The following is a 57,671-nucleotide window of genomic DNA, read 5'->3' on the forward strand; positions in this document are numbered from 1 at the left end:
CCCTTATCTGGAAGGGGTACTGCGTGACAACAATACAGGGGAAATCATTCCGAATGCCTCCATCACAGTGACCGATCTGAAGACAGGCGAAGAGCTTCAGATTAAGACGAACGAGAAGGGTGAATATGCGGTCCCAGCCGTAGCTGACACGGACTACACGATCACATATACGAAGGTGTATCGGGTAGGCGGGAAAGATGTACCTGTCAAATTCACACAAAAGGCGAATGTGGACAGCAGTGTGACAGACGAGACCATTCCAGCGGATATTACGGCTGTAGGTATCATTCTGCTCAAACAAATGGACGGAACAACAGAGCTATTTAACAGCTTGCATACCAGCCATATGTATATCTACCTGAAGGGCAGAGACGGTAACTATATTACGGAAAATGGTCGTCCTAAGGCTTTCCCAATGGCTTCGAACGGTACTTTCTCCGTGGAAGGCTTAAGCGAACAGAAATACACAATGGAAGTTCGTTATCAAGTGGAGACGGGTGAGGAGTTGCTCCTCAAAGTGACGCAGCTTGACGTGAAAGCTAACGGAGAGTTGAATATCTCTGAGGAATTAGTCGACCCTTACGGTACGGTCTATGATGAAACTACAGGAAATGCGAGCACGGGCAAGAAAATTGAAGGAGCCAAAGTTACACTGTATTATGCGGATACTCAGCGGAATAGAGATAACGGCCGCATTCCGGGTACAAAAGTAACCCTTCCAGCGGTTCCGAATTTCCCGCCGCACGACAACAAGAGTCCAGAGCAGGATAGCGATGCTAACGGATTCTATGCGTATATGGTGTTTCCAGAAGCGGATTACTATCTGGTCGTAACGAAGGACGGATACGAAACGCACACAAGCGGTACGATTTCTGTAGATTTTGACATTGTCAAATACGATGTACCGATGAAGCCGATCCGTTCGGGTGGTGGCTCCGGCGGCAATAACGGAGGCAATAACGGAGGCAGCAATGGCAACAGTGGAACTGACAACGGTACTCCAGGAACGAACAATGGTACTCCAGGAACGAACAATGGCAACAGTGGAACCGATAATGGTATTCTAGGAATCAACAACGGTACTCCGGGAACGAACAGTGACAACAGTGGAACCGATAATGGCACTCCAGGAACCGACAGCGGTACTCCAGGAACGAACAACGGCAACAGTGGAACCAATAACGGTACCCCAGGAAGCGACAGCGGTACTCCAGGAACGAACAACGGCAACAGTGGAACCAATAACGGTAACCCAGGAACCAACACTGGCAACAGTGGAACAGATAACGGTGACCATGCTACTGATAACGCCAGCAGCGAGTTGGACGATGCTCCGAAAACAGGAGACAACAGTATATCGCCAATGTTCTATATGATTTTGGCACTGATGTCCTTGATCACGATCGCGTTCTGTCTGCTCGGTAACAAGAAGAAAAAGCACATTTAATGACCGGAAAGGCGGTAAGAACATGAGCAAAACTAAAAAAATTCTTATCGCCATTTCCTCCCTTGTGTTGGTATTTTCCCTCATCGCGATTTCGAGAACGCTGCTGCGAGATTATGCTGAGCAACAGAAAATAGATGAGTTGGCAAGCATGTGGGAGGAAGGGTCGAATAAAAACGGAGGGGATGCAATCCCCTCTTTTTTGTTCAATAAGAAGAAGCCAGTCATGCTTCCTGAATTTCGTGCCCTTTACGAGCGGAACTCGGACATTGTGGGCTGGCTGAAGATTAACGGCACTCGAATTGAGTACCCGGTCATGCAAAACCAACAGGATGCGGAGTATTATCTCAATCATGACTTCGATAAGAAGCAAACCCAAGGCGGCCTTCCTTTTTTGGACAAGCATAGCCGGATCAATGGTTCAGATATTTTGCTAATTCACGGACATCATATGAAAAGTGGCTGGATGTTTAAAGATTTAATGAAATACAAGAGCGAAAGCTTTTATAAAGAGCACGCCGCATTTGAGTTCAGCACGCTTTACGGAAAGGAAGAGTATGAGATTGTTGCTGTTATTCTATCCAAAGTGTATCGTAAATCAGATGACGTGTTTAAATACTATCAGATCGAGAATGTAAAGACGTCCGCCGAGTTCGATGCATATGTTCAGAGTATCAAAAAACTCGCTCTTTATGACACAGGTGTAACAGCTCAGTATGGTGATAAACTTGTTGTACTGTCCACATGCGAATATTCGACTGAAAATGGCCGGCTAGCGGTGGTTGCTAGAAAGCGTTAAGGTCGATGCCAAACAAAACACGAAATGAATTAATTTCATCTCGCGTGCTCTCTTTAGAGGACGCGATTTTTTTGTCTCCTGACTTAACGAAGAGCCGGGAATGAGGTTGAACGTAGGTGGATTAAAGACAAGTCTTCTTTATAATGGAGATGAGTGCTGTATACGAATAAAACAAGTGAATATCAGATTCTGGAGAGGGAGTTGTAAAGTGACGATAGAGAATCAAGCGAATATTTTGACGACTAGAGTAGAATCTATTCTTTATTATGCCAAACCTTTCTTAACCAATGAACATAGAGCAGGCTGGATCGGCGGGAATGCACCCGAGTTTTTCGACGACCAATCAGAACTCATCCACGAAGGTAACCAAAAGTATTCTTTTTATCTGAGCTTTAACCACCCCTTCAAACCAGAGTGCATGATTTCGATCTTTATCCCTGAAGACCGTGAAACCTATTTGGAAAATAACATCTATCCTCATTGCCCAATCAAGGTGATTGAACATCCTGTTTCAGTGGAAAGTACGCAGGAATCCTTTACTCACAAGGATCTGATAAAACACTTTATCTCAAACGGAGAACGAAGCAAGGACGAAATATCAATCGAGCAGCCCTTCTTGATTAAGGTGGGTGGTAATCCGAGGCTGATTCAAAATGAAGACTATTATTTCGCAACACTCAAGAAAGAGTCACTATCATTCTTTTTCCAAGTCGAAGAAGATGGTTATCCCGATACATTGATTCGAGAAGATGGAGATTATCCATTTGGTTATGGTTCGCTATATATTTTCGCCACAATGGGTACAGAAATACAACACCCTGTAGCCGGTTTCTGTCAGTTTTCTTAAGCGAAATAGACGAAAATCGCAAGTCATGAAAGGAAGAGTGAACGTAAATGCAGAGAATACCTATAAACGCTACTGACATAACGTTGTCAGTGGCGTTTTTTTATAATCAGATCAGCACGGCAAGGAGACAGGCAATAACAAGATTTAGGGGAATAATGAAGAAGATGAGGAAGGATGATCTGTTGTGAATTTTGCTTCTGTACGCATCATTACTGACAATGTAGAGGGTCTTGTGGAGTTCTATGAGCACGTTCTTGGGGTTTCAGCGGAGCGCCCTGCACCCGTATTTGCACAATTTGTTTTACCATCTTGCACGCTTGCCATCGGGCACACCCAGACCATAGCATTATTTGAAGTGGACGCAGCACATGCAGCCGGATCCACGAATCATCCGGTCATTTTGGAGTTCCACGTTGCCGATATTGAAGCGGAATATGAACGCCTGAACACATATATTCATTATTGGGTGAAGCAACCAACTACCATGCCGTGGGGAAACCGCTCCATGCTGTTTCGTGATCCGGATGGCAACCTGGTGAACTTCTTTGAACCTGTAACCGAAGAAGCGATCCAAAGATTTAATCAGAGCCATTGACACGTAAATATACGCATAAAAATCAGCTCACGTCTTGCTACGGTTTTCAATAAATCAGTAGACAGGGCGTTTTTTGTTCGTTAAGTTGGTCGTAGCAAGTTTCTTCGTTAGATTTAATCCCACAAATCTGTGCACGAAATGTCGGATGTGAACGTTCCGCTCTTGATATTCTATACCTGAAAGGAGGTCATTTGAATGGATTCGCTGGCAAATCTGAATAGAGCCTTACAGTATATTGAAGACCATCTTGAGGAAGACATCGATGTGAGAGAAGCTGCGCGATTAGCCCAGTGTTCGGACTATCATTTCTCAAGGATGTTCTCCTTCCTTGCAGGTATCTCGTTGTCGGAGTATATCCGGAGGAGGCGCCTGACTCTCGCGGCATTCGAGCTTCAGGCCGGTGACTTAAGAATTGTGGATGTGGCAGTGAAATACGGTTATACATCTGCAGACGCCTTTTCCAGAGCCTTTCAGGCATTGCACGGGATAACTCCCTCATCAGTAAGATCTCATGCGCCGTCTTTAGTAGCCTATCCACGAATGACCTTCCAATTGACTATTCAGGGAGGAAATGCAATGAATTATCGTATTGTGGAGAAGGAAGCGTTCAGTATTGCAGGTTTTATGAAAAGAGTACCTATTCAATTTGAGGGTGTAAACCCGGAGATCGCCTCCATGTGGAAAAGCTTGACCAGCGAGGATATCGACCGATTGAAACAGATCTCTAATGTTGAACCACAGGGATTAATCTCTGCTTCGGTTAATTTTTCTGAAGGGCGAATGGAGGAACAGGGAGAACTCGATCACTATATAGGTGCAGCTACATCCAAGGAATGCCCCAAGGATTTTTCCAAATTAGAGGTCCCCGCACTGACATGGGCTGTCTTTGAAGCTGTCGGACCGTTTCCCGAAACGTTACAACAGGTCTGGAGCCGAATCTATTCGGAGTGGTTTCCTTCTGCAAATTACGAAGTGGCGCGGGGGCCCGAAATCTTATGGAATGAAGGCAAGGATGTGTCATCTCCCGAATTCAGGAGTGAGATTTGGATACCCGTTGTTCAAAGATAGAATAATTAAACGATTATCTTAATTGTTTAGTGGCTATGTAAAGTTTAATTAAGGCATTCATTGCCTATTTCCAACTTAATTACAATGTTATCCTTTTCCTATGTCAGATGCGCACCTGATGAATCTTAATTGGGAAAGGAAGAAGAAAAGATGAGTAAGGACAGTATCATTAGATCAACACTTTCAGAAAAGGTGTGTATTACGCCGAATGGATTTAGTGCCGATCAATTGGACATGGAACAGTTTAGAGCCTGCCACGAATTATTCTTTGACAAGATCATGGAAATTCATATATCCGATATCAAGGGAATAGAGGGATACGGTGAGTTTGATGATGGATGCAAAACAGAATACGGGAGCTGTAAGGAATTTCTGGTCGGAACATTTGCAGAGCATAAAGAGGGCTATTGGTACAATTGGAAAGAGATGTTCGAGACAACGGTACTTGATCGTGATTTTTTTGAAACATACTTGCAGGAAATGAAGGACAGAATTCCGTACTGTGAGGGAAAACGTTATTTGGTGTATAACAACACATTCTTCTCTAATATGATTACAGATGGTAAAACGACGGTCGGATTCCCTGACTGGAGCAGATCGGGCATCGGTGATTTCCTTCTCGATTTTGTTATTATGGATTTGAACAAGCCATATTTGCAGATTCCAGAACGGTTATTCGAGTACTGTAAAAAAAGAAACATCGTTATACCAGATTTTCAGGAGAGATTTTTATGTATGGCTTATTATAAAGGTATTGATGTGTTGCGCTGGCATGCATCCATTGATGATACGGAGTCCTGCACGTCCATTATGAAGTCTATCAGTGAACTAAAAGATCGAATTTACGCCTTATAGATGGTGATTGAATGAAATATGAAAATGCCAGCGATATTCTCCCTGAGGAACTATTGAAAGAAATCCAGAAGTATGCAGCAGGCAAACTACTGTATATTCCTTCTGGAGAGGAAAAAAAGGCTTGGGGTGAAGCATCTGGCTACCGGGCCCAACTGAAAAAGCGCAATCGAATGATCCGAAATAAGTACGCTCACGGGCTCACAATATCAGAACTCGCAGACGAGTATTACTTATCCTTGGACTCCATTAAGAAAATCATCTACTCAAAGCATACCGATGCGCACTTAACTTATTCTCCAACAATAGAATCAGCTGTAAGCTATGCCAATACCGGGATGCTTGAAGAATGGATTCAATGCTATTTGCTGCTCACCCGGCAAGTCTCTCCCGATGTGCAGGAGCTCATAGAGGAAGATGATTTATATTTTGGAGTGGTTAAATTTCCATTACGCCTCATTCAGCATGATGAATTTGATAGCGTGGAGAACGTTGCAAGGGAAAGTGATGATGATACATCTATGCCCCCACCACTTCTTATTCAGTATAAGGAAGGGAAGTTTTATTGTACTATGCAGAGGGGCTTGTTGGCTTTGCTGAAACAACGTAAAATAAATGCTTATCCCTCCATCATTGTTTTAAGAAAAAATACCGAGTATAAAAGATTCATGAAATATTTCGGCAATGTACTTATTTTTGTTGATAAAGTTTGATTCGACACATGGGCCATCAAACGTAGTAAACTCGCGTCCTGCTTACGGTTTCCAACAAACCAGTAGACAGGGCGTTTTTTGTTCGTTAAGTTGGTCGTAGACATATACGAGTCATAGCGGCTCGTAAATACACAACGGACAATGATCTGAAGGAGTACATACATGCTAGATATAAACCCTGACTTGTTAGCACAATGTATCGATATTATGGATTTGACGAACGTACTATGCGAACAACCCCGTTTGCAATTGGAGCACACCTCTCTTCTATTGGTGACGGATGGACAAACTACACTATCCATGAATGGGCGGGAAGAGCATATGGTCTATGGCCATGTGATCGTTGTGGAGAAAGGCTCAGTCATCCAGCTGACCGATACATATCATAAGGATTTTTCGGGTTACTTCATAAGCTTTCGGATGTATGATACCCAAACCAATACACCCTGCATGTACAGTGTAAATACACAGGCCGGATATGCAGTGCAGAAAATACCTGAAACCGTCCTGAGCGATACGCGAATCGCACTCCATAAAGCTGCAGCTGCCGATGAGTTAAGTGTAACGATGAAGCAATTTATTTTATACAACCTGCTTAAAGAATTAAAGGAAGAACGGAGACCGGAAGAATTCACACTCGAAGAGAGGCTGGCTCGCACGGTTGTACATATGCAGCAAAAGTATAATCAGTCGATCACCCGAGAAGAGCTTGCGGCGATTGCCGGATACAGCCCCGCATATTATTCCAGACAATTCATGCAGTTATATGGCAAAACTCCGATGGAATATTTGATTCGTTATCGTATTTTCCGTGCGCAAGAAATGCTGTTAACTACAGGTGATTTATCTAAAAATGTAGCCAAAAAAACAGGCTTTGATGATGCCCAGTATTTTAATCGACAGTTCAAGCGGTTCGTGGGCAAAGCGCCCAAACAATTCATGCAATCCATCGCAGATTATCGAATATGCTTTCTCTCGGCAGCACACGCTGAGATTGCCATCGGCTTAGGCATAATTCCCCACGGTGTAACGGTGATACGCTCCTTAACGCCGAAGTATCAGCAAGATATGTTTCAGCAGCATGGTGTTAGCCTGATCGAGATGCCTCAGTATGTTTTCCAACCGGATCGTATTGCGCAGATACAGCCTGATTTAATTATTGGTGAACATTTAACGGAGGAGATGAAACAACATCTGCGCGCTGTAGCTCCCGTAATCACGAATCTGCCCCCAGATCTGAATTCGCTTATTCATTACTTTGGGCAATTGTTGAACAGACAGAAGCAGGCGAGCGAGCTTATTCAAGAGTTAGACGAACAGGTATACGCGCTGAAGGACAAAATCGACAGTCATATCAAGGGTGAATCCACTGTGCTTTATTTGCGAGTAGAAGAGTCGGGTTACCGGTATGTTGGTGAGTCCTCCTGCGATACGGCCATTCTGTTACATAAGGAGCTAGGCTTGCACATACCTGAGACATTTCAGACAAACAAGAGAAGCTTCAACATATGCTCGTTACAACAATTAGCTGAAGCCAATCCTGCGTATTTGTTTGTGGAGAAGCGCATCATGGACTATTACAGTGCAAACCTCAGTCTGGTGAATCTACAGAGCAGTGAGCAGTGGGGTTGTCTGGATGCTGTAACGAACAATCGAGTCTTCTATGTGGATACGGGTCTATGGATTAACAATTGCAGTGTGTTTGGAAAAAGAAAGATTATGCAGCAGATTGAACAAGCCATGTTAGGCAGTTAGGTAAGTCTTTAGATGGCGTAGAGCCGACAGCACAATAATCCACTGTTTAGGACACTTTACACTATAGTAGGTTGTCTCATTATTCCTTATAATTTGATAGTGATAATCATTATCATTATCATTGAAAATCAAAGAAAAGGGGTTATAGTTGTAATGAGAACAATCGGAAGAACATTGCTTTATATTGTTTTAACATTAACGGTAGTTGCTTTAACAGCGTGCTCCAATACCAACACCACTCAAGAGAGTGGAACGGAAGCCAGTGTGACAGAAACAAAAGGGGAGCCGACAACACGTGTGGTCAAAGATACTTTCGGTGAGGTCACGATTCCCGCAGAGCCTAAAAATATGCTGGTTCTCAGTCCCAGTTATGCTGAAAACATGATCGAAATCGGTGTTATCCCGAATGTAGTTACGCTTGTTAAAGAGATAGAGCCTGAATATCGTCCGAAGCTGTTCAACGAACATCAGGTGAAAATGATTCAAGTAGAACAGTACGAGGATAACTTTGAACTACTCATCGAGGAGTCACCCGATCTCATTATCGCGCAGGGTGCAGCCATTGATGCCAAAAAGTATGAGGCGCTAAGCAAGATTGCGCCCACAGTTGCGGTTGATGCGGGTGTAACGATTGAAGAATATGTTCCTGCACTGGGTAAGCTTTTTGGAAAAGAGAAAGAAGCGGAGCTTGCGCTCCAGAAATACAGTGACAAGATCGAAGACACAAAACAAAAACTTCACAATTCTATCGGTGATGCCAAAATTCTCGTCATTCGTGTAGAACAGAAGCAATATCGCGTGCTTGGCCAGGAAAAGGACAGCCCTGGAAGCGATATGTTATACCATAAGCTAGGACTGAACATACCAACCAAACTGAAGGATAATCATGACTGGTTCACACCAATCTCCCTGGAAGTGCTGCCTGAGCTGGATGCGGATTATATTTTCGTGGAACAACGTCAGATGCAAAATTACAGCAGTGAGCAGTCTATGAAGGATCTGGAGAGCAGTCCGCTTTGGCAGGGGATGGATGCCGTGAAAAAAGGACATGTGTACCCGCTCAAAACGGCTGATTTTGTAGTAGGTGAAGGTCTGAACGGATACCCGTTGTTCATGGATTATCTCGTAGAAAAGTTGGTGAAATAGATGAAGCGTGATATCTATGACGTTATCATTATTGGCGGCGGCCCTGCGGGCATGTATGCGGCATTCTATAGCGGAATGCGCGAGATGCGGACGAAAATAATCGAAGCAAAGCATGAGCTTGGTGGATTTATGCGAACGTATCCGGAGAAGATGGTTTGGGATGTTGGCGGGATTGAGCCTGTACGATGCGAAAGCATTATTCACTCCTTGATCACACAGGCCACAACCTTTGATCCGACAATCGTATATGGGCAAGAAGTGGTAGGCATGGATAAAGGGGATGACGGTATATTTACTCTTACGGCGAACACGGGAGAGAAGCATTATACCAAAACCATTATTCTTGCAACCGGGAGGGGCATTACGCGCATTCAGAAATTAACCGTGGAAGGTGCGGATCGCTATGAACTGAGCAACCTTCATTACACGGTTACAAGCTTGAATCGGTTCAAGGATAAGCGTGTGCTTATATCTGGTGGAGGCGATTCAGCAGTAGATTGGGCTATTGAAATTGCCGATCTGGCCAAGGAAGTATATGTCGTTCACAGACGCGATGACTTTAGTGCGTTTGAATCCTCGGTAACCCGCATGAAATCGGTGGCAACCACTTATGTTCCCTATGTCGTTACCCGCCTGCACGGTCAGGATAATCAAATTGATTATGTCACACTGCAGCATGTGGATTCCCAGACCGAGGTGAGGCTTGATGTGGATGAAGTGCTCGTCAACCATGGGTTTGAGCGTAATTTTGGCGGGGCCATTCTGAATTGGGGATTAGCTTCGGAAGAGTGGGGCATTACGGTTACACCTCAGATGTGTACGAGCATTCCAGGCATCTTTGGAGCGGGGGATATCGTTACGAATGAGGGTAAAATCAGATTGATCGCAGGCGCGTTTAATGATGCAGTCCATGCGGTAAACAGTGCCAAGCTGTACATTGATCCTACTGAATCCAAGATGGCGGGTGTTTCCTCTCACAACGACCGTTTCGCGGAGAAAAACGAGGATTTACGCCAAAAAAACAAGAGCACCAACGGTAATGCAGTTCAATAAGAGAGGTTAAATCTCATCATGTCGTCTAAAATAAAGAAAGCCGAATGTTCCCTTGGCGGGGGCATTCGGCTTTTTTGCCTTCCGGTGGCGCTTAATTGCTTTTAAGCTGCAAGCTTTTGCGATAAGAGCGTGGTGTTATGCCAGTTTCTCGTTTGAACATGTTGCAGAACTGGGCATCATTCACAAAACCAGACTCGGCGGAGACGTCGGAGATGGACATCTGTGTGCTGGCTAACAGATGCTTGGAGTAGTCCAGGCGTTTGATCAGCATATAGCGGGAAGGGGAGGCCCCATATTTCTCCTTGAACAGATGCCGGAAGCGGTCGTAGCTGTAGCCCGACATGTCCGCCAGCGTTTCAATAGAGAGCCGCTGTGTAAAATGCTCGTTCATATAAGCAAGCACATGCTGGAGCCGATCTCCGGAGAACAGCGGATACATACTGTTACCGCCCCGATGCAGCAGGTGAAGCAGCATATGATGCAGACGGTCGTTCAGGTAATCCTGTGCACCCTCACCACGTCTTGTATATTCGGTGTTCAGCTGCAGCATGTAGTTGTGGATGCTGTGCTCCCGGTCATCCTGATGCATACCCTGAAGCTCTCCAATCTCGGACAGATCGGTCTGAAAGCCAACAAAAAGCACCTCCGCATCCCCGCGGTGATCCTCATCATGCTGCTGATGGGGAGAGATGAGCGCATACGTACCAGCCTGAAAATGGTAGCTGTGCTCTCCAATCATGGACGTTCCATTTCCCTTAAAATAGTAGATCAGCTCATAACATTCATGGTGATGAGGGATGATATGCGTGAACCTGGCATGTTCGGCTCTGACAACATATAGAACTTGATCCATTATTGCTTTCCCCCTAATTTCGACATTTAGCCGAATCGTACAAAAAAGTGACCGAAATCAGATAAATATCAACGCTGAATTTTGTTATGATCATACTCATAAACGAATGTTAAACGAAATTAAACGTTTATACGTTCGGTTATTGCGATAAAGAAAACGCATTACAATTCAAAATCAGGTTGTGAAGTTCCCTATTTATTAAAGCTAGGCTGTAAGCACTACAGATTATCAATGATTTTAACAACAAACAGGGGTGTGAGTAAAGAAGATGAAAAAGAATGCATTCGTAATTTGTATGGTCGCCATGTTACTGCTTCTGTCTGCATGTGGTAGTACGAAAGGAACAACAGGAGAAGCGGGTACAGCCGGTTCAGGCGGCGAACAGACTGATCAACTGAAGGTTGTGCTGTTGATTCCAGGTACCTTGGGCGATAAATCTTTCTTTGACGCTGCCAATCATGGACTGGAGATGGTCAAGTCGGAGCTTGGTGCCCAGACAAAGGTCATTGAGATGGGTACAGACAAAACAAAGTGGGAGCCAACGTTTAACGATATTGCTGCCGAGGACTGGAACATTGTTATATCTGGCGGCTCGGAGATTACAGAGATGTTCAATGCGACTGCTGAGCAGTACCCTGACAAAACGTTCATTAACTATGATACCGATATCGAAGAAGCTCCAGCCAATGTTTATAATATGTCCTATTCTACCAACGAAGTATCCTTCCTGGCAGGTGCTGTTGCCGCACTTGCTACCCAATCGGACATGCCTAATGCAAATAAGGACAACGTTATCGGTTTTCTGGGGGGCATGGACATTCCGGGCATCAACGCTTTCCTCGTAGGTTACATTGAAGGTGCAAAATACGTAGATCCTGAAATCAAGGTTGCGGTATCCTATGCGGGTGATTTCGTCAATCCGGCCAAAGGTAAAGAGCTTTCGCTTATTCAATATAACTCGGGAGTCGACGTGATCTTCAACGTAGCAGGGGGTACAGGACTGGGTATCTTTGATGCCGCGAAGGAAAAATCCAGATATGCCATCGGTGTAGACTCTGACCAGGCTGCCCTGTTGAAAGATACAGACCCTGAAAAAGCCAACCTGATCCTTACTTCCGCGATTAAAAAGATTGACACAGCCATTCTCGAAGCAGTAACCAAGGCTAAGGATGGCAAGCTGGAGACAGGAAAACGTCAGGTAATGGGCTTTGTCGAGAACGGAGTAGGCATTGCAGAGAATGACATCTATAAGAGTGTATTCCCTGCTGATCTGCAGGCTAAAGTTGAAGAGATCAAGAAGAAGCTTGAAAACAAAGAGATTAACGTATCCAATGCAATGGGTATGGAGACGTCCGAGATTGAAGCGATTCGTAATAGTGTGAAGCCATAAGCTTTCCATTTTCATAAATGAGAGATATTTGACATTAATGCTGTACAGCCGGGAGATGTAGTGATGCAATATGCTGCATTCTCCGCTGTACATTTTTTGTGCAAACTGCCAGTAGAGAGGAGTTGTCTGTCCATGTCCGGCGCGCTGTTGGAAATGCGTAATATTACAAAGGTATACCCCAATGGGGTGGTCGCTAACCAAAATGTACAGTTCTCCTTGCAGGAGGGAGAGATTCATGCCATCGCGGGAGAGAACGGTGCGGGCAAATCTACGCTGATGAAGATGATGTTTGGCATGGAGGAGCCGAGTGAAGGCGAGATTTTGTTAAAAGGAAAACAGATCAAGCTGGGCAATCCGCAAGAAGCGATTGCGCTCGGAATTGGTATGGTGCATCAGCACTTTATGCTCGTTCCCTCCTTCACCGTTGCCGAGAATATGGTGCTTGGCATGGAGCCAAGACGTGGAGTGGGTATTCATTATGCGGAAGCGGTTCGCATGACAGAGGAAACGGCCCGCAAGTATAACCTGAGCGTTAATCCCCGTGCCAAGGTAGAGGATTTAAGCGTTGGCATGAAGCAGAAGGTCGAGATTCTGAAGGCGCTATTGCGCGGTGCAGAGATACTCATTCTGGATGAACCTACGGCTGTGCTGACTCCACAGGAGACGGAGGAGCTGTTCCGGGAACTGAAGCTGCTCAAGCAGAAGGGTCATACGATTGTTTTTATATCGCACAAGCTGAAGGAAGTGAAGGAAATCTGCGATCGCATTACCATTTTGCGGGGCGGACGCACAGAAGGTGTATTCAACATTGCAGATGTGTCGGAGCAGGAAATTTCAAGGCTGATGGTTGGACGGGATGTTGTGCTCAAGTATGACAAAACGCAGAACAATTATGGAGAGCCTGTCCTGTCGGTACAACAGCTGGGCGCAGTCGATGCGGAAGGCAAGTCCCTGCTGTCGAATATCAGCTTCAACGTTCGTGCAGGTGAAATCGTCGGAATTGCGGGTGTAGAGGGCAACGGGCAAAGTCAGCTTGTGGAAGCACTGACCGGGGGTCTGAACAGTCGTTTGGCGGGCGGTAAGGTCGAGGTAAATGGCAGAGATATTCAGGCTCTAGGTATCCGTGAGATTCGCGGTCTTGGTGTTTCTTATATTCCTGAGGATCGGATGCGGCAGGGTGCGGCTGGTGAGGCAAGCATTGCGGACAATCTGATCTCCACCCAGTATCGATCCAAGTCGCTCAATAGAGGGCCGCTGCTGCGTATGTCATCCATTCAGAAGCTTGCGAGCTCCCTGATCGAGGAATTCAAGGTTCGGTGCTCCGGCCCGTCACAGCCCATAGGCATGTTATCTGGTGGCAATATGCAGAAGGTGGTCGTTGCACGTGAATGCTCTACCGGGCCGTTACTGCTCATTGCAGAACAACCTACGCGCGGGGTAGATATTGGAGCAGCACAGTTTATACATCAGAAGCTGCTGGAGCTGCGGGATGCAGGCTGTGCAATCGTGCTTGTCTCCGCAGACTTGAATGAGATTCTGGAGATGAGTGACACACTGCTCGTGCTGTATGAAGGCGAAATTGCAGCACGGCTGGACTCACCTTCCAGCGTTAGTGAAGAGGAGTTGGGCCTTTACATGCTTGGTATTCGCCGTCAGCAGGAGCAGTATGAGGAGGAGGCATCCCCATGATGCGATTAAAGTATTTCGAAGTATACCGTACGGCAGCCGTTATTCTTATATCGCTCGCCATTGCATTTATTATTATTTCGCTCGTCAGCAGCCAGCCTGTGGAGACGATTCGTATTTTCCTGTTTGAGCCGCTGTCAACGTTAAGCCGTATGGGCAACGTGGTGGAAATGGCGATACCGCTTATGTTTACAGGATTATCGGTGTCCCTTCTGTTTAAAACCAACATGTTTAACCTGGGTGCTGAAGGAATCTTCTACATTTCTGGTATCGTGGCAGCAGTGCTGGCGATCCATCTAAGCATGAATGGAATCATGCATCCGATCGTGGCCATCGGGGCAGGGTCAATTGTTGGTGCACTTCTCTCCGCGATTCCGGGTTATCTGAAAGCCAAGTGGAATGCCAATGAGCTCGTTACCTCATTGATGTTCAACAGCATCTTTTTTGGCATTGGTCTGTACCTGCTCAATTATCATCTGAGAGATGCCAAGGCGTTCTCCAATGTGTCCTATAAATTTGCCGAGACTGCACAGCTCGCGAAAATACTGCCGGGAACACGTCTGCATACTGGACTCATTATCGTACTGGTATTGATTGTTGCTGCTCATTATTTTATGTATCACACCAAATGGGGATATGAGCTGCGAATGACAGGAGCCAACCGTGATTTTGCAGGTTACTCCGGCATGAAGACAGCGAAGGTTATCATTCTGGTGCATCTGATCGCAGGATTTATCGCGGGTATGGGTGGCTCGGTCGAGGTGCTGGGCATGTATAATCGCTTCCAATGGACCGCACTGCCGGGCTATGGACTGGACGGTGCTCTGGTTGCCATGCTGGCGAAGAACAATCCGTTATCCGTGATCGGAGCAGCGCTCTTCCTGGCCTACATCCGTATCGGGGCCGATCTGATGGCACGTCTGTCCGATGTGCCGTCAGAGATGATATCGATTATTCAAGCGGTCATCATTTTGCTGATCTCTGCGGAGCAATTCCTGAAATTCTGGAAGAATCGCATGCTGCTGAAGGAGGCCAAGCTCCATGAATAGCCTGCTGAACGTTATTTTAACGACTGACTTTGCATTCTCCGTACTGCGGGTAACGACACCAATCCTGTTTGCGGCATTAGGTGCCTTGATCTCCAATCGGGCAGGGATCATCAACATCGGTATGGAGGGCATTATGCTGGTATCCGCACTGGCGGGGGTTATTGTCAGCTCATACACGGCTAATGCCTGGATCGGACTGCTTGGTGCAGTATTATCGGGTACGGCGATTGCGGGGATGCTTGCTTTTTTCACATTAAAATTCAAAACCCATATTATTCTCGGTGGTGTGGCGATCAATATGTTCGCATCAGGCGGAACGGTATTTCTGCTGTACCTGCTGAGTGGTGACAAAGGATCATCGACGTCATTGCCGAGCAAGGTGCTGCCAAGCATAGATATTCCGCTGCTGCAGGACATCCCGGTGCTTGGTCCGATCCTGTCGGGACATCATATTTTGACCTATGTATCCATACTGGCTGTCATTGCTGTGTATTACCTGTTAAAACGCACACCGCTCGGATTGCAGATTCGCTCAGTCGGTGAGAATCCGCACGCAGCACAATCCGTTGGTGTCAGTGTTGTGAAAATCCAGTACTCCGCGCTGCTGCTGAGTGGATTTTTTGCCAGCCTGGGCGGGGCATACATGTCGATGGGATATCTGTCTCTATTCACCAGAGATATGATCGCGGGGCGAGGCTGGATTGCGATCGCAGCGGAGTCTATGGGACGCAGTACAACGGTAGGCACAGCCTTGACCTCACTGCTCTTCGGGGGAGCAGAGGCACTGGCCAATGCACTGCAGGTGCTTAAAATTCCCGCGGAGCTTATCGGTACACTGCCATATGCAGCTACTGTTGTCGGCCTGATCGTATATGCGATTGCCGAGACACGCAAAAAACGGCGCAAGCTTGCCCAAAAAACGAACTGAGGAGAGACTTATGACGATACCTATTATTATTGACTGTGATCCGGGTCATGACGACGCTATCGCTATACTGCTGGCGCTCGCCCACCCGGAGCAGCTGGAGATCAAAGGCATTACTACCGTAGGCGGGAATCAGACGTTAGAGAAAATTACGAACAATGCGCTTAAAATTCTCAGCTTTGTAGACGCGGATATCCCGGTAGCGAAGGGAGCAAAGGGGCCGCTGCTTGGCACGTTGGTGACGGGGGAGGAGGCTCATGGGGAATCGGGTATGGATGGCCCTGTGCTGCCGCCAAGCCGTTTTCGTCCCATAGAGACGGGCGCGGTTGAGTTTATTCGCGAGATTCTGCTCGCATCGGATGAGCCCGTTACCCTTGTGCCGATTGGCCCGCTGACCAATATTGCAACATTGATTCGTGCCTATCCCGAGCTGAAATCCCGTATTGCTGGCATTTCAATGATGGGTGGAGGCATTGCCTACGGGAATGTGACCCGTACTGCGGAGTTTAACATCTATGTGGACCCGGAAGCGGCTCAGATCGTGTTTGAATCGGGCATTCCGATCACGATGAGCGGACTTGATGTGACGGATAAAGCGGCTATTTTCGATGATGAGATTGAGGCTTTGAAAACACGCGGCCCGGTCTCAGTTCTGGTAGGAGAGCTGCTGGACTTCTATTCTATTTTCGGCAAAAAGATGGGATATCACGGCAATGCGCTGCACGATCCGTGCGCAATTGCCTGGTTGCTGCAGCCGCAGCTGTTCCAGAGCAAAATGCTGGATGTCACGGTTGAAACTCAGGGAACGTATACACGCGGTATGACGGTGGGTGACTTGCGCACCAAGACAGACCGTCAGCCTAACGTAAACGTGCTGCTGGATGTGGATCGCGATGCCTTTATTCGTCTTCTCTTTGATGCGCTCGCGATTCTAGACGCCCGATATGTACAACAAGCGTCTCAAGGAGAATCTTAGGATGGCTGGCTGGACAGACCTGCGTGAGACGGTGCGCCTGGAGGTAATTCAACGTGGCGAAGAGGGCTGTGATACGCAGGGTTTTATGCAAAAGTGGGAAGCAGCCGCGCATGACGAGAGCAAGCTGATGTTATTGTACCAAGAACTCATGGAGCTTCAGGTGTCGGCTGATTTTCCTTATGTAGAACCTTCAAGTCTTGAGGATATTCGCCGTTTACGCCCGGATGGGCCACGTGTGCTTGAGGCGAACTGGAGCGAGCAGGTATGGCGGGACAAGTTCTACGGAGCATGGCTCGGACGAAGTGTCGGTTGTGCACTCGGTAAGCCGCTGGAGCACCCGGATTATCTATATGGCAAGGACGGTCGTCCGGGTTGGGAGAATATTGAGCTGTGGTTCAAGGGAGCGGGTGCTTGGCCGATTCAAGGTTATACTCCTGAGCATTCGAGCGCAGAGCAGGAATATGGCTTGAGCTTGACGGAGCTGGGTCCTTTGAGTGTAAAAGAGAAGATTCGCTTTATGGAGAGTGACGATGATATCCGCTATACCCTTTTGGGCCTTCTTCTGCTGGAGGAAAACGGACTGGATTGGGATTCGTGGGATATTGGCAAGCTGTGGCATCGCCGCCTGACATACAGTCAGGTGTGTACGGCTGAGACACAGAGCTATATGAATTTTGCCCATGAGACCTCGCATCTGAAATCGGATAAACCTGCCGATTGGATACAGCGTCAAGAGCGTGTACGCATGCACCTTAATCCATATCGTGAGTGGATTGGTGCTGCCATTCGCGCTGACGGCTTGGCCTACGGTGTAGCCGGGCGGCCAGAGCTGGCTGCTGAACTCGGGTGGCGGGATGCTTCTTTCTCCCACGTGAAGAACGGCATTTATGGCGAGATGCTGAATGCTGCAATGATCGCAGCGGCGTTTGTTGAAAATAGCAGTGAGCGTATTGTGGAAATCGGACTGAGCGAAATTCCACAAACAAGCCGACTGGCAGCAGATGTGCAGCAAGGTGTGGAGATTGGCCTTCAAGCCCGCAGTGAGCGGGAACTGGTTAGCCGAATCTGGGATATGTTCAGCCACTATGATGCCGTGCACACGAACAACAATGCGGCGCTGGTTGCAGCATCCTTGGTGTATGCAGGCGATGATTTTGAGAAAGCAGTCGTGACCTCTGTCTATGGCGGTATGGATACGGATTGTAATGGAGCTACGGTAGGTTCAATCATGGGTGCACGTCTCGGTGCAGCACAGCTGCCAGAGTCTTGGACTGCTCCGCTGCATGATACGCTCTATGCCGATCTGGTCGGGTTCGACCCCGTGTCTATATCGTCCTGTGCCGAGCGCAGCTATCAGGTGTTCCTGAAGCTTCGCGGGCAAGCAGGTAACCAATAGATGTTATCGTTATACTGACGGAGGTCATGAATTGTTGCATAGCTAAGAATTGTTGAAAAGTGAGCCTTGGAAGATTCCGAGGCTCACTTTGTGTTGTTAGCTGAAGGATTTTTCAAGATTTCAAATCGATGTGTCACAAAAAGGGTTCCTTGCTGCGTTATAGAGTTGAGATATAAAAGGAGGGTAAATAATGAATAAAATAACAAGAAATAAAATGAAAATTAAGCTGAAAACGCCGTTGCTTGTCCTGAGTTCTATGTTCATCTTTGGAGCGGCAATCATTACAACTCTGAATAGTGATGTATTGGCTGAGTCCTCCAAGTCTGATAACAGCCTCTCTTCCTCTGCTTCCAATGCTGCTAATCAGAAAGCGATTGATGCTGCTAAAAGCAAAATTGAAGAGTTTACCGGAAATTCACCTTCGCTTTTTGTCTCCAAGAAAGATGGAAGCACCTCTATTCTTAAGACAAACAAGAATAAGTCTGACGAGATTTTTGTATCATCCAAGGGAATCGTTACTTATGTTAGTTTAACAGTGAAGTATGAGGAACTCGGAGAAGTTAAATTGAAAGAGCAGCTGGACAAAGCCTGGCAGCTGACCTTCCCTGAAGTGCATGAACCGCTCGAGTACGTCAGAATACGATTATTTGAAGGCTTCCCTGTAGAGGTAAGGGCATCTAATTCCAAGGGTATGATTGCCTTGAAAGACGGAAAACTTGAATACGGGGTCCAGTATGCTAATGAAAAGGAAATTCCGTCCGCTGCGCTGAAAGCAGCAGATCAAGTCTTCAATAATATCGGCAAGGGAGTGCGCAAGACTGATCGGAAATTAAAGGTTATTATAATAAGACCGGGTGAGCCTGCAGTGTATGGCTTTGAATACAATACTAATAAGGGAAAAATATCAGTTGAGATTGAGGAAAATTCCCTTCAACCCTTATCTGTTTTACTATGGGATATTGTGTCACCTTATAAGAATAAGAATCTAAGCGAAAAAGAATATAAGGCCGAACAGAAAAAGCTCAATAGCTTGAATGTAAAAACACTGGCTAAAACAGCGCAAAAAGAAGCCAAAGCCTTGATGAACCTTGATCTGAGCGGTTACAGCGCTGAGAAATATAAACATTCCAATGAAACATTGGTCTTCACTAAAAAGGGAGCACCGGAAGTGCATGCAGGCTTTACCAGCGCTGGAACCTTTGGCTCTTTTACAATCAAGAAACACAAAGTCATTGTCTTATTGGACAAAGAGTTCATAGATCCTATAAAGCCATGAATCATTTTGCATAATCAGTGAGTCACCTGTAGTACTGGTGGAACAGACTGAACAGAGCAGAGGATAAACGAGATGCATCCAGCAGAATTGTACAGTTGTTAGATAAAGGCACCCTTTGAGGGTGTCTTTATTTGCTTTATCCCATTTGTATGGCAGAGCTTACATAACAAACTCTCTTGACATAAAGCTTTCAAAAGAATGCGGAGAATGTTCTCTATCATTTTTTAAAAATTTTTACACCAATTTAATAGAATCTATGACTTTTGGGAATTGAACTGTGGTAAAATATCTCAGGATTCGAAATTGGAGAGGGGTTATGTTACTCATGTCTTGGAAAAAAGTTTTGGGGAAAAGCACCATTCGGGTGGCTGCTACTGCATTATTACTCACACAATTATTTGGCGGAGCAGGTTCGGTTTCTGCCGCAGGCAAAGATGTAGAAGTACATTTAATTGGAATCAATGACTTTCACGGCCAGCTGGATACAACATCCATTGTTGGTGACAAAAAGGCAGGGTCGGCTCCAATTCTAGCAACCTATCTCAAAGAAGCTCGTGCGAAATATGAGCACTCTATCTTGTTCCACAACGGAGACTCTGTTGGCGCATCTGCTCCAGTCTCATCCCTTGACCGCGATGAGCCTACAATGGAATGGATGAATATGATGGGCTTTGATGTGGGATCGCTGGGTAACCACGAATTCGACCAAGGGATTGCAGCATTGAAAGCACAAATCTTCGGCGGTCTTGATCCCAAAGAAGGTAAAGTAACCCATGCCGGGGCTAAATTCGATTATGTGAATGCAAACGTAATTGAAACGTCCACAGGCAAACCCCTGATCAAACCGTATGTCATTAAAGAAGTCGGCGGCGTTAAAATCGGATTCATCGGACTTGTAACCAAATCCACGCCAAACAAAGTTTCTCCATCAGGTACTGCAGGCGTGCGTTTCCTGAGTACTGAAGAAGAGGTTGCTGCCGTTAATAAATATGCAAAAGAATTGCAGGATCAAGGTGTAGAAACGATCATCGTTCTGGCGCATGACCCGGCTTCCACCAAAGAAGGTGTAACGACCGGGGAAGCGGCTGATCTGGCGAAAGCTTTGCCAGCAGATTCTCCTGTTGATGTCATCGTTGCTGGTGATAACCACGCTCTGGCGAACGGTGAAGTGAATGGAAAATTGATTGTACAAGCGTACTCCTATGGTACAGCATTTGAAGATATCAAGCTGATGATTGACCCGGCAACAGGGGATGTAACGGAGAAATCAGCTACTGTGACAACAACGTTCCAAGAAGGTGTGAAGCAAGACCCTGAGACACTTGCTATTATTAAAAAATCTTTGGACAAGCATCCGGAGCTGACCAAGCCGGTAGGTACAACAGATGGCTCTGTACTGCGTACAGATGCTTACAATAACGAAGCTCCACTGGGCAATCTGATTGCAGATGCGATGCGTCAAGCGGACTTTGGAGATCAAGCAGGCAAGGCTGACTTTGCATTTATGAATCCAGGCGGTATCCGTGCAGACCTGCCAAAAGGGGATGTAACCTTTGCAGACCTGGCTAAAATCCAGCCTTTCGGGAACACACTGGTGAAGCTGGAGCTGACGGGTGCACAAGTGAAAACGTTGCTGCAACAGCAATGGGGTACGAATGCAGATGGCACACCGAACACCAAAACATTGCAAATTGCCGGTTTGAAATATACAGCTGATTTCAGCAAACCAGTTGCTGAACGTGTAACGAGCCTGAGCCTGGAAGATGGCACTCCTGTTGATCCGAACAAATCATATACGGCTGTAGTCAACAACTTTATGGCCGCAGGTGGAGATAACTACAAAGTGCTGCTGGATGCGAAGTCATCCCTGGCAGGCCCGATTGATCTGGATGTGTTCTACAAATACATGGTAGATACGTTTAAAGGCGGCGAGATTCTAGCCAAAAAAGAAGGCCGTATCACAAACATCGCAGCAGCTACAGAGCCAACAGAAACACCAGCACCGGTCAACAATGAGCCTATCACTCGTGCTGAATTTGTCACTGCACTCGTGGATATGTTGAAGCTTGACGCCGTATCTGCAGCACCTGCATTCAAGGATGTTGCTGCTAATGCTGCATATGCTGATGCCATTGCAGAAGCTTCCAAAGCCGGATTTATTCAAGGATACGGTGGGAACTTCTATCCTGAGCGTAATATTACTCGGGAAGAGGCAGCAACCATTTTGGCAAAATTGGTGAACAGCCCGGCATCCGAGGCCAATGCGGCAACGATTATGGCCGCTTTTGAAGATAACAAAGCGGTATCTTCTTATGCAGTTAAACCGATGGCTAAACTGATTGATAAAGGCATCTTCACAGCAACAGACAAAAAAATGCTGGAGCCTAAGCAAGGTCTTTCTACGAATGATGCCAAAGCTTTAATTGAAAAAGCAGTTGCAGCAAAAGCTTCATAATCTAGAACGTACTCATACTTTGTTGTAAGACAGGATACACAACTTTATGGGAATAAGCACTCTTCTCATGTAAACCTCTCATTATTTTAGCTATGAAAGGTTTATCTAGAAGAGTGCTATTTCCTTTATAGGTTGTGTTTTTTTTATTTTAACGCTGTTGTCACAAAAAGAGCTGCATTGGTGTTTTAAGAGTGTAGGCGGGAGGGGGTAACATTTTTGGTAAGAGACTATAGACAACATAAATCAAACTCAGAAGAAATGGAGATGCTGGTTGAAAGAACTAAGCATGGTGATAAGGAAGCTTTTGCTTCAATTATAAGAATCTTTGAAAAACCAATGTATATCTATTGTTATCATATTCTCAAAAACAAGGAAGAAGCCGAGGATGCGCTGCAAGAAATATTTATTAAAGTGTATGAACAGATACATAAGTATCGACCCAATATGACCTTCTCGGCCTGGCTGTACAAAATTGCCTACAACTACAGTCTGAATCAAATCAGGAGCAAAAAAAGGTGGTTTCGTTTCATAGATCGTTATAAATATGATCAGCCGGAACCTTCACCACAGCCAATAGATAGTCAAACGACACTGAAGGAGTTTCTGAACTTACTGACTACCGAAGAAAGACATATAATCATTCTCCGGGCGATTCATCGATATAACTTTAACGAGATTAGTGAAATTATGAATATGAAGCCCGCTACTGTGCGCAAAAAGTATGAACGCCTTCGCAAAAAACTGCAGACGAAGGAAGTTAATGAAGGAGGGACAATGAATGCGTCGATCACCAAATCCGTCTAAAACCGTGAGTATTCACCAAGTAGAGCAAATGATTCGGGACACGGAGACGCCAGAGCACAGCATGAGTCAACAGATTGTAGAAAAGCTTGAATCCAAAAGCGCGTCAAGGCAAAAGCCATTCTTCACAAGAAGAGTAGGTATTGTCGCAGCTGCATCGGTTGCGTTTTGTGTGTCTCTAACTCCTGTCATGGCTCAAGCCATAGAGCGGTTATCACTGCTTGAGTATATTAATCCGTTTGCCAAAGAAATGAAAGCAAATCCAAATGAGAAGGCGGATACACTTTATGTAAAAGGCTTGGATGGGAATAAACAATTTCATTCGGGGATGATTCGCTTTGATAACATTGAGGATCAAGAGTTTAAAAGTCAGCTGCAGAGGGTCTGGAATGAGATTTTTCCCCAAGGAGAAGCAATTCATGATGTGATTATGTACGAATATGAGAAGGACAAATTTCACATAGAGGCGCGAAACGAAAACAGATCCATCGACTTTGACGAAGGTAACTGGTATCACGCGGCACAACCGGTTGGAGAGAACCAGGTTCCAGATGCAGCAAAAGATGCAGCAGATCACATTTTTAATAAAATTGGGGATTTTAAACAGAGTAAACGGTCAGTGAGTCGAATGATCCTAAGACCCAATCAAAACCCCGTATATAAGTTCGTGTACAGCACAGAGAAGGGTTCAATCCTCATTGATGTGCAAAAAAATACGAATCAGATCACAAGCATTGTAGCTTTTCCATTGTCGGATCAACTCCATAAATTGGAGGATGATAAAAATAAATATCGTGAATTGGTTGAGAAAACAAAAGCAATTGAGCTGAACACGATTCGTGAAGAAGCCGTGAAACAAGCTAAAGTGTGGATGAATTTGGACTTGGCTGATTATAACGTATCCAAACTTGAATACCGATTCGATACCTTAACGTTCACCAAAGCGGGTTCTCCAGACGTGACGGCGGTGTACACCTCTAAAGGAACGATCTATTCTATTAAAATTGATCTAAGGCAGTTATCTGAGAAAGGAACGGACTAATTAATGCAATGAGAGGGGGTGATGACTGCTGAGTTCACAGATTTATTTCAACGTAACTGAAGCATTCCATTTAAAACTGCGGGTAAGTAAATAAAAATAAAGGAGTTTATTGTTATGAACAAAAAAATAATTTTTCCTATCGTCGGAGCAGCCTTATTATCAGGGAGTTTGCTTGGATTCGATACATCGAATCAATCAAATGCATATAACAACGTAAGTTCAAACTTTAAACAGGGTGCTAAATCAGAGCAAACCCCTATGCAAAAGGCTCAGGATAAGCTTAAAGAATTGACAGGAAATACGTATACGTTAATTCAGGGAACGGCCATGGAAGGTTTTGTGGGTTTTAAAAGAGAGAATTTCAAGTATGACATCATTACTTATAAGAAGAATGGTGAACTGGATGATATAGGTATTAAAGTGAATTATGAAGATCTAAATGGTGGAAAATATCAAAACAAACTGAAGGAAACGTGGGAAGCTCTGTTCCCTGGGGAAGAGCCCAAATATGTGGGTATCTCAGAGTCAATCTACTATGAGGGTACAATCTCATCGAATGCTGCGCAAAACAAGCAAATTTATATGCAGGAGAATGGAAATATTTATGGCGTGAATTATGCTCCTGACGAAGCTCCAGCAAGTGTGCAGAAGAAGGCAACTGAGGTATTCTCCAAGCTCACTAATGGAAAAGTCAAGCAAGGTGCTGAGTTGGATCGGATGTATGTCCGCGATGGGAAACCAGATGTGTATCAATATAAGTATAAATCCAAAACGATGGATGTCATCTTTGCCATTGAAGAACAGTCGTTGGAGCTGCTCCAAACATATGTATATCATTCCGATGGTAAAGGTGTAGACAGTTATGAGGAATTCCAGAAGCGAGAAAATGAAAAGAGTGCAGAGATGAAGAAGTTGACATTGGACACTTTAATGAAGAATGCAGTGAAAGACGCAAAAACGATGCTGGATCTGGATTTGAAAGGATATAAGGGAGCAAGAAGTGCAAATACATGGGATGAGGATCTTATGACGTTCACCAAAGAAGGGGCGCCTTCAGTTAGTGCCAGATTTAACAAAGACGGATCATTCAACAGCTTTACCCTTCATAAATATGATCAGAAAATCGAATTTTACGAAATGACCATCCAAGGTCCCCCAAATGAAGAACTCAAATTGTTAATTGACTAAAAGGAGTTTATAAACATGAACAAAAAGAAATTTTTCCCTATAATCGGGGTAGCTTTATTGTCAGGAAGTTTACTGGGATGCCAGGCACCTGTTCAAGCAGATTCGGCTAACAAGGTGAATATCAACACTTCACAGAATGTTAAGGCAGATCAGAAGCTTATGCAGCAGGCCCAGGATAAGCTTAAAGAATTGACAGGCAATACCTATAAGTTAATTCAGGGAACGGCCATGAAAGATACTGTGAGCTTTAAAAGAGAGAATTTCAAATATGATAATATTTCTTATAAAAAGAATGGAAAGCTGGATGATATCGGTATCACAATCAATTATGAAGATTTAAACGGTGGGAAATATCAAAGCAAACTGAAGGAAACGTGGGAAACGTTGTTCCCGGGGGAAGAACCAAAATACGTGAGTATTTCAGAGTCTATCTACCGAGTGGGTACAATCTCATCGAATGCCAAACAAAATAAACAAGTTTATACAGAAGATGATGGGAGTGTACATGGCGTAAATTATGCACCTGACGATGCCCCGGCAAGCGTGCAGAAGCAGGCTGCTCAGGTATTATCCAAGCTTACCGATGGCAAGGTCAAGAAAGGAGAAAAGCTGGATCGTTTGTTTGTCCTTGATGGCAAACCGAATGTGTATCAATATAAGTATAAATCAAAAACCATCAATGTGAGCTTTGCCATTGAGGATCAAACGCTGGAACTACTCCAGGCAAGTGTTCAAAGTAATGGTGAAGGAATAGATGATTACAACGAATTCCAGAAGAAAGAAAAAGCAAAAGATGCAAAGCTCAAGAAGCTGACGCTGGATACATTAATGAAGAATGCAGTGAGAGATGCAAAAGCGATGATCGATTTTGACTTGAAGGGATATAAGGGAGCAAGAGGAACCAATGCATGGGATAAGGATCAAATGACGTTCACCAAAAAAGGGGCTCCTACAGTCATAGCTACAATGAATGCGGATGGATCGTATAACAGCTTTATCGTAGAGAAGAATGGTCAGCATCTCAGTTTCGGCGGGAACACGATTGTTGGGCCTGCAAATGAACAACCCAAAATATTAATCAATTAATTCTAAATGTGAAAAATAGAGATGATTAAGAGCGATTCACAGGAAGCCTCTCCATAATCCGGAGAGGTTTTTTTGTTGTTGGACAAACACACTTTTTCGGCCTTGTGCACTTCTATCCCTTACCAAAATCGCTTTATTGCATCTAATAAACTATCAAAATAAAGGAGGTTTTGAGAATGGGAACGAGAAGAGCAGCAGGCGGTTATGATCCGGTTCGAATCTATAACTCCACACCGTTCAATGCGTTTGGAACCGTTGAGTATGCATCCATCTTTTGCAGCAATGATCAATACAGTGTACAGCGTGAAGAAACGTGGCAGGCTTCTGGACGTGGGGTATGTCTGGTCACTCGAATCACAGCAACAGTAAGAACACCAAGTGGAAATATAGCAGCTGAACCGTATACGTCATCCGGAACATCTTATAGTCAGTTTGCTATCATACAGGTAGGTCCGAACCAGTTTCGGGTAACGCGTGTAGTTAGTGCGGCCAGACGTCGTCGGAAATGTTAACCGTATCAGCATATAGTTATAGTAGTAGAAATGTAGGTTACAAAAAGAGTAAAGGAATTTCTGCAGTACAAAGAAGAAGCGGCTCTCCAGAACATTGGGGAGACGCTTCTTTGTGTTGTGAAGCTTCAACTTAATGCTTTTGATACCACAATATCCGGCGATACATCGAAGAATCCTTCAAACGCTTAAATGGGCGAAGGTCGGGCCGATAGTTGCCTTCAATAATCCAGATACGAGATTTATTATCAACTCCGATATCGAAACCGACCTGTCTGAGATCCGGGTAACGCATTTCTAGAGCTTTGGCACCCAGCAGTGCAGTCCGTTCAGCCTGGAGAAGTAACTTCCGTCCGCCAATTCGTGCTGATTGCAGCGCTCTAAGCGCAGGTATCGTTCGATTAGTCACATTGGTGACCAGATATCCGCGAGATGCAACCTTGGCGTAAGATCCGGTTACCTTCCATGCAGAAGAAGCCTTCTTTTTACGTTGAACCATAATTCGAAGATCAAGCGGTCTTTGCTGGATGCGTGCCAAGTAAAGATACTGCTGGATGATATAACTATTACTTTTACCTGTTTGATCAATCCACTTCTCTAATTCTTCGGTGTTTTTCATCGTAATAGCGTTGTTCTCATTTTGAATCTGGTAGTCACCAGTCTTCAGACGACGGATAAATACAATATCTCTTCCATAACGTCCGTCACGGGGCTTCAGCACGACACTGGAATGCTGCTGAAGCATATGGTGCAGCGTGTCATTTTCTAATAACTGTGTTTCTGGCAGCCGTCCGACGAGTAAAGGTACGCTGCTGAGGGTTTGATACTGCAGCCATTTGTCCCGTTGTAGTACCATTGACATCACAGCCTTTGATAAGGGTCTGGAGCTCTCATCCTATTCTAAATCAAACCTTTTTTTTACATAAGCGGTCATTCGTCCAAAAAAATAGGCTCTTTCCTCTTCCGCCACTACAAAAAAATATCTATAAAAGATATACGTGATGTCATAGTTACAGATGTAAAGCTGTGCTACACTTCATCGTGTAAGTTAGTGAATTAATTCACAATAAAACACAACACAATACTATCATGAGGAGATACGATCTCAGTGGAACTGACAAAAAAGAGATGGATTATTCTGATTGCAAGCTGCTTCATTAATCTATGTATTGGCTCCATCTATGCATGGAGTGTATTTGCTGCTCCAATGGCAGCTTATTTAAGTGGTCTTATCGGGCGTACATTAACACCAGGGGATTTGGCAATTGTGTTCACCATCTGTAATTCGGTCGGGCCAATTACGATGATCTCGGGTGGATGGATTAATGACCGATTTGGGCCCAAAAAAGTCATTCTCGTTGGCGGTATTTTATTCGGGGGCGGTATGATTCTATCCGGCTTCGCAACGTCTGTAGGTTTTCTGGTATTTGCTTACGGGATCGTGCTTGGACTCGGAACAGGTATGATCTATGGCTGCACCATCAGCAACTCGATCAAGTTTTTTCCGGACAAACGTGGATTGGTTGGGGGCGTGACCACGGCTGCCTATGGTTTAAGCTCAGTTATCATTCCTCCGATTGCTAATATGTTTATCAGCAGTTCGGGTGTAACCTCTGCCTTCTTTATTATTGGAACTGCCTTTCTGATCATTATCTGTGTGGCCTCGTTCTTTATTGAGAAATGCCCGGCTGATTTTGTTCCAACAGGCTGGACACCCAAAACTGCTCATGTCAGCCAAGCGCTTAGAGAAGATAAGAACTGGAGAGGCATGTTGGCAAGTCCGATCTTCTATGTAATGATTTTGCTGCTCATTAGCGGGGCGTTTGCCGGACTGATGTGTGTCTCTCAAGCCTCGCCTATCGCACAGAAGATGGTGGGTTTATCGGCTGCAGCTGCAACAACCGTCGTTTCTGTTCTGGCGTTGTTTAATACAGGGGGACGGATTCTGGCAGGGTATGTCTCAGACAAAATAGGCCGCATCAATACGCTCGCCATTACGTCTCTGTTATCTGTAGCCGGACTAATTCTGCTGTATTTATCCGGAGAGAATAGTGTAGTCACATTTTATATGGGGATTTCTATCATTGGTTTAAGCTTTGGGGCACTCATGGGTGTATTCCCAGGCTTTACCGCCGATCAGTTCGGGGCCAAAAACAACAGTGTGAATTACGGAATTATGTTTATCGGCTTTGCACTTGCTGGATACTTCGGGCCATCGATTATGAGAAATGTATACAGTGCGGATGGCAGTTACCAGAGAGCTTTTGTTATTGCGGCCATCTGTGGACTGACCGGATTCATTCTTACATTTGTATACAAATGGGCTGTTAAACGTCGGGATGACAAGACAATTAACCATCCTAACGTGATGGCTTGAGGGAGGACAGATGTAATCTCGCAGGTGAAGATGAATTCTAATTATTGGAAATAATGGATTAATCGCAAAATAAAATATCGCGTCTGATACTAGTAATGTTTCTTCTCAACAAGTTGTGAAAGGAAACATACGTTGTACTCTGAAACTCCGAACCACCTGCTTAATTGACAGGTGGTTTTTTATGCTTTTTTATGCTGCGTCTCAAAGAGTAATTTAATAGAACAGCATAGTCTGTTATGACTAGAATATATGTATAAAAATGCAAAAACCTTTTTACCAGTAGATTACAAAATTGCTCGTTTACGCTCTACCTTTTCAGTGGTATACTCTCCTATATTCATAGAAGATAGCGATACAAATATGTAGCAAATGTTGGATCAAAATATGGCGAATTGGGGCTAATTTTGGATGATTATAGCGAAAGAAAAGGACGAAACGATCATCCTTATTCCATCTCTGGAACCAGATGATAGACTTTTATCCTACGTACGTCAGCTGCAAAAATATGGTTTTACAAAATTGGTGATCGTGGATGACGGATCTGGGGAAAATTACAAGCACATCTTCGAAAATTTAGAACATATTGGATGCTCTCTCTTATATCATGAAAAGAATCTGGGAAAGGGCGAAGCGCTCAAGACGGGTTTCCGTTATATTGCCCGGCACTACGGTGATGCTCACTATGTCGTTACAGCGGATTCCGATGGACAGCATGCTGCGGAGGATGTGTATCGCATTGCACAGGAAGCCAGACGACGTCCGAATGATCTGGTGCTCGGTGTGCGGGATTTCAGTGCAGGCGATATTCCGCCCAAGTCGTTGTTTGGAAATCGGATGACTTCCTTTATTTTTGCCTTGCTATATGGAAAGAAACTGTCCGATACTCAGACGGGGCTTCGCGCCTTTAGTACAGGGCTGCTGTCCTTTATGCTGGATGTGCGCGGCAAACGGTTTGAATATGAGCTGCAAATGCTGATCTCCTGCATTCAGTCAGGTATCGCCATTCATACCGTACCCATTCAGGTCATCTATGAGAATGGTAACGCAGGCACGCATTTCAAAGCGATTCAGGATAGTGCACGGGTGATGGGAGTGCTGTTCTCGAATTTCTTTCGTTTCATCTCATCCTCGGTGGCCAGCTCGGTGGTCGATTTGGGTATTGCCTGGTTTCTGATTGATTCGCTGCGTCCAATTATGGGCGATCAGCATTATTTTCGAATTCTGCTTGCTACCGTAATTGCCCGGGTCATCTCAATTGTCGTGAATTATGTTCTGAATCGATATTTTGTGTTCCGGAAGGAAAACAACCGGGGCAGTCTGTGGCGTTACTTAGCGCTATGTGGCTTGGTTATATTGCTGTCGAGCACAGGTGTATATTTATTCCATACCCTATTCCAGGTTGACGAGAAAGCAGCGAAGTTTTTCTGTGATGCTCTGCTGTTCCTGTTAAGCTTTCAACTGCAGCGGAGGTGGGTATTTGCAGCAAGGAGGAAGCAGCTGTAGTGCAAAACGAGAAAAGGCAAAATGTTTTTTTCATCATTACGATGATTCTCATGACGATCTATCTGATCTGGCGTACGTTCTTCACGCTCCCCTGGGGAGAAGGGGTGCTGAATGTTATTTTTGGCATGCTGCTCATTATTGCAGAGACGGTCACGGTAGGCACGACATTTGAATTATTTTTTCAAAAGATGCAGAAGAAACGGGCGCAGCTCGATTTCCCGGTCATCCCGGATGAATATTATCCGCATGTCGATGTGTTTATTGCCACACATAACGAACCTGTCGATCTTTTATATAAAACGGTGAATGCCTGCACCTTTATGGATTACCCGGACAAATCCAAGGTACACATTTACCTGTGTGATGATGGTGCCAGACCTGCGGTGGAGGAACTGGCGAAGCAGTTTGGCGTAGGCTATCTGGGGTTCCCTGGCAACAAGCATGCCAAGTCGGGCAACCTGAATAATGCGCTGAGCAAGACGTCTTCTCCGCTGATTGCTACCTTTGATGCGGACATGATCCCGCAGCACACGTTTCTGATGAAAACCGTTCCGTATTTCCTGTTATCCACCTTTACCCAGGAAAATGGAGAATGGCGGCTTCGGCGTGAGCACGAGATGGACCCTACCTTCAAGCTTGGACTGGTGCAGACACCGCAAAGCTTCTATAACCCGGACCTGTTCCAGTTTAATCTGTATGCGGAGCAGGGGATTCCGAATGAGCAGGATTTCTTCTCGCGTGAGGTTAACATTTTGCGCAATGCGTCCAATGCGGTAGCGTATACGGGCAGCAATACGGTGATCTCCCGGCAAGGTATGGTGGATATCGGCGGTTTCCCGCTGAATACCATCACGGAGGATTTTGAGACAAGCATCCGTCTGCAGCAGGAAGGTTACATTACGTACGCCACGCAGGAGGTGCAGGCTGCGGGTCAGACCACAACCACGATTCCGAGCATGATCAAGCAGCGCATTCGCTGGGCAAGGGGCATTATTCAGAGTTTGCAGAACACACGTGCACCGTTCTCCAGAAAGCTGCCTTTCTGGACGAGGGTAACGTATGTAAGCAGCTTTTTGTATTGGTGGTCGTTTTTTAATCGGCTGATCTTTATTTTGTCTCCGATTCTGTTTGCACTGTTTGATTTTCAGATCGTTGACACAACCTTCTGGCAGATTCTGATCTTCTGGCTGCCATCCTATTTCTTCTACAGCCTGTCGATGCGTTATCTGTCCAGCAACATACGGAATCAGCGCTGGAGTCAGGTTATTGATACGATCTTCATGCCTTATCTCATTTGGCCGGTCATTCTGGAAACGGTCGGCATCCGTGAGCGGAAATTCAAGGTAACGAACAAAAGTCGTTCAACCGGACGCGAGTGGATGACTTCGCTGAAATATGCGCTGCCGCATATTTTTCTGCTCCTGCTGTCGATTGCGGCCATTATCCGGTATGTGAATGGCAAGTACGGTATCGCGTTATTTTTCAGCAGCATTATCATTTTCTGGCTCGTTCACAATATGATTGCCTTGCTCTACGCGCTGTTCTTCATGATTGGACGCCGGGCGTACAGGGAGAACGAACGTATTCGAGCACAAGAGAATGTAACGATCGGTTATCCGGACAGTACGCTGCGTTATGAGGGGCAGACCGTTGATCTATCGGAGAACGGCATTGCCTTCTATGTGCCATACCCGATCTATTTACCCGAGCAGAAGACGATCTCTCTGGTCGTCCAATCGGAACGGTATGAGGCGAATCTCGATGCTGTGATCGTTTATGTCAAAGCAGATGGAGACGGGTGGCGTTATTCAGCAACGGTTCAACCGATTAGTGAGACGGACAATCGCCAGTATATGCAGCTGATCTACGATCGGAAGCACTCGCTACCGGAGCAGATGAATCTGTGGGATACGGCGTATGATGATATGCTGCGCAATGTGAAAAAACGGATTGTGCGGCAAAAGTCGGATCAGCGGAAGATGCCGCGGCTTTCCCTTCATCTTCCCGTGACGTTCACAAACCATGCGAGCTGCACACTGCGCAGCTTTAACTATCGTTTCTTCTCTGCGACGGGTCTGCAAGGTAACATAGCAGAGGGGTCGGAGGTTACTTTTTATACAGACAGCAATATTGAAGTGATCTTGAAACATACGGGAAAAACAACAGCGAACAAACGTGAAGTGCTTCTCGCCGTAGAGAATATAGACGAGATTCTGGGGCGTGGATTGATTGATCAACTGCTGAGTGATTTGATTCGTCCACAAACCGAGCGTTTCACCAAAGAGGGTTAGGAGAGATAGACATGCTGTTTTTGCTTCAACTTGTGATGGGCATTTTACTCATCGTATCGATGATCGGTTATATGCAGTTTGTCCGTAAAGTGATGTCCATCCGGTGGGAGTTCATTCCGATATTTGTGTTCTCGGCTATTGCCTGTATCGTCTATTTTGCCGGGTTGGCCGGGCAGCTGTTTACGGGCAGTATTGTTGTGCTGGTGGCGGGATTGCTGCTGTTCAGAGGCAGAGTGATTCGAGCCTTGTACCAGAACAAACGGGGGGCAGGGTCGTTAACCTTTTCGTTATTTCAGTTGAGTTTTCTGGGCGGGGTCTTCATCTTTCTGATCATCCTGTTTCATACGGAACTGACACACTACGATAATTTCTCACACTGGGCGATTGTCGTGAAGGATATGCTCAGCACCAATGCGTTTCCTACGCCGGATTCGGATCTGATTGAGTTTAAAAACTATCCGCTCGGGACCTCATCATTTATCTATTACATCTGCCGGTTTATGGGGCATACTCAACCGATCATGCTGCTGGCGCAGGGGCTGCTGATCTTCTCGTGTTTCTATGCGATGTTCGGGATCGTGTCGGAGAAAAAAAGATTTCTGCTGTATGCCTTTCTGGGGTTTGGCTTGTCTACCTTATCTTTTTTCAACCTGACGATTCGCATCACCAATTTGCTGGTTGATTTCCTGCTTCCGATCTATGCTTTGGCGATGATTTCAGCTGTATATCAGTATCGTCATGATATCATCCGTGCCTGTATCATCATTCTTCCACTTGCAGGCATGTTGACCATCATCAAAAGCACCGGTATTATTTTTGCGGCCATCGGTCTGATTTTCCTCGTATATATGTGGCTCGCCCATAAGCAGCGCTTCAATTGGAAGGTGGGTCTTGCTGTACTTGGTACGATTACCGGGTCACTGTTGCCCTACTTCAGCTGGAGCTGGCGCATGGCAACCGTATTCCACGGGGTGAACAACAAATTTGAAGGGGCCTCCGCAGCGCTTAAAGCAGGCAAAACCGCAGACCAGAAGTGGGAGATCCTGGTGCTCTTCCTGAAATCCAGCGTAGACATTACGACCAGACCTGTGCTCGGGCTTGTTATCTTTCAGATCGCGGCGATTGCTGCCTCCATTGTGGCCTATGTGGTGTTAAAGAAGAAGTGGAATCTGTGGAAAGCACTAATTGCACTGGATGTGGTGGTTGTCCTGTATTATGTCGGTATTCTGGCGTTGTATCTGTTCTCCATGCCGCTGGATGAAGCGATCCGGCTGGCCGGGTTTGAACGTTACGCATCAAGTATTGTTGTGCTGTTTGCTGGCGGATTGGTGTTGTGTGCCGCTGTTGACATCGAGCGTACGTTTCATTATCGCATCGGAGAGGTGCCCGATTATCAGGCATTCAAGTCAGTACAGTCCAAAAGGCGCTACCAGCAGGGCATTATCGCCTGTACGGCACTCGCGGCTACTACGCTTTTGTCGGAATATAACGGTATGATCTCGATTAACAAAACATACGACAAAACACTGCCCTACGAGGTCCATGCGGTAACGGGAGATCGATGGTATACGGGCGGTAAAGAAGATATGAGTCGATATCTGTTCTATGGTTCAGACCGCGATCAGCAGGTGACCAGTTATTACATGCAATATGTCGGCCGATATTTTCTGTACGCACCGAATGTGGACGGTATTGTGCTGTTCTATGAGGATAATATGGACAATCTGCTGAGTAATTACGATTATCTGGTTGTGGTTGAGACTGATCTTAACGCCAAATGGCTGCTGAAAAAACACTACGGCATTGATATGCAAAGAGGAATCTATAAAATTACCCGTTCCGGTGATAAAATTGTGCTGACGTTGACGTGAGCGCAAGCTTCTATAAAGAGTTGTCATGGAATATGGAATATGGGAAAAATAAAATTTCTGTCTATGCCATGCAGCATGGCTAGAGAGGGAACTATAAAGGCGCTGCTCAGCAATTGTGAGCAGCGCCTTTATTATGCTGTGCTTCTGCTAGGTCATATTTGCTTGTGACCCGAGCTTGCGGATAAATGCTTGTAAGTTGTCTGTCAGAAACGTATTGTTTGTTGAATCCATCTGAGCGATGATATCCTGAACTGTACTGGCAAACGAGCTCAAGCCAGAAGTATCCGCATGCTCAAATCTGTTCTGGGCAGGCAGACTGCCTGAGGGCTGATTGGCGGCTTCGTGATATTCCTTCAGCCAATCCTGATTGGTTGAAGCCTTCTTCGCAAAATCGGTAAGAATGCGGCTCCAGTCTTTCCCGTTTACTATGGCGTCCTGAAGTTTGTTATAGGTTTCGGGCTGGAACTTACGCATCATGTAATTGAGATCAACATAGTCTTCTGGTGCACCTACAGGTCTTTGCGGCGGAGTGTCGTATTGGATTTGTTTGGTTTCGGGATTGATCGTTCTTGTTGTGGAGATGGCCCCGATCTGACGAATCGTATCCATGAATGCTGCTGCCTGATCGCCCTTTATGTAGTTATCCGCTATGTATTTGGCTTGTGCAAGACCCAGCTCGAGTAAAGCGGATCGTTGGTCTTCTTCTGGAACGTCGGTAATAAAATTGGACTGAATGATGCCGTATACTGCCTCCTTCACCTCTGGAGGCTGATCCTGAAGAGAGCGCTCCAGCGATTCATTGATCTGAACGGTGCCAAAGTAGCGCGCCGCATGGTTTACGATATCAGACGAGGCCAGCTGTCTGGAAGCCGTGCTGATCTCTACGGTATCTGTGTTATGGGACAAATCGAACTTCCCTGTGACCATTGTTGGTTGATCTGCGCGCGCTGTCGGTGGTTTGGATTGAGTGTATGCTTTGAGATCAAACAGAGCTGTATGTTGAACCTTCATTCATGAACACCCCTATTCGTAAAATGATTTTCGAAACTTCTTGTCCACATCATCGTTGTCTCTTCTTGTTATCGGAATAATATTCCATAATTTGAATAGATATGGACAAAAACAAGCAACGAACGGTTTCTTCAACCGCTCGTTGCTCTGTTCGTTTCGATCTAACCGCCGTAGATACTGTATGCAAAGTGGTAAACGATATCTGAATCATTGGCAGTTGGACGATCAGTGACTTTGGCTGCTACAGCACAAAGATCAAAATAATGCGTAAAGCTTATTGCTCCTGGCAAGTATTGACTGAGGCTTCCGGCAGAAGGGGGAAGAGATAATGTTGCAGTGAACTGCCCGCTGCTGTTGGTCATTACCTTGGCGCTTCGATAGCGATTGTTACTGCTTTCGGACCAGGCATCATTGATCCAGATCACTTCGACTTCTGCATTGGCTACAGCGTAGTTATCGGAGGTTGCGGCAACACCCGTTACCGTGAAGCTGTTCCCTGTTATCCGATAGTAACGGCCATAAGCGTAAGTCGGATAATCATTAGGCCCCCCGTTGGAGTTGTAGCCTGTGATCACCACTTTATCTGCACGTAACACGGGCTGCAGATGTAATGAATAGTTGTTATCTGAATAAGTATCGGTTGTATAGACCTTTAAATAATAAGTGCCTGTTCCGAGAGAAACATTGCCGTTCACAACGGGCATCAGGGTCATGCGATTGTTGCTTAATGCACCGTATAATTCTGCTTTGTATCCGTTCGTGGTAGAGGCCTGATCCAGCGTGATGCGCATAGCATCATAGTTTCTGCTTTCAGGAACGGTGATTTTGTACCAATCCTGATCAATCTCCGAATTAATGGAGCGGGTCGCGAGTGTAGAGCCGCCGACAGCAACCGTGAGCGGATAGGCATGCAGTGCATTCTCATCTGTCTCAAAGGCATCATACGTTGAGCTTGTGGAGACGGTCAGAATGAACGGCTCGTTAATGCTGCCGCCGACCTTGCCGTAGGCTTCGATCAAATAAGCCTTAGCGATGGAGGTGCTGTTCTTCGTGCCTACATTTTCAGATAAAGTTCGGGCTCCATTCCCGTCATTAATCAGATACGTTCCATAGATGGAGTAATCAATCGGATTAGGATTCAAATTGCCGGTAGACATATCGAATTCATATAGATAAAGATCGTAATCGAGCTGTGCAGAAGCCGGATTGTCCATTTGTACTTGTAAAATATGTCCGGGTTGCACATAGACAGGGTATAAGGTAGCGGAGGTTCCTTCCTCCTGTATGTAGCCAGTGTAAGTTGTGGTTTCTGCTGCCGCTGAAGTGCTCACCGATTGTGGAGCGGACAACAGTCCTTGCTCTTTTTGCATTTTGGAAGTGGAAGCTGTGTTATTCAGGTTGACGTCAGCTTTGAACTGGTGCTCCACCAACGGGGAAGAATCCAGTGCTGTGGGGGTCTGAGTCAGTTCTGTAATGATTTCCTTGTCTGGCTGTATCACCTGCTCTGTGATGCGTTCCTCCTGCGAACGGTTTTCTTCAGTTTCATTGTTAGCTGAAGCGTTGAAGCCAAAAGCAAAGGTAAGAAACAGATTCAGGACGATGACCATGGAGAGTGTCTTTTTCAACGTGTAAACTCCTCTCTTCTTATATTTTGCTACAATTCTATAATATACCATTTCTATCGGGTTGTTAAGTGAAGAAATCTTGTCTGTCATCTGATCGTTGAATCGACAAAAACAGGTTTCTATGATAGGCTGTAGGCATCCCAAGGGCATTCTACTATTTCCAGTAGAGTGCCTTACTGTATATTTTGGGATTTTTACATTTAATGTATTTCAAAAAACGAATCAGTTTAAAGTGGAGGTGGTGATGCTATGTTTCTCTCTTTAGCCCCCTTAGGGGATCGGTGGTTGTTGAAAAGTATACCCAATATCATTGAAAACAGAGGAGCGAACATAGCATGACTACTTATATCCAGGCGGAGCCCCGCATCAAACTAAAACCGTCCAGGCTTCGGAATTTACGCAGGTCTGGCCGTTTGCCAGCTATCGTTTTTGGTAAAAACACAGCAAATGAGATGATCCACATTCCGTCAATTCAATTCCAGAAATGGTTGAAGCAAGGTGCATCGGGATTCATTGAGCTGCAGTTTGAAGGAAAACCTGCACTTACCGTATTGCTGGAGGATCTGCAGCGTGATCCGGTTACGAAGGATTTGATTCACGTTGATTTTCAACAGGTACAGACCGACGAGGTGCTGCGCACGAAGATCCCTGTGAAGTTCAATGGAACACCAGCGGGTACGAAACAGGGTGGGGTTGTACAGATTCAGTTGGCTGCAATAGAGGTAGAGGCTTTGCCTCGTCATCTGCCTGCGGTGGTGGAGTTTGATATTAGCGGCATGGAGCTTGGGGAAACTCTTCATGTGCAGGATGCCACGTTTGCGCCAGAAGTTACGGTAATTTCCGAGGGCAACGAATCACTTCTCTCTGTGGTTAAGCCTTAATGGATTTTTGATAAAAACAGATCTATATACTCAGGCTGCGTGGGCTGATCGTCCATGTGGCCTGTTTGTGTTGATCCATGATTTAAAAGAAAATATTCCACATCCATGGAAGAGAATATAGGAAATAAGCTACAATACTATATATGTAGTCATTCATGAACAAAGGTGGTGAATGCATGAAAGAATTGCACAGTCCAGTGAACCGCAAAACGTATTACATATCTATGTTTATGATGATCACGCTCATGGTAGCTGGTTTAGTCTTGTCAACAACAGAGCTTGAGGCGGTCACAACCAGCTATGTCATCCATCTATCATGCGTGGTAATTATACCTGTATGTTTAATTATATATCCCCGGTATGAGACGTTTGCTTTTCGATTGAGCATTATATTGCTGGGGTTTGTTTATTTTTATACACTTGCGTTAGCTTATCCCCAGACGTGGTCCACATACATTATGATCTGTCTGCTTCCGGCACTCGCTATATTGTTCTATGACTTCAAGCTGTTTTATATCTCTCTAAGTCTGAATGTGGTCTTGCTGTTAATCGTGACATTTTATATCCATCAACAAGAAGCGACGTATGCTTATATACATACAGACTTGATTGGCAATCTGATTAATATTATAGCCAGTCAGCTGCTCCTGTTTCTGATTTTCTATCTGACCTTTGATCGTATACGGAAGCAGGAATTATATCTGGAACAGGTTCAACAATCGGAACGGCTCAAAATGGTTGCGCATCTGACCGCAGCGGTAGCTCATGAAATACGGAATCCGGTTACGGTCGTAAGGGGGTTCCTGCAGCTATACCGTGAAAATCCTGCGTTTGACACTTCGGATAGATCGAAGTTTGCGCTAATGATTGATGAACTGAATACGGTGGAGCAGGTCACCTCTCAATTTCTGTCCATCGCCAAACCTAATCGAGAGCTGCTGCAAGTGGAGAGGGTGGATGTACGAGAGGTGCTTGAAGGCGTGGCGAGTCTGCTGGGCTCGTATGCAACGTTATCGAACAAACATATCGATATTCAGGCCGGGGAGGACTGTGCGATTCTCATGAATTCGATTGAGTTCAAACAGGTCATCATTAATCTGATCAAGAACGCTCTTGAAGCCTCGGATACGGGAACCATGGTGCATGTAACTGCAAGACGTGTGAAGAAAACGGTGGAGATCCGAATTATAGATCAAGGCTGCGGCATGACAGAGGAAGAGGTTAAAGCTCTAGGTACACCGTTCTACTCGCTTAAAACGAATGGAACCGGACTCGGCCTGATGATCTGCTTCAATATTGTGCAGAAGGTTGGTGGCTCCATCAAGTATCAGAGTGAAAAGGGGAACGGAACGACGGTGATCCTGACGTTTCCGGCTGCAGACCCCAGCTGAAGGACGTGTAGAATAAGGCTGCCCCTCGGCAGCCTTATTTCCTGTTGTTCCTTTTGTACTCTGACTTACGAGAACGAAGGATAGCGCTCGCCTGCTGCAAACCCTTTTGGAGAGATTTGTTCAATCTCAGCCAGTTCTTCTAGTGTGATCGTTACCTGCAGTGCACCAAGATTCTCCTGCAGCCGATCCAGACGTTTTGTACCGGGAATAGGTACAATCTGATCCCCCTGCGCCAGCAGCCAGGCTAGGGCGAGTTGAGGCGTAGTGCAGCCTTTTCGTTCGGCAAGCTGTTCAATGAGACGAACAACCTCTAGATTTTTATTGAAATTATCGCCTTGAAAACGGGGGAAGAAGCGGCGGTAATCATCCGCAGGCAGATCATCAAACGTCCGAATCTGTCCGGTCAGTAATCCGCGTCCGAGGGGACTATAGGGTACAAAACCGATACCCAGTTCATCCAGTAAAGGCAGCACCTCATCCTCTACTTCGCGACTCCAGAGCGAGTATTCTGTTTCTACCGCCGTGATGGGATGAATGGCATGTGCCCGCCGGATCTGATCCGCGGTTGCTTCCGAAAGACCAATGAAGCGGACTTTACCTTCCTGTACGAGTTGAGCCATAGCGCCGACTGTTTCTTCAATGGGGACATCCGGATCAACGCGATGCTGATAGTACAGGTCAATGTAATCTGTGCCCAGTTGAAGCAGGCTGGAATCAATTGATTTTTTGACATACGCTGGGTGCCCGAGTACTTTCATGGTTGGAGATACGATGCCGAATTTGGTCGCCAAGATGGCTTGATCACGACGGCCTTTCAGGGCTCGACCCACCAGTTGCTCGTTACCTCCGAACAGTCCTTGTGTCATGAAATTTTCCCCATATATATCAGCTGTGTCAAACAAGGTAATTCCTTGATCCAGTGCGCCATGAATGGTGCGTATAGAATCCTCGTTGTCAGGCATCATCATAGTGCCAAGTCCCAGTGCGGATACCTCGAGTCCAAGTGAACCTAACTTCCGTTTCATCACTCGATTAGTAAATTCCATCCCTACATCCCTCTTTTCTGCAAATTCGAGAATATTGTACCTTCATCGTTATGTTTAAGGCATGATCCTATTCTAATTCGCAGTTTCGATCCCAACCACAGCATGCTTATACTAGTAACGGCAGTACCAGGATGAGGTATTATTTCGGTTGTCTTGTATAGAACTACTGTGGTAATGAAGAGTAGATAAATCGAATTTTGGAAGAGAAGAGATTAGGGAGATTTAAGGTTCCTGTCCCTTGACTGGAGAATAGATGCACAGATGCAGATCCGGATGATCCAGGGTGAAGGATAGAGATTTAATATCGTATATATTTACTTGATCCTGGTCAGGAAGTTGGTAGAATACGCGTGTAACCCGTTTTGCCTCTACTCGGTGCAGCTCCCACAACGATGCAAATTCAGGACTTTCTTTGGAAAGATTGTCTACAAACTGGGAAAACCACGGATCATGTGCATATTTGTCATATGAGGTACGGAATATGGCAACAGAATGTGCCGCCATCTCCTCCCAATTGATAATTCGAGCGCGCATTTCAGGATCTGTAAACAGGCTAGACATCATGTTACGTTGCTTTGGCGCACGTGAAGTGAAGTCCAGTAGGTACTTGTCGACAGATGTGTTCCAGGCAAGCAGCTCGGCACGATCGTTAGTGATGAACGCAGGAAAAGCCATCTGATTCAAAATATCCTGCCAAGGTTGAGTGATTTCTGAGGTAATTGGCGGCGCTATCCCAGGTTCATTGCCATTCCATAGGCCGAGCAGATGGGTGTACTCGTCGGGAGACAACTGAAGTGCCCGGCCGATGCTCTCAATAACTTCTCGGGAGACGGCTACCTCTCGACCCTGTTCCAGATACGTATAATATGTTGCGCTAACCCCTGCCAATATGGCAACCTCTTCCCGGCGTAACCCAGGTGTCCGGCGTTGCCTATAAGTCTTGGCCAGTCCTACCTGCTCCGGTTGAAGCCGTGCGCGTCGTGATTTCAGATAATCTCCCAAGGTTTTGGCACGCATGCTGTTCAAGTCCACAGGTGACAGATGTGCCGGTTGTGATAGGCCGTTCGTTTCAACCATGACGATATCACCTCCTGAGCTCTTTTTATTCTGAATTGTATTGCTCGTGCTAAACTTGAATCTGTACGGTATCCGTACGATATATGTTACTCCGTAACCCATTCATTATATCACTTGCTAATGGCTCACGGAATCTTCTGTGCTTGCGGTGTAGAGTAGGAATAAGGGCAAGGAAGGGGAGGAGTATAAGTATAATATGAGAATACTTACTCACTCGATCTCCATCTCCTTCACCGTCTCACCCTCCACCAGCTCAGGCTGATAGTAGGTATGGTTGGGCAGGTCCTTCTTGCCTTGCAGCTTGCGGATCACCCAATCGGCAGCGTCACTGCCCATCTGCTCCTGGGGGTGAGTGAGGGTGGTGAGCCGGATATTGGCGTTTTTGGCAATGTAGGAGTTGTCCTGACCAATGATCGACAGTTCTTCCGGGATTGAAATGCCAAGCTGCCGACAGGCATGCACCACCTCCAGCCCCACTTCATCGTTGTAACAGACAATCGCGGTGAGCGCATCCCGATTTTCCTGCAAATAGGCAGTCACATTCGCGGACAGATCAGGCTTCGATGCGGTATCAAACGAGAGCACATGCTCAGGGCTGAACCGCAGTTTTGCTTCGCCCAGTGCCTTAATGTACCCTTTCATTCGGTACTTGCCTTGCAGATCGTCCATTTTGGCAATGATGCCGATCTGGGTATGACCTTTGGAGACTAACTCCCGGGTCGCGAGATAACTGGACTGCACATCATCCAGACAGAAGAAGGGTACCTCGAGCTCCTCATAGAACGCATTAATCATCGTAAATGGCACATCCTGCTCCTTAAATGACAGGTAGTATGCAATATTCGGGTTGTACAGATTGCTCTTCGTCGGTTCAACAATCAGACCATCCACACCGTAGGACAGCATCATTTCAAGTGCCTTTTTTTCTTGCGCAACATCGTTGTTTGTACTGGCAAGCAATAGAGAGTAGTTGTCCTCATTCAGACGACGCTCGATGCCGCGAATAATGGATGGAAAGATGTAATCCGAGATATAGGTGGTGATGACACCAATCGTCTTTTTGGAAGTGCTGCCGCCCGTCCGTGAGCGGTACTGATGACTGACATAGGTGCCCGATCCCTTTTCGCTGCGTAAAAAGCCTTCGTTGGACAGCTCCAAAATGGCCTTCCGTACCGTCTGGCGGCTCACATTATAGCTGTCCTGCAATGCCGATTCCGTAGGAATCTGTTCACCAACGGTGTATGTGCCAGATAGAATATGGCTTTTTATATCATCAATAATGACTTGGTATTTAGGCTTCACAAGGTCCACTTCTTTCGTTGTAGCTTCTATATATATTGAACTAAAAGGGTACGGCGCAACCACTCCGATCAAAGAACAATAGGGAGAGCCGCTGTATTCCTGAGTGCAACGATCAAGTTGTACGTACATATTCTAGCATGATTCGCTTTACTTGCAAGTAAAACCGTACATTTTACCAATAGATACGTACAACCAGAATGCACTTTGTCGAATTAGACCATACATAATTGCAGTGAGAATTTACAAAAATTCATTGGTGTAAACACATATTTTATCATATCCGTGTATTGTGAGTATAACTTGTATATTTCATTGACAAATGTACGTACAAAAAATATACTAAGGCTGTCAGAACAGGAAAGCGCATTCTTGGAATGCTGAAATAGAATATAGCCATGAACGTAAGTGGAGCTGCGCTGTGTGACAGTTTGCAGCTGATTAGATGCCATTCTTCGGACGTAAATGGCGACCAGAGAGGGGATATGCGGAAGTGACGAGTCGGGTGGATGTGAAAGAGGCGATCGCCAAGGGTGCGACCTCGCTTGGAATTGAGCTTGGATCAACGCGTATTAAAGCGGTCTTGATTGATGAGCATTTTGAAACGATTGCCTCGGGCAGTTATGAATGGGAGAACCAGCTGAAGGACGGGTACTGGACGTACAATCAGGAGGATATCATCACTGGGCTGCAAACGGCTTATCGTGAGTTGAAGCAGGATGTGCAGCAGAAGTATGGCGCTTCGCTGACAACCGTGGGCTCCATTGGATTCTCGGCGATGATGCACGGATATATTGCGCTGGATCAGGCAGGGGAGATGCTTGTACCCTTCCGTACATGGCGCAATTCAACGACGGGTGCCGCTGCACGCGAGCTGACAGAGCTGCTGCAGTTTAACATTCCGGAGCGCTGGAGCATTGCGCATCTGTATCAGGCCATTCTGAATGAAGAAGAGCATGTATCCCGTATTGATTACCTGACCACGCTGGCGGGTTATATCCACTGGCTGCTTACAGGCAACAAGGCCATTGGTATTGGCGATGCGTCAGGTATGTTCCCGATTGATGAAACAACACATAACTACCATCCGGCGATGATCCGGCAGTTCGATGAGCATATCGCTGGCAAAGGTTATCCGTGGAAGGTCGAGGATTTGCTGCCTAAAGTGTATCTCGCAGGGGATCATGCAGGTGCATTGACCGAAGCTGGAGCGAAGCTGCTTGACCCTTCAGGAGAACTGGCTGCCGGTATTCCACTGTGTGCACCAGAGGGTGACGCAGGAACGGGTATGGTCGCCACGAACAGTGTGCGGAAACGGACAGGCAATATCTCGGTGGGCACATCGGTATTTGCCATGATCGTATTGGAGAAGGAGCTGTCCAGCGTGTATCCCGAGATTGATATGGTAACCACGCCGGATGGCAGCCCGGTCGGTATGGTGCATGCCAATAACTGCTCCAGTGATCTGAATGCGTGGATCGGATTGTTCCGCGAATTCGCACAGGCGATGGGCATGGAGGCCGATTCCGGCAAGCTGTTCAGCGTATTGTTTAACAAGGCACTTGAGGCCGACCCGGATGGGGGCGGATTGCTCAGCTACGGATACTACTCCGGAGAAAATATTACAGGGCTGGAGCAGGGGCGTCCGTTGTTTGTCCGCTCCCCGGAAAGCAATTTTAACCTGGCGAATTTCATGCGTACACATCTGTTCAGTGCCTTCGGCGCGCTCAAGATCGGCATGGACATTCTGACCGAGAAGGAGCAAGTAGCGATCGACAGCATTCTGGCGCATGGCGGTCTGTTCAAAACCCCTGTGGTAGGACAGCGAATCGTAGCTGCCGCTATGAACGTTCCGGTATCCGTCATGTCTACCGCCGGGGAAGGCGGGGCATGGGGAATGGCTTTGCTGGCGTCGTACCTGAAAAATAAAGGCGAGCAAGAAACGTTGGACGTTTTCCTGGAGCAGAAGGTGTTCAAGGATGTGGAAGGGGTCGAAGTGGCGCCGGAAGCAGCTGATGTGAAGGGATTTGGAGCATTTATCGAACGCTACCGAAGCGGACTTGCCATTGAGCGCGCCGCTGTAGAGCATCTGGTAGAGAACGGAGGAAATTAAACATGTTAGAGCAACTGAAGCAAGAGGTATACGAAGCCAATCTGGAGCTGCCCAAGCACGGACTGGTGAAATTCACTTGGGGCAATGTCAGCGCGATTGATCGGGAAAGCGGTCTGTTCGTCATTAAACCAAGCGGAGTTGATTATGACAAAATGAAAGCCAGCGACATGGTTGTGGTCGATCTCGACGGCAATGTGGTTGAAGGGGAGATGAGACCTTCCTCGGACACAGCAACCCACGCTGTATTATATAAACACTACAAGGAAATCGGCGGAATTGTGCACACGCACTCCACATGGGCAACCATCTGGGCACAGGCAGGTCTGGATGTGCCTGTTATGGGTACGACACATGCGGATACGTTCTACGGAGCAGTGCCTTGTGCCCGCTTCCTGACTCAGGACGAGATCGACCGCGGATACGAAGCCGAGACAGGACGCGTGATCATTGAAACCTTTGAACAGCGTGGACTGGATGTAATGGCGATTCCTGCTGTGCTGCTGCATGGTCATGCGCCATTTACATGGGGCAAGGATGCCAAGTCGGCCGTGGTGAACAGCGTCGTGCTGGAGGAAGTGTGCAAAATGAACCTGTACGCACGTCAGCTGAACAACTTTGCGAAAGAACTGCCGCAAGGCATTCTGGACAAACACTACCTGCGCAAACACGGCAAGGACGCGTACTACGGCCAGAAGTAAATTTACACCACTAACGGAGAGTGCAGAACCAATCTGTAGAAGCGAAGCCAAAAGCTTTCTGAAGGAAAGCTACCTCGGAAGGATATGCTTCGCGTTTATCCTCGGATTTTCCCCTTTAGAGGGAAATGTAGAGAAATCCGAGGATAACCAGCGATCGAAAGATGGTACTGCAATCGAAGTGACCTGGTGTAACTACCCTGCCCAACCCGAAGTTGAATAACCCTTTTTACACCACTAACGGAGAGTGCAGAACCAATCTGTAGAAGCGAAGCCAAAAGCTTTCTGAAGGAAAGCTACCTCGGAAGGATATGCTTCGCGTTTATCCTCGGATTTTTCCCTTTAGAGGGGAATGCAAATAAATCCGAGGATAACCAGCGATCGGAAGATGGTACTGTAATCGGAGTGTCCCGGTGTAACCTAATTTATCAACTATAATCTAATGAAATGAGGATGATTCCATGTCAGCAACAGCAGCAAAAGAGTTTTGGTTCGTTGTCGGTTCACAGCATTTGTACGGAGAAGAGGCACTTGGTGAGGTTAAAGCAAACGCGCAGAAAATTACAGATGCCCTCAACGCGAGTGGCGTACTGCCTTACCCGCTTGTATTGCAAGACCTGGCTGTAAGTGCAGACAAAATCACCAGCATTATGAAAGAAGTCAACTACCGTGACGAAGTAGCGGGTGTAATCACTTGGATGCACACCTTCTCACCAGCAAAAATGTGGATTCGCGGTACCAAATTGCTGCAAAAGCCGCTTCTTCACCTCGCAACGCAATATAACGAGAGTATTCCGTGGGCGACAATTGACATGGATTTCATGAACCTGAACCAAGCAGCGCACGGTGACCGTGAGTATGGCTTCATCAATGCTCGTTTAAGAAAACAAAATAAAATCGTTGTAGGTTACTGGGAGCGCCCGGAAGTACAGCAGCAGGTTGCAGACTGGATGGACGTAGCGGTTGCGTACAACGAGAGCTTTAATATCAAAGTCGCTCGTTTTGGCGACAACATGCGTAACGTAGGTGTAACCGAAGGGGATAAAGTCGAAGCTCAAATCCAGTTTGGCTGGACGGTAGATTACTATGGCATCGGTGATCTTGTAGAGTACGTGAACGCTGTAACTGAGCAAGAAATCGATGAGCTGATCTCCCAATATGCAGACCTGTATGAATTCGATTATGGCACCAACAGCAAGGAAGCATGGGAAGCCAGCGTACGCGTACAAGCAAGCTATGAAATTGCGATTAAACGTTTCCTGGATAACGGAGGTTACACAGCCTTTACAACCAACTTTGAAGACCTGCATGGCATGAAGCAGCTTCCGGGTCTGGCGGTACAACGCCTGATGGCGCAAGGCTACGGTTTCGCGGGTGAAGGGGACTGGAAAACAGCCGCATTGGATCGTTTGCTGAAAATTATGGCTCACAATGAAAACACAGGCTTTATGGAAGATTACACATATGAAATGGCAGCAGGTCAGGAAGCGATTCTGCAATCTCACATGCTTGAGGTTGACCCGACACTCGCCAGCACGAAACCAAGAATCATCGTGTCTCCACTCGGTATTGGCGATCGCGAAGACCCGGCTCGTCTCGTATTTGACGGTAAAGCCGGTGAGGGTGTCGTGGTATCCATGGCAGACTTCGGTACGCATTACAAATTGCTGATTAACGAAGTATCGGCTTTTGAACCAACTGTACCAGCACCAAATCTGCCAGTTGCACGTGTGCTGTGGACAGTGAAGCCGAACTTCCAGGACGGCGTTAAAGCCTGGATCGAAAACGGCGGTGGACACCATACCGTTGTATCCTTGAACCTGACGACAGATCAGATCATCACGTATGCGAAGCTAGTCAATCTGGAGTATGTTGTAATTAAGTAGTTCTATCGCGAAAGAAATATGAACGGATAGAGTCATCATTGATTAACTCCATTTGAAGCGTGACGGGTTAAATCAAGTTGTAATCCTTTTCTACCTGAAGTATGATCAGATTATAACAAGATGAAGCTTGCCAGTCATATACGACAATGGCGCGAGCAGCGACTTGCCGTATAAAAAATGCATATCCAGAGACCGAGAGATAATCTCGGTCCTTTGTTTTATTTTGCGGCAAATCGTTCTATTTTAAAGGAGGTTATTTCAACATGACACATACATATGAAAGTCTTACGGCTCAGCTGGAGGCGCTGGGCATAGATCGCCATGGCACATTACTGATGCATTCTTCCATGAAGAGTATGGGTGATGTGGATGGCGGGGCGGATACCGTGCTGGATGTGCTAAGCGACTATATGAAGGACGGGCTGCTGGTGCTGCCCACACATACGTGGTCGACCATTAACAAAAACAACCCAATGTTCCACGTGGAAACTTCTTCCTGCTGTGTTGGCATTCTGCCGGAGTTATTCCGCAAACGTGCTAACGTTATCCGTTCCTGGCATCCGACTCACTCGGTAGCCGCTTTAGGGAAAGATGCGCGGGCGTTCACACAGGACGATCATCTCTTCGATACGCCGTGTGCACGTGGTTCTGCATGGGGCAAGCTGCTCGATCGCAAAGCGACAATTCTCCTGGTAGGCGTGGACCTGAAACGGAATACGTTTATCCATGGTATTGAGGAATGGGTCGATATTCCTGGCAGGATGACCGATGATCATGAGATGCTTTATACGGTTTTGCCGGATGGAACGCAGATTTCGGTGCCTTCCCGCAGACATTGCGGTTTATCTTGGTCAGAGCATTTCTGGAAAGTAGATGATGTACTGGTTGAAGCAGGAGCCATGCACAAAGGAGGGTTCGGTGACGCAGTTGCGAGTGTATGTGATGCTGCCAGAACAACCGAGGTGCTTACGGAGATGCTGAAGGAAAATCCGGATCTGTTCTCGGACAATGAGCCGCTGCCGGATGTGAAGTAGAAGTAACGCATCGGTACTCTTGTAAGAGAAGGGAGACCTGAATTTCTATGCAAAACAAACAGTCTCTTAATGAATGGGATGAAAACAATAGGGTGGCTGGGGCGAGACATGAACTTCAGCTTAGGTTAATCGTTGCGGAGAAACAGATTACTGCTAATGAATCTTTGATGGATCATGAGCAAGTCATGAACAGACTAAGAATAAAAATAAAAGCCGTACAGAAGTAATGGAGAACGCTGGTGGTGAAGCTCCTTTTCAATATTATAGCTTACGTATCCCGTTACGGGCTTGATGACGCTCAGTTGAAGCTGGGCGTTTTTTCTGGCATAGAGCCTTCAAAATCCTTCATGAAAGTGCAAAATAGATCGTGATTTCAATCAGAGGTTGGTCGGGCTTCCAGTGAATGGGCTACTCAGCGTATCATGGGTGTGGTACGATATGGGTAATTTAACCAATAGAGAAATAGAAGCATAGTAGATATATCCCATATAGATAGATTTGTATTGAAGTATCGACGTTTGGCAGCATGTCGGAATGATTCCTGATTAACCATGGAATGATTGTCGCATCCAAGAAGGAGAAGATTCGTGAACCCATTAGTGTGGTATGATCTTTCGTTGTTCGTGCTATTGTTCGGTGTGGGCGTGTATGTGTTTGTTACGGCTAGAATTACCAATTTACATAAAGTTTATTTTTTGTTTCACGGTTTGATGATGATGTGGCCGTTCTGTCAGTTTGCGGTGACGTTAACCGATAATCCGGGCCTGCAGTTGTTTTATGTTTTGCTGGCGTTTGTCGCCGTCTCTCTGCTAGGCAGTGGTTGGCTGCTGTTGACGCTTTTTATTACGGGTTATGCAGAAAGGCTGAGCAATTCCAGGCTTGCTCTCCTGTTTGTGCCTGCTGTAATTGGGGCAATTGGGGTTGTTGCGAATCCATGGCATGATTTTGTCATGCCGCTAAAGGGAGAATACATTGAGCGTGCTTATGGCCCATGGTTCTGGGTTGTCATGTGTATTCTGGTGTCTTATTTCCTAGTTTCGCTTGTGATTATGTTTCGTGCCGTTTTCTCGTCCAAGACGCCTTCAATGATTAAGAAACAGGTCAAGATCACCCTCTGGGGAATTTTCGTTCTGGCTATGTTTGCAACACTGGATGCCATTCTGAATGTGCTGTTGAGCCGCTGGCTGCCGATTATTCCGGGCCTGACGTCTTTGGGGATTTTCTCGTCCGACCTGTTCTTTGTATATGTGATCAAAAGGTACAACGTGTTCGACCTCGTCTCCATCGCCCATGAGGACGTCATTAATACGATTCCGTATGGCATCCTGGTGCTGGATGAGAACGAAGTCATTGTTGAGGTGAACAAGGCCTCCAAGTCTTTTATTCAGCGGTATGCGGGCGATCTGTGGAATATGGAGGAATTTCTGGCCGGGGTGCATATTGAGGACCGGGTAGAAGCAGAGCTTTTTTTAAATGAATATCGGTTGAAAAAAAATATATTCTCCAAGATCGAAGTGGTCATGGAGCAGGGGAAGGCGGCTCGCCATTTCATCGTGCAATCGTCTCCGATTGTGGATGCTGCACTGGTTCCGATCGGACATCTGCTAACGTTTCAGGATGTGTCTCAGGAGCGATTCTATGCCAGAACGATGCACCGGCAGAACGAGACGCTGCAAGAACGCAATCAGGCGCTTGACCGGATTCGCCAGGAGTTGTCCGAGGCCAATCGCAAGCTGGAGGAGCTGGTGCTCACCGACAGCCTGACACAGTGTTATAACCGTCGCTACCTGACGCAGCATCTGAATCATGAAGTGCTCACCAACCTGCAATATAAAACTCCTTTTTCCTTGATGCTGCTGGATATCGACCATTTCAAGGCGATTAATGATCATTATGGTCATGTAATTGGAGATGAAGTGCTTGTACGTACTGCAGAAGCAGTCCGTAGTTCTGTACGCAGTACGGATATTCTAACCCGCTATGGTGGAGAGGAATTCATGATCTACCTGCCGCATACCGAGCATGACCTCGCGATAGAGATTGCGGAGCGTGTAAGGCAGGCGGTGGAGTCCAACCGTATGGCGGTGAACCATGAGAGCGGCAGTGTATCCATTACGATCAGCATCGGTATTTTGTCGATTGAGGATTTTGCGTATGAGCATGTGCCCGAGGACGGCGAAGGGTATCTGATCCAGCTCTTTGATGCGGTAGACAAGGCGCTGTATCAGGCGAAGCAGAAGGGCCGTAACCGGGTGGAGTTCGGGATGCTGGAGCGGGGTGTGGTGTGAGGTGGTAAAAAAGAGTGGGGAACACTGCCCCACTCTTTTTTGTGAAATGTATGTATGATACAGGATGTATATTAAAATTCATCTAAAATATTTTTTGCATTTGTAAAGGAGGCCAAGATTTCTTTATTGATTTTGGTTAAAGATTCAATCTGATCAGCACTTTGACTACTAATTACAGCTATATGCTCATCCAAGGCTCTTCTATACGCAGAGTCTTCTTTGAATTGAAAAATTTGTTCTACAGGAACCTGCAATCCGTTCGTGATTTTCTCAAGTGTCTCCAAAGAGATATTGCGATCCCCTCGCTCAACCCCACCGATATAACTATAATGAAGGCCAGCTGCTTCGGCCAGTTGCTCTTGAGTCCAGCCTTTAGCCTTTCTTATTTCTCGAATTCGATTACCGACAGCTTCAGGTAAGCTCATTTGATCACCTCTACTTTTAAGGTTAGAAGAGGATTGGGATTCACGACAGACCAATATATAAAAAAAGAATCGTGATTAAATTGTACGAATAAGTACAATTTATATTTATCTTCTTTATATCTATTTATACAATGTATATAGAATTGTTCATAAGGAGGCCTCCTTTTAGCAACCATCGATCCTGAAATCGCTGAAACCGGACATTATCGTTGAGATGTTGGAGATGGCTGTGGCTTTTGAAAATTGGAACAAGGTGTTGGAAGGCGGATGTGTTGTACCAATGTGTGATGTGTATCCGTGAAGATCAGGTGGAGGATCGGGGAAAAGGAGTACTTATGCCTTCTATTCAAACGTAAAGACCGCTCGTTTATTACAGAATCCCCGCACGAGAAAGCCCACTTCTTTAGACGTGGGATAAAAGTGAAGTCGGATACGGAGTATCACTATTGTGATGCTTCAAGTATCCGAAATGTCTGTGTTCTTTATTTTTTATTCGCTTGTTTCAATTTATCTATTAAACTGATACAATATAGACATGAACGAATATCGAAGAACAAACACAACCGTATCTTTGTTGAACTATCATTTTGTGTTCTGCCCACGATACAGGAGAAAGATATTTCTCAAATCAGAGGTAGAACAGCGCTTCAAGGAATTGGTGCATGAGGTATGTGCAGAGCTTAAAATGGAGATTGTTTCCATGGAGTGCGACAAAGACCATACACATCTGTTTCTCCATGCACTTCCAACATTAAGCCCTGCGGATATCATGGCAAAAATAAAAGGATTCACATCAAAAAAACTACGAGAGGAGTTTCCACACCTTCAGCATTTGCCCAGTTTGTGGACACGTTCCTATTTTGTTTCTACCGTTGGGCATGTATCCAGTGAAACCATCAAGCGTTATGTTGAACAACAAAAGACAAGGGGGTGAAGCCTATGTCTCAGACCCTAACGGTTAAGGTCAAGCTGCTGCCGACAAAAGAGCAGATCCGACTATTGCAACAAAGTAGTCATGAATATATCCGAGTTGTGAATACACTCGTGGCCGAGATGGTAGAAGAAAAGAAAAGGTTGAAGAAGACAACAAAAGACGTTCCTGCTCATCTACCAAGTGCAGTAAAAAATCAAGCGATTAAAGATGCGAATAGCGTGTTCTCTACCAAAGTGAAGAAAAGTAAATACGCCATCATACCGACCCTGAAGAAACCGATTTGCGTATGGAATAACCAAAACTATTCGTTTGACTTCACGCACATTTCCATTCCATTCCTGGTAGAGGGAAAATCGAGGCGTGTAAAAATTCGTGCATTGTTCATCGGCAGGGACCATCGAAACGTTGACCTTTTGAAGCACAAACGGGGTACGCTCCGTGTCACGAAAAGCTCAGGGAAGTGGGTAGCCCAAATTGCTGTCACCCTGCCAACAACTGAAAAAACGGGTATGCGGATTTTGGGCGTTGATTTAGGGCTGAAAATCCCTGCCGTAGCCATCACAGATGAAGATCAGGCTCGCTTCTTTGGGAATGGGCGAGAAAACAAATACAAGAGACGGAAGTTTCGTAGTGTTCGTCAAAAGCTGGGAAAACAAAAGAAAGTGAATGCTATTCGCAAGTTAGATGATAAAGAACAACGATGGATGAAAGACAAAGACCATAAAGTGAGTCGCGAAATCGTTCATTTCGCAGTCGAGAATAAGATTTCTGTCATTCGCTTAGAGCAACTCACGAATATTAGGCAGACGACAAGAACAAGTCGTAAAAACGAAAAGAATCTACACACATGGTCATTCAACCGTTTGGCACAATTCATTGAATACAAAGCCAATATGGCAGGGATCAAAGTAGAATATGTGAACCCTGCATATACAAGTCAAACCTGCCCGGAATGTTTAACAAAGAACAAGGCACAAGATCGAAGATATACGTGCCCATGTGGATTCAAGAAACATCGTGATATCGTTGGGGCGATGAATATTCGCTACGCAACTGTGATTGGCGGTAACAGTCAATCAGCCTAAGATGCTATATGCACTGTCTTAGGAGGGGTAATGGCATACCCTGATCTTAGCATCTGTCCAAAGCAGAAATGAAATGAGGACGTTAAGCTAGCTAAGAATCCCAGTCACCTTAGTGACCTTGCCCCTTAGGGGTGGGAGTGTCAAATAGGAAGAAGTTATATGATGCAGGGTGTGGCTTATCAGAAGATGGGGCAGATCGATCAGGCGCGAGCATGTATCTGTCGATATGCAAATTTGGATTGCATGGGAGAAATGGGTGAAGCAGAGATGCAAATCGTACAGGAGTTTAAGCGCAAGGCTGAAGTAAACCGATATGCCCTTGAGATTGAAGCGGGACAGGTTGAGCTGCTGGAAGGGTGTGTGAACCTTTTGCTGGAGTACCAGGAGGAGGGTTTGGCAGGATTGACTGTGATTACAGAGGCTGCGGTGCGGCATGGGTGGCGGGTTGATTTTATCATACAGATGCTTGAGGAACAGGTTGATGGGTTAGATGAGGATTTCGGCTCGATAAACAACGATCATTTGTACCGATATTATTATCAAAAAGCTTTATATGAGCAGTGGATGGGGAGGCCGCAGGGAGCTGTGGAATATATTTTAAAGGCGATGCGTGTAGTGGACGGTCGGGGCGTGGAGAGGCATATGCTCAAATGCATATTGGTATTGGAATCGTTGCGTGAAGCAGCGACGGAGGGGCAGATTAAGCGGTATCGGGCGATTTTGGAGGGAATGAAATAGGGGTGTGAACGGGGTGGTTAAAAAAGTAGGATATGCTTGGATTTGGGTATAAACATGTAGGACCATAGCACCGATGAGTCGCTTGGTAAATGCCTCGTTGATGGCTCAATTCAGGATGTTAGCCGGATGATATTGCCATTAAACTTCTGCTAACATAGAGTAATCATATTTCAAATGAGCGGAGAAAGCATATGAGTACAATCAAAGTGACTCCTGAACAATTACATCATGTGGTGCACCAGGTGGATCAGGCGAGACAACAATTGGAGCATATAAGGGAAAATCTCTCCAGGCAAATCATGTTTCTGCAAGAAATGTGGCAGGGTGTGACACAAGAGCGTTTCTATGATGATTTTGCGCGGTCACGTCCTGTATTGCAGAAGGCGCTTGAAGGTATGGTGTATACTTCTCAGGAACTAACGGATATTGCTACGCGTTTTGAAAATGCAGATGCGGAGAAGGGCAGCCTAGGTAGTGTTATTGGTGCTGTTGGTGCAGCAGCGATGATGAAGAGCTCGGGGAGTGATGCGGGTCCGAGAGATAAGGGCTACCAAATGAAGAAAGTCGATGTCTATGGTAGGTATGTGTGGGTACCCGTGAACGAGAATGGTGAGCTGGATTATACAGCCGTACAGGCTTATGAGAAGGACCGGGGGAATGTGAATATCGACCGGATGCAGGCAGGGCATGGGGAAGAACAGGAGAAAGATATTTTTGACATGCAGATTAAGGCTTTGGAAAATAGAACCGATCCCTTCACAGGCGAGCCTGTATCCGACAAGTATGCTCAGATCATGCTGACTTCTCTGAAGTTCAGTCAGATATTTATGGCTTTTCAGATGGTTCGCGGGAATATGCCAGGGCGTAAGGGGCCGTTTCATTTGCCGTCCTCTCATCCGGCTGTGACGAAGATGAAGAAGAATTTAGAGGATACTAAGAACCAGAAGCCAGTAACAGAGAGAGAGGTAGTAGAAAAAACTCCTGTAATTAAAGATCAACCTGTTCAATTGAGTCAAAATCTGATTGACCACGTTATTAATAGACATTCTGTTAATAGTACCAAACAACAGCTCCCATTTCTTCAAAGGAAGATGTCGGATGATCAAATAAATGAAATGCTGAGCAGAAAATCCTTTTTTAATAAAGAGTGGTCTAATAAAAAAATAACAGATGCTTCGACAATAGCGGTAAATCAATTGAAACAACAAGGAGTAAAGGATGGTTTGCATACAGTCACGGTATTTGATGAATCACTTAAAGTATTTATTCGGAATGATAATGTAGATTCAATATATGGTACACATAAATATAAAATTAGTGATTTAATAGACTAGGGGGCTCAAACGATGTTCAAGATTTCATTTAAAGCAATAGATGATTTGGATGCGATAAAGCAAATGTCTGCAGAGCAGTTTGATCAAGTAAAACAAGATATTGATGGCATGATTGAATTGGACTTCAACGGAAGCAAGTATGGTATGTTTTTTGATGATTGCCCATTCGGCAATGAAAGACTAATCAGATGGTTCGTTGACTTACTGACGGTGGCTCAAATGGTGAAAGTAAATGATTATGTTGCTTATCGAATTCCTGATAGTGCTAATCTATGGCTGGAGTTTAGAGCGCATGGAGAAGAACTGCAAGTTAGTTTAGTGGAAGATACGGATCGTGAAGTTATTTTGGACTTGTTTATTACTGAACCGTTTGAGGAATTCAGATATTCAACATGGAGTGGGGTTACTATAGATTTGCATACCTTTGTTGAAGAAATCATACGTAATACACATCATTTTCAGAATTTCATCTCCAATCTCAATGCTAAACTATTAAAAAGTGAGAATGTTACAAGAATGAATAAGAAGTTATCCGATATAGAGCAAGACTCCTCAACTTAAAAGAGGTGACAGAGAGAATTTGCGATGTAGCAAAGTGATTAGAAGCTACCGTGGGAGAATGATAGGATGAACTAAAAATCAGTGCTAATATTTCAACTCCGGATTTCTAGAAATAAAAGCGACAACGACCGATTAAACTCTGTTCAGAGTTTATCGATTGTTGTCGCTTTTTAACAGTAAGAAGATTAGATAAATTAGTTAAAATTAAGATAAAAAACTGGGTTTATTTACAGTAAATGCAGTAAAACTTACCTTAAAGGTTGCTCAATGCCCTTGCTCGTTGGTTGATATGTCTGTAATTTGTAAAATTCCCATAATGACTAGAAATACGGTCATTACAATAAGAGCAGAGCCAATCCAGAGCATTGTTTTTCTGTTTTGACTACTAATTTCCAGAGCTCGTCCACGAATAATAAAAATAATGCCTACGACCAGCAATACCGCACTTATTATAATCATCAACGTTCTCCCTCATAATTAATTTATAATTCTAACTCTGTTACACTAAATCCGACTAAGACCATTATATTATAGGTTAAATCGAAGGATTGTCACGTCGAGTGCAATAGTTTGGGCTAAGTAAGTAAAAATATGTATGGACCCAGTTTTCAGCTTTATAAAAATAGTAATCACATCAGGGTAACATGAAGAATCCGCTCTCATCCAAGAGGCGGATTTTTTGCGTTCAATCAACCAAAATGTTCTTGCCAAAACGTAATCATTACGATAAGATAATACTCATTGTTTAAATAGTAATAGTTACGATTAATATTGAGATGGATATTTATATGAAGAGAAAGGGGTATTACCTTGTTTAAGAAAAAGAAGCCTTTGCTGGCGATAATCTCCCTGGCCCTGAGTGCAGCTGTACTGCTCAGTGCTTGTGGGGCATCCACATCTAGTCCTGCCGCGCAGGATACCAAGAAAATCACAGCTGATAAAAACGTTCATTTCTTATATAACTTCTCCACCAGCTCACTTGATCCGCATGTGGATTCAAGTTATGTACCGCTGCGTGCGGGTATTACGGAAACGCTGCTGCGTCTGGATGAGGACAATCTGACGGTTGCCCCATGGCTTGCCGAGAGCTGGGAGAGTAAAGATGGTCAGCACTGGACAATCAACCTGCGCGACAATGTGACCTTTCAGAATGGGAAACCGATGACGGGAGAAGCGGTTAAAGCATCGCTGGAGCGAGCGCTGAAAGAGAACGTAGCCATCCAGAACACACTGAAGATCGATAAGATCAGAGCTGATGGGAACAAGCTGGAGATTACAACCACTCAGCCTTTCCCGGAGTTT

General features: G+C 45.7%; 49 protein-coding genes and 1 pseudogene (2 of these 50 running past the window's edge). 41 read left to right on the forward strand and 9 right to left on the reverse strand.

From position 1 onward, the window contains the following. The 10 genes and pseudogenes from ACQSGY_RS21455 to ACQSGY_RS21500 all read left to right on the forward strand — a co-directional run. Nucleotides 1-1,447 carry the final stretch of a DUF7601 domain-containing protein gene (locus ACQSGY_RS21455; protein ID WP_427180547.1) on the forward strand. 4,682 nt of this gene lie to the left of the window's left edge, so the window shows 1,447 of its 6,129 coding nt (coding positions 4,683-6,129); the start codon falls outside the window, past its left edge; the stop codon is at nt 1,445-1,447. Nucleotides 1,448-1,469: 22 nt separating this feature from the next. After that, nucleotides 1,470-2,243 (forward strand): class B sortase, encoded by a 774-nt coding sequence (locus tag ACQSGY_RS21460; protein WP_427180549.1) that lies wholly within the window; start codon nt 1,470-1,472, stop codon nt 2,241-2,243. A gap of 208 nt (nt 2,244-2,451) precedes the next feature. Further along, nucleotides 2,452-3,090, forward strand: coding sequence for a hypothetical protein (locus ACQSGY_RS21465; protein ID WP_427180550.1), 639 nt, complete (start codon nt 2,452-2,454; stop codon nt 3,088-3,090). Between the two features lie 184 nt (nt 3,091-3,274). Continuing rightward, on the forward strand, nt 3,275-3,685 hold the full coding sequence (locus ACQSGY_RS21470) for a VOC family protein (protein WP_427180552.1): 411 nt from the start codon (nt 3,275-3,277) through the stop codon (nt 3,683-3,685). A 195-nt stretch (nt 3,686-3,880) separates the two neighbouring features. After that, a complete protein-coding gene (locus ACQSGY_RS21475) occupies nt 3,881-4,753 on the forward strand; it encodes an AraC family transcriptional regulator (protein WP_427180554.1) in 873 nt (290 codons plus the stop codon). 129 nt (nt 4,754-4,882) lie between these two features. Next, complete coding sequence (locus ACQSGY_RS21480) at nt 4,883-5,608, forward strand: hypothetical protein (protein ID WP_427180556.1); 726 nt, start codon at nt 4,883-4,885, stop codon at nt 5,606-5,608. Nucleotides 5,609-5,619: 11 nt separating this feature from the next. Next, nucleotides 5,620-5,877, forward strand: a pseudogene (locus ACQSGY_RS21485) (CD3324 family protein); the annotation flags it as partial. Between the two features lie 603 nt (nt 5,878-6,480). Further along, nucleotides 6,481-8,073, forward strand: coding sequence for a helix-turn-helix domain-containing protein (locus ACQSGY_RS21490; protein WP_427180558.1), 1,593 nt, complete (start codon nt 6,481-6,483; stop codon nt 8,071-8,073). 153 nt (nt 8,074-8,226) lie between these two features. Continuing rightward, nucleotides 8,227-9,219 (forward strand): ABC transporter substrate-binding protein, encoded by a 993-nt coding sequence (locus ACQSGY_RS21495; protein WP_427180560.1) that lies wholly within the window; start codon nt 8,227-8,229, stop codon nt 9,217-9,219. Continuing rightward, nucleotides 9,220-10,272 (forward strand): NAD(P)/FAD-dependent oxidoreductase, encoded by a 1,053-nt coding sequence (locus ACQSGY_RS21500; protein ID WP_427180562.1) that lies wholly within the window; start codon nt 9,220-9,222, stop codon nt 10,270-10,272. A gap of 91 nt (nt 10,273-10,363) precedes the next feature. Here the strand turns inward: ACQSGY_RS21500 and ACQSGY_RS21505 are convergent, their stop codons facing one another. Next, a complete protein-coding gene (locus ACQSGY_RS21505) occupies nt 10,364-11,125 on the reverse strand; it encodes a helix-turn-helix domain-containing protein (RefSeq protein WP_427180564.1) in 762 nt (253 codons plus the stop codon). A 295-nt stretch (nt 11,126-11,420) separates the two neighbouring features. Here ACQSGY_RS21505 and ACQSGY_RS21510 point away from each other — a divergent pair, with 295 nt between their 5' ends. The 13 genes from ACQSGY_RS21510 to ACQSGY_RS21570 all read left to right on the forward strand — a co-directional run bounded on the left by ACQSGY_RS21510 (nt 11,421) and on the right by ACQSGY_RS21570 (nt 26,907). Next, nucleotides 11,421-12,515, forward strand: a complete 1,095-nt coding sequence (locus ACQSGY_RS21510) for a BMP family ABC transporter substrate-binding protein (protein WP_427180565.1) — start codon at nt 11,421-11,423, stop codon at nt 12,513-12,515. A gap of 132 nt (nt 12,516-12,647) precedes the next feature. Next, the gene (locus ACQSGY_RS21515) at nt 12,648-14,204 is read left to right on the forward strand and encodes an ABC transporter ATP-binding protein (protein ID WP_427180567.1); all 1,557 of its coding nucleotides are present in this window, start codon (nt 12,648-12,650) and stop codon (nt 14,202-14,204) included. Next, entirely contained in the window at nt 14,201-15,250 is a 1,050-nt protein-coding gene (locus ACQSGY_RS21520; protein ID WP_110896961.1) for an ABC transporter permease, read from the forward strand. The genes ACQSGY_RS21515 and ACQSGY_RS21520 overlap by 4 nt, the downstream gene beginning before the upstream one ends. Beyond that, complete coding sequence (locus ACQSGY_RS21525; RefSeq protein WP_289376327.1) at nt 15,243-16,178, forward strand: ABC transporter permease; 936 nt, start codon at nt 15,243-15,245, stop codon at nt 16,176-16,178. The genes ACQSGY_RS21520 and ACQSGY_RS21525 overlap by 8 nt, the downstream gene beginning before the upstream one ends. Before the next feature lie 10 nt (nt 16,179-16,188). Further along, entirely contained in the window at nt 16,189-17,151 is a 963-nt protein-coding gene (locus ACQSGY_RS21530; RefSeq protein ID WP_427180570.1) for a nucleoside hydrolase, read from the forward strand. A 1-nt stretch (nt 17,152) separates the two neighbouring features. Next, the gene (locus tag ACQSGY_RS21535; protein ID WP_427180572.1) at nt 17,153-18,547 is read left to right on the forward strand and encodes an ADP-ribosylglycohydrolase family protein; all 1,395 of its coding nucleotides are present in this window, start codon (nt 17,153-17,155) and stop codon (nt 18,545-18,547) included. A 190-nt stretch (nt 18,548-18,737) separates the two neighbouring features. Then, nucleotides 18,738-19,823 (forward strand): hypothetical protein, encoded by a 1,086-nt coding sequence (locus tag ACQSGY_RS21540; protein WP_427180573.1) that lies wholly within the window; start codon nt 18,738-18,740, stop codon nt 19,821-19,823. A gap of 325 nt (nt 19,824-20,148) precedes the next feature. Continuing rightward, nucleotides 20,149-22,278 carry a 5'-nucleotidase C-terminal domain-containing protein gene (locus ACQSGY_RS21545; protein ID WP_427180575.1) on the forward strand — a complete coding sequence of 710 codons (2,130 nt, stop codon included), beginning with the start codon at nt 20,149-20,151 and terminating at the stop codon, nt 22,276-22,278. A 216-nt stretch (nt 22,279-22,494) separates the two neighbouring features. Continuing rightward, nucleotides 22,495-23,082 carry an RNA polymerase sigma factor gene (locus tag ACQSGY_RS21550; RefSeq protein ID WP_427180577.1) on the forward strand — a complete coding sequence of 196 codons (588 nt, stop codon included), beginning with the start codon at nt 22,495-22,497 and terminating at the stop codon, nt 23,080-23,082. Then, a complete protein-coding gene (locus ACQSGY_RS21555) occupies nt 23,057-24,121 on the forward strand; it encodes a hypothetical protein (protein ID WP_427180579.1) in 1,065 nt (354 codons plus the stop codon). The genes ACQSGY_RS21550 and ACQSGY_RS21555 overlap by 26 nt, the downstream gene beginning before the upstream one ends. A 114-nt stretch (nt 24,122-24,235) precedes the next feature. Continuing rightward, nucleotides 24,236-25,309 carry a hypothetical protein gene (locus tag ACQSGY_RS21560; protein WP_427180581.1) on the forward strand — a complete coding sequence of 358 codons (1,074 nt, stop codon included), beginning with the start codon at nt 24,236-24,238 and terminating at the stop codon, nt 25,307-25,309. Between the two features lie 15 nt (nt 25,310-25,324). Next, nucleotides 25,325-26,395, forward strand: coding sequence for a hypothetical protein (locus ACQSGY_RS21565; protein ID WP_427180582.1), 1,071 nt, complete (start codon nt 25,325-25,327; stop codon nt 26,393-26,395). A gap of 176 nt (nt 26,396-26,571) precedes the next feature. Continuing rightward, entirely contained in the window at nt 26,572-26,907 is a 336-nt protein-coding gene (locus ACQSGY_RS21570; protein WP_427180584.1) for a hypothetical protein, read from the forward strand. Between the two features lie 130 nt (nt 26,908-27,037). Here ACQSGY_RS21570 and ACQSGY_RS21575 read toward each other — a convergent pair whose 3' ends face one another. Next, entirely contained in the window at nt 27,038-27,760 is a 723-nt protein-coding gene (locus tag ACQSGY_RS21575) for a YheC/YheD family protein (protein ID WP_427180586.1), read from the reverse strand. A 252-nt stretch (nt 27,761-28,012) separates the two neighbouring features. Between ACQSGY_RS21575 and ACQSGY_RS21580 the strand changes: the two genes are divergently transcribed. From ACQSGY_RS21580 to ACQSGY_RS21595, 4 genes are all read left to right on the forward strand, one after another. Then, entirely contained in the window at nt 28,013-29,281 is a 1,269-nt protein-coding gene (locus ACQSGY_RS21580; protein WP_216515359.1) for an L-lactate MFS transporter, read from the forward strand. Nucleotides 29,282-29,689: 408 nt separating this feature from the next. Next, complete coding sequence (locus tag ACQSGY_RS21585; protein WP_427180588.1) at nt 29,690-30,784, forward strand: GtrA family protein; 1,095 nt, start codon at nt 29,690-29,692, stop codon at nt 30,782-30,784. After that, complete coding sequence (locus ACQSGY_RS21590; RefSeq protein WP_427180590.1) at nt 30,784-33,075, forward strand: glycosyltransferase family 2 protein; 2,292 nt, start codon at nt 30,784-30,786, stop codon at nt 33,073-33,075. Before ACQSGY_RS21585 ends, ACQSGY_RS21590 begins: the two co-directional genes overlap by 1 nt. 11 nt (nt 33,076-33,086) lie before the next feature. Continuing rightward, nucleotides 33,087-34,946: a hypothetical protein gene (locus tag ACQSGY_RS21595; RefSeq protein WP_427180592.1), complete on the forward strand. Its 1,860-nt coding sequence runs from the start codon at nt 33,087-33,089 to the stop codon at nt 34,944-34,946. 147 nt (nt 34,947-35,093) lie between these two features. Here the strand turns inward: ACQSGY_RS21595 and ACQSGY_RS21600 are convergent, their stop codons facing one another. Both ACQSGY_RS21600 and ACQSGY_RS21605 read right to left on the reverse strand, forming a co-directional pair. Continuing rightward, complete coding sequence (locus ACQSGY_RS21600) at nt 35,094-35,957, reverse strand: hypothetical protein (protein WP_427180594.1); 864 nt, start codon at nt 35,955-35,957, stop codon at nt 35,094-35,096. A gap of 161 nt (nt 35,958-36,118) precedes the next feature. Further along, entirely contained in the window at nt 36,119-37,582 is a 1,464-nt protein-coding gene (locus ACQSGY_RS21605; RefSeq protein ID WP_427180595.1) for a hypothetical protein, read from the reverse strand. Nucleotides 37,583-37,917: 335 nt separating this feature from the next. Here ACQSGY_RS21605 and ACQSGY_RS21610 point away from each other — a divergent pair, with 335 nt between their 5' ends. Next, nucleotides 37,918-38,463 carry a 50S ribosomal protein L25 gene (locus ACQSGY_RS21610; RefSeq protein WP_427180597.1) on the forward strand — a complete coding sequence of 182 codons (546 nt, stop codon included), beginning with the start codon at nt 37,918-37,920 and terminating at the stop codon, nt 38,461-38,463. A 176-nt stretch (nt 38,464-38,639) separates the two neighbouring features. Further along, entirely contained in the window at nt 38,640-39,854 is a 1,215-nt protein-coding gene (locus ACQSGY_RS21615) for an ATP-binding protein (protein ID WP_427180599.1), read from the forward strand. Nucleotides 39,855-39,919: 65 nt separating this feature from the next. On the opposite strand, the gene ACQSGY_RS21620 is transcribed toward ACQSGY_RS21615, so the two are convergent. The 3 genes from ACQSGY_RS21620 to ACQSGY_RS21630 all read right to left on the reverse strand — a co-directional run bounded on the left by ACQSGY_RS21620 (nt 39,920) and on the right by ACQSGY_RS21630 (nt 43,279). Further along, nucleotides 39,920-40,882, reverse strand: coding sequence for an aldo/keto reductase (locus tag ACQSGY_RS21620; protein WP_427180688.1), 963 nt, complete (start codon nt 40,880-40,882; stop codon nt 39,920-39,922). Nucleotides 40,883-41,122: 240 nt separating this feature from the next. After that, nucleotides 41,123-41,977, reverse strand: coding sequence for a helix-turn-helix transcriptional regulator (locus tag ACQSGY_RS21625; protein ID WP_427180601.1), 855 nt, complete (start codon nt 41,975-41,977; stop codon nt 41,123-41,125). Between the two features lie 210 nt (nt 41,978-42,187). Next, nucleotides 42,188-43,279, reverse strand: coding sequence for a GntR family transcriptional regulator (locus tag ACQSGY_RS21630; protein ID WP_427180603.1), 1,092 nt, complete (start codon nt 43,277-43,279; stop codon nt 42,188-42,190). 442 nt (nt 43,280-43,721) lie between these two features. Between ACQSGY_RS21630 and ACQSGY_RS21635 the strand changes: the two genes are divergently transcribed. The 6 genes from ACQSGY_RS21635 (at nt 43,722) to ACQSGY_RS21660 (ending at nt 51,292) form a co-directional block, all read left to right on the forward strand. After that, complete coding sequence (locus tag ACQSGY_RS21635) at nt 43,722-45,389, forward strand: xylulokinase (RefSeq protein WP_427180604.1); 1,668 nt, start codon at nt 43,722-43,724, stop codon at nt 45,387-45,389. Nucleotides 45,390-45,391: 2 nt separating this feature from the next. Next, nucleotides 45,392-46,087: an L-ribulose-5-phosphate 4-epimerase gene (locus tag ACQSGY_RS21640; protein WP_145405064.1), complete on the forward strand. Its 696-nt coding sequence runs from the start codon at nt 45,392-45,394 to the stop codon at nt 46,085-46,087. Nucleotides 46,088-46,545: 458 nt separating this feature from the next. Continuing rightward, nucleotides 46,546-47,970, forward strand: a complete 1,425-nt coding sequence (gene araA, locus ACQSGY_RS21645; protein ID WP_427180606.1) for an L-arabinose isomerase — start codon at nt 46,546-46,548, stop codon at nt 47,968-47,970. 263 nt (nt 47,971-48,233) lie between these two features. Next, nucleotides 48,234-49,004 (forward strand): AAC(3) family N-acetyltransferase, encoded by a 771-nt coding sequence (locus tag ACQSGY_RS21650; RefSeq protein ID WP_427180608.1) that lies wholly within the window; start codon nt 48,234-48,236, stop codon nt 49,002-49,004. Nucleotides 49,005-49,051: 47 nt separating this feature from the next. Beyond that, a complete protein-coding gene (locus tag ACQSGY_RS21655) occupies nt 49,052-49,231 on the forward strand; it encodes a hypothetical protein (RefSeq protein ID WP_145405058.1) in 180 nt (59 codons plus the stop codon). A gap of 360 nt (nt 49,232-49,591) precedes the next feature. Next, on the forward strand, nt 49,592-51,292 hold the full coding sequence (locus ACQSGY_RS21660) for a histidine kinase N-terminal 7TM domain-containing diguanylate cyclase (protein ID WP_427180610.1): 1,701 nt from the start codon (nt 49,592-49,594) through the stop codon (nt 51,290-51,292). Between the two features lie 71 nt (nt 51,293-51,363). Here the strand turns inward: ACQSGY_RS21660 and ACQSGY_RS21665 are convergent, their stop codons facing one another. Continuing rightward, on the reverse strand, nt 51,364-51,717 hold the full coding sequence (locus ACQSGY_RS21665) for a helix-turn-helix domain-containing protein (RefSeq protein ID WP_427180611.1): 354 nt from the start codon (nt 51,715-51,717) through the stop codon (nt 51,364-51,366). 535 nt (nt 51,718-52,252) lie between these two features. On the opposite strand from ACQSGY_RS21665, the gene tnpA reads away from it, so the two are divergent. The 5 genes from tnpA (at nt 52,253) to ACQSGY_RS21690 (ending at nt 56,369) form a co-directional block, all read left to right on the forward strand. Continuing rightward, nucleotides 52,253-52,651 (forward strand): IS200/IS605 family transposase, encoded by a 399-nt coding sequence (gene tnpA, locus ACQSGY_RS21670; protein WP_427180613.1) that lies wholly within the window; start codon nt 52,253-52,255, stop codon nt 52,649-52,651. 5 nt (nt 52,652-52,656) lie between these two features. Beyond that, entirely contained in the window at nt 52,657-53,736 is a 1,080-nt protein-coding gene (locus ACQSGY_RS21675; RefSeq protein WP_427180615.1) for an RNA-guided endonuclease InsQ/TnpB family protein, read from the forward strand. A gap of 159 nt (nt 53,737-53,895) precedes the next feature. Beyond that, nucleotides 53,896-54,474: a DNA-binding protein gene (locus tag ACQSGY_RS21680; protein WP_427180617.1), complete on the forward strand. Its 579-nt coding sequence runs from the start codon at nt 53,896-53,898 to the stop codon at nt 54,472-54,474. A gap of 191 nt (nt 54,475-54,665) precedes the next feature. Continuing rightward, complete coding sequence (locus ACQSGY_RS21685) at nt 54,666-55,808, forward strand: WXG100 family type VII secretion target (protein WP_427180619.1); 1,143 nt, start codon at nt 54,666-54,668, stop codon at nt 55,806-55,808. Between the two features lie 12 nt (nt 55,809-55,820). Then, nucleotides 55,821-56,369: a hypothetical protein gene (locus ACQSGY_RS21690; protein WP_427180620.1), complete on the forward strand. Its 549-nt coding sequence runs from the start codon at nt 55,821-55,823 to the stop codon at nt 56,367-56,369. Between the two features lie 264 nt (nt 56,370-56,633). Here the strand turns inward: ACQSGY_RS21690 and ACQSGY_RS21695 are convergent, their stop codons facing one another. After that, the gene (locus tag ACQSGY_RS21695) at nt 56,634-56,828 is read right to left on the reverse strand and encodes a hypothetical protein (RefSeq protein ID WP_184180598.1); all 195 of its coding nucleotides are present in this window, start codon (nt 56,826-56,828) and stop codon (nt 56,634-56,636) included. A gap of 351 nt (nt 56,829-57,179) precedes the next feature. Here ACQSGY_RS21695 and nikA point away from each other — a divergent pair, with 351 nt between their 5' ends. Further along, nucleotides 57,180-57,671, forward strand: the 5' end (the start) of a protein-coding gene (nikA, locus tag ACQSGY_RS21700; RefSeq protein WP_427180622.1) for a nickel ABC transporter substrate-binding protein. Its footprint extends 1,074 nt past the window's final position; 492 of the gene's 1,566 nt are visible here — the first part of the coding sequence; its start codon is at nt 57,180-57,182; the stop codon falls past the right edge of the window.

The sequence above is a fragment of the Paenibacillus sp. TC-CSREp1 genome, from assembly GCF_050171015.1.
GTDB lineage: Bacteria > Bacillota > Bacilli > Paenibacillales > Paenibacillaceae > Paenibacillus > Paenibacillus silvae.

Excerpts from the sequence above, each read along its gene's own strand:
- araA (WP_427180606.1), top strand. The coding sequence starts at position 46,546 with ATGTCAGCAACAGCAGCAAAAGAGTTTTGGTTCGTTGTCGGTTCACAG.
- ACQSGY_RS21585 (WP_427180588.1), top strand. The coding sequence starts at position 29,690 with ATGATTATAGCGAAAGAAAAGGACGAAACGATCATCCTTATTCCATCT.
- ACQSGY_RS21615 (WP_427180599.1), top strand. The coding sequence starts at position 38,640 with ATGAAAGAATTGCACAGTCCAGTGAACCGCAAAACGTATTACATATCT.
- ACQSGY_RS21525 (WP_289376327.1), top strand. The coding sequence starts at position 15,243 with ATGAATAGCCTGCTGAACGTTATTTTAACGACTGACTTTGCATTCTCC.
- ACQSGY_RS21510 (WP_427180565.1), top strand. The coding sequence starts at position 11,421 with ATGGTCGCCATGTTACTGCTTCTGTCTGCATGTGGTAGTACGAAAGGA.
- ACQSGY_RS21575 (WP_427180586.1), bottom strand. The coding sequence starts at position 27,760 with ATGGTACTACAACGGGACAAATGGCTGCAGTATCAAACCCTCAGCAGC.
- ACQSGY_RS21565 (WP_427180582.1), top strand. The coding sequence starts at position 25,325 with ATGAACAAAAAGAAATTTTTCCCTATAATCGGGGTAGCTTTATTGTCA.
- ACQSGY_RS21490 (WP_427180558.1), top strand. The coding sequence starts at position 6,481 with ATGCTAGATATAAACCCTGACTTGTTAGCACAATGTATCGATATTATG.
- ACQSGY_RS21475 (WP_427180554.1), top strand. The coding sequence starts at position 3,881 with ATGGATTCGCTGGCAAATCTGAATAGAGCCTTACAGTATATTGAAGAC.
- ACQSGY_RS21610 (WP_427180597.1), top strand. The coding sequence starts at position 37,918 with ATGACTACTTATATCCAGGCGGAGCCCCGCATCAAACTAAAACCGTCC.
- ACQSGY_RS21625 (WP_427180601.1), bottom strand. The coding sequence starts at position 41,977 with ATGGTTGAAACGAACGGCCTATCACAACCGGCACATCTGTCACCTGTG.
- ACQSGY_RS21695 (WP_184180598.1), bottom strand. The coding sequence starts at position 56,828 with ATGATTATAATAAGTGCGGTATTGCTGGTCGTAGGCATTATTTTTATT.
- ACQSGY_RS21540 (WP_427180573.1), top strand. The coding sequence starts at position 18,738 with ATGAATAAAATAACAAGAAATAAAATGAAAATTAAGCTGAAAACGCCG.
- ACQSGY_RS21665 (WP_427180611.1), bottom strand. The coding sequence starts at position 51,717 with ATGAGCTTACCTGAAGCTGTCGGTAATCGAATTCGAGAAATAAGAAAG.
- ACQSGY_RS21545 (WP_427180575.1), top strand. The coding sequence starts at position 20,149 with ATGTCTTGGAAAAAAGTTTTGGGGAAAAGCACCATTCGGGTGGCTGCT.
- ACQSGY_RS21500 (WP_427180562.1), top strand. The coding sequence starts at position 9,220 with ATGAAGCGTGATATCTATGACGTTATCATTATTGGCGGCGGCCCTGCG.
- ACQSGY_RS21555 (WP_427180579.1), top strand. The coding sequence starts at position 23,057 with ATGCGTCGATCACCAAATCCGTCTAAAACCGTGAGTATTCACCAAGTA.
- ACQSGY_RS21655 (WP_145405058.1), top strand. The coding sequence starts at position 49,052 with ATGCAAAACAAACAGTCTCTTAATGAATGGGATGAAAACAATAGGGTG.
- ACQSGY_RS21530 (WP_427180570.1), top strand. The coding sequence starts at position 16,189 with ATGACGATACCTATTATTATTGACTGTGATCCGGGTCATGACGACGCT.
- ACQSGY_RS21515 (WP_427180567.1), top strand. The coding sequence starts at position 12,648 with ATGTCCGGCGCGCTGTTGGAAATGCGTAATATTACAAAGGTATACCCC.
- ACQSGY_RS21460 (WP_427180549.1), top strand. The coding sequence starts at position 1,470 with ATGAGCAAAACTAAAAAAATTCTTATCGCCATTTCCTCCCTTGTGTTG.
- ACQSGY_RS21650 (WP_427180608.1), top strand. The coding sequence starts at position 48,234 with ATGACACATACATATGAAAGTCTTACGGCTCAGCTGGAGGCGCTGGGC.
- ACQSGY_RS21520 (WP_110896961.1), top strand. The coding sequence starts at position 14,201 with ATGATGCGATTAAAGTATTTCGAAGTATACCGTACGGCAGCCGTTATT.
- ACQSGY_RS21685 (WP_427180619.1), top strand. The coding sequence starts at position 54,666 with ATGAGTACAATCAAAGTGACTCCTGAACAATTACATCATGTGGTGCAC.
- ACQSGY_RS21600 (WP_427180594.1), bottom strand. The coding sequence starts at position 35,957 with ATGAAGGTTCAACATACAGCTCTGTTTGATCTCAAAGCATACACTCAA.
- tnpA (WP_427180613.1), top strand. The coding sequence starts at position 52,253 with ATGAACGAATATCGAAGAACAAACACAACCGTATCTTTGTTGAACTAT.
- ACQSGY_RS21570 (WP_427180584.1), top strand. The coding sequence starts at position 26,572 with ATGGGAACGAGAAGAGCAGCAGGCGGTTATGATCCGGTTCGAATCTAT.
- ACQSGY_RS21495 (WP_427180560.1), top strand. The coding sequence starts at position 8,227 with ATGAGAACAATCGGAAGAACATTGCTTTATATTGTTTTAACATTAACG.
- ACQSGY_RS21535 (WP_427180572.1), top strand. The coding sequence starts at position 17,153 with ATGGCTGGCTGGACAGACCTGCGTGAGACGGTGCGCCTGGAGGTAATT.
- ACQSGY_RS21640 (WP_145405064.1), top strand. The coding sequence starts at position 45,392 with ATGTTAGAGCAACTGAAGCAAGAGGTATACGAAGCCAATCTGGAGCTG.
- ACQSGY_RS21675 (WP_427180615.1), top strand. The coding sequence starts at position 52,657 with ATGTCTCAGACCCTAACGGTTAAGGTCAAGCTGCTGCCGACAAAAGAG.
- ACQSGY_RS21560 (WP_427180581.1), top strand. The coding sequence starts at position 24,236 with ATGAACAAAAAAATAATTTTTCCTATCGTCGGAGCAGCCTTATTATCA.
- ACQSGY_RS21680 (WP_427180617.1), top strand. The coding sequence starts at position 53,896 with ATGATGCAGGGTGTGGCTTATCAGAAGATGGGGCAGATCGATCAGGCG.
- ACQSGY_RS21595 (WP_427180592.1), top strand. The coding sequence starts at position 33,087 with ATGCTGTTTTTGCTTCAACTTGTGATGGGCATTTTACTCATCGTATCG.
- ACQSGY_RS21690 (WP_427180620.1), top strand. The coding sequence starts at position 55,821 with ATGTTCAAGATTTCATTTAAAGCAATAGATGATTTGGATGCGATAAAG.
- ACQSGY_RS21635 (WP_427180604.1), top strand. The coding sequence starts at position 43,722 with ATGCCATTCTTCGGACGTAAATGGCGACCAGAGAGGGGATATGCGGAA.
- ACQSGY_RS21505 (WP_427180564.1), bottom strand. The coding sequence starts at position 11,125 with ATGGATCAAGTTCTATATGTTGTCAGAGCCGAACATGCCAGGTTCACG.